Raw genomic sequence first — 57,671 nt, 5'->3', positions numbered from 1 at the left:
GCCATTCGGGTTTCCGCAGGCAAGGGATGAACACGTGCTTGTCCGCCCTGCCTTTGAAGCTATGAATCACGCAGAATTCGGGCTTCTGGGGATGAGATTCGTACCAATTCTCCTCATCGGAAATGTCGATGCCAACGGCGGTGGCTAGGTTCCAGCCAGTCCCAAGGAGAAAGAGCCAAAAGAAGATCGCCGTGTCTTGGTAGCTGGGATGGAACCAGCGGAGCTTGCCAACGATCCCTTCGCGCGCGCGCTCCGTCATCCCCGGCGCAAGATATTCGGGGCCATAGTGCTTTTGAGTCTGGGCATTGTTCGCCTTATTCAGGCCCTGGGCACCTACAGCATAGAAAGCTTCCTTCGAGGGCAGGGTGTCCCGCGTCAACTCGCGGATTAGCCAGGCATGGTTCTCTCTCTGCTCCCACTCGGCACTCCCCCCTTTTGATTGAGCTCCCCGCGGATCTCGTCCCTCGTTGGCCAGGCGCTCGCCTTCCTGGAACATGGCTTTGATCGACATCGCCTCCTTCTTGACGGCGGTGTACAGCCGTTGGAACGCTTTCAGGTTGATGTCGTCGTTATGGGCTATCGGATCTCGATCGCGTGCAGGCCAGAACAGAGGCGTGGAGCCACTGGCCGCTCTTGCTGCGTCCACTAGGCCCTTGATCTGCTTGTAGACACTGCCGGTCAAACCCTTCGCTTCAGTCCAACGCGTTAGCCCGATGCCATGGCTGTCCTTTAGATCTTCAAAGGACTGGACGGTCTGATCGGGATCGACATTGTCCAGGAACCGCAGAAGCTGACGGCAAGATGACCTGAAGGTAGCCTCGGAGCTTGCCGGAGGACAAAGTGCCCGGAAAACCTCCGCGAGACCAAGAGCGAATCCGAGCCGTCCCTGAAAGTCGCCCGGCCATCTGGCTTGTAACTGTGGGCGCACATCCTCCCGCTTGCGTCCTTCGGCGAACTCAGTCAGGTCTAGCTGATAGAGAGAGCCATCGTGGGCTTGAACCCAGAATTGAAGCGCGAGGTCGCAAGGCAGATTGTGGGATCGCGCTTGGTTCACGACGTCACCTCGCCGTCGAGGGCCCCGGCAAGAAAGTTGTGCCAACCCGCGGCTGCCTCTGCCAAGCCGGAGGCAGTCACTAGCCATCGGAGATAAAGATCAGTCGTCTCCTCGCTTGCGTGCCCTAGTTGCTTTCGCAGCGTCTTGAGATACCAAACTCCTCGTGCCACGACCCAGTCTGCGCCCATATCGGACAACGCCCGGCCAGCCGCCGTGGCCTCATGCTCGAGTGCGTGGAGCACGTAGAAGCAAGCGTAGGTATGCCTGCCGAAGTGCGTATGCCATCGGGCAGGGCGTGGCTCTACAGTATGAAAGCAGTCATAGAGCCGGGCCTTGGAGATTGGAGTGCCCTCGTAGTCGCGGGCGTCGGAAAGAAAAACCCGGGGTGAGGGCGGCCTCTTCGTGCGTTTGTGCCATAGGTAGCGGAGCGTCAACCATCTACCATCTAACCAGTTCCGGATCTCCATAAGAAATGCGATCACGAGGGAGATTGTGCGCGGCTTGCCGCCCTTCGTCACAACCAGAGTGACTGGCGCGCTGATCTGACCCGCCGTTGCCAAATTCTCAAGCGTTTCCTTCGATGGGATCTGATGCTCTTCGATCGCCACGGTTTCGAAAAGACGCGTTCCAGCTGCCACGACGAAACGCGAAGCAAGATACTTTGGGTAGCCCTTCTTCTGTCGAACGGCGTGAAGCCAGGTTGACACCTGCTCCGGCCTAGGGAGGAAACTGACCTTCTTGACGTCTTCCGAATCAGACTCCGGCAGTCTTTCTTGCCTCGATCGAACGAGTGCCGTTCCAAGTCCAGGCAGCTTGGCGCCCGAGGGCCTCTTTACTACCTTGTATTTGATCTCGAATGCAGGTCTTAGGCCGCGGTCGGCCGCCCAGGCTAAGAATGCTGTCGCCTCGTCAGCACGATGATTGGCAGTTCTCGGCGCTATTTTTCGGCCGCTGAGGGACCAGCGCCCCAGAGCCATGTCATTCTGGTAGCGGAGAATCCCATTCTTGTAGCCTACCTCGCGCCAATCCACCTTTTGGTGACCGCACCAATCCACAAACACACCGAGATGCCGCGCTATGTTCTCGACTGTCTTCGCTGACGGCACGTTCTCTGCGTCCCAAGGGGCTGGCCGCCCAAGACCCGCTTCACCCAGTGCGCGTTCGCGAAGATAGCGATTGTGCGCCCGGCAGTACCGCTCCGTGCGGTCAAAAAGGGCGGGCACACCGGCGACTGATTCAAAACCCAAGCCACGGAGCCTCTCTGCGTCGGGGTAGTATAGCTTCGCCATCGCTACGGGCGCTCCCGCACGTTCAGCTTTCGCTCGGCGACAGTTTGCGACCGCAGATACCTTTGTAGTGGCTGGAACTGGTCATGACCCCGCGGTGTTAGGCGCGGCCGGCTAGTCAGTGGTTCTTGCGGCTGCTCGGATGGCTGTCTCGAGCGGCCGACAGTTGCGGCCGGGATATTGGGGAGTATTTTCGGAGGGCACATTTTCATTCGGTACCTCCCGTGCCGCTAGACGGTGCGGACCCTGCCGGACTACCTTCTGCCGCGGGCGCTTGCGTCGCGCGGATTTCCATCACGACGAAATGGCAACAGGTGTTACATTCCTGAGCGCGAGCAGCCGGAGGGCCGCATTCTGCTCGGACGTCCAGGGTGCAGCGTCCTTCAGCGAGGAAATGTAATTGATTGCCGTCGGTCATTGATCGCCTCCTGTGGATACGCACGAGGCTGCGGCGTCGCCGGGGCCCTAGTCAACCGGCGCTGAGAATACGTTCGGGAATTGGTTCGCCCCTTGGATTTCACCGGGCTGTGGACTGCCGCCTGACGCCCATAAACGACGGTTTTCACGGCCAAAGGACTCGTTCCATCCACCAAAGGACTCGTATCGCCACAATGTTTCGGGAGTCCTTGCGCTCAGGCTCCATCGAGGCACACGTTGCCCCTGAGTTATACCCCTCATCGATCTCGGCAGGCGTGTGGATAGCCTGTTTGAAACCTGTTGGAAGTCTGTTGAAGAGTTGTGGAGAGAATAGAGGCCAGAGAGCCGGCCAGAGCCAGACGACCCGGGCAGGCAGCTCGGATTGTCAGTCTGAAATGCGAATCAGATCCTCGAGGAACTCTGAACCCGGCTTCACACTAGACACAAACAAACGATCCCGAGCCCTTGTGGCCGCCACATAGAGAAGCTGCCGTTCTGTCGCGATCACTTCATCGAGCTCGAATTCATCGGCGACGTCCGCCACCCGAGCTGCAAGCGGCAGCACGCCTTCATCGCAGGCGACGATGGCCACGGCACGGAATTCGAGGCCTTTGGCGAGGTGCATGATGCCGACGAGAGCAGATTCTTCGTCCTGCCGACGCGTCGTGGCAGTCCTGAACGACAACCCGGCAGCCTCGGCGACGGCGCGCGCTCTCGGAAGCTGCTCGGGAGAGCGAACGAAAATCGCGATTTCTCGCGGCGCGATACCGTTGTCCAAGGCGCTACGGATGAAAGCGGCCCCCGCTTCTCTCTCAGCCACCTCATCATCAGCGATTACCACTTCCGGCTCGATGCCGTCGAACACTGACACGGTATCGCGGCGATCATCTTCCAGCCCGTCCACATCGCGGATCATCCGAGGAACAAGCCGATCGGCCATCTGCCGGATCTGCTGAGAAGTGCGGTAATTCACCTTGAGCGTGAAGGAACGGCCACGGACGTCGATGCCTAATCCAAGCCAGGAAAACGGTTGCTGGAAGATGCGCTGCCCAATGTCTCCCGCAAAAAAGAGCGCTTCTGGCGCTGCCGGCGCGATAGCAGCGAGGAAACGAAGTTCCGCCACCCCAAGATCCTGGGCCTCGTCCACCACTATATGGGAAAAGGGCTTCTCTTTCCGCCCCCCATAGGTGGCAGTTACGTGCTGGAACAGCGCTGCTGGCGTAAACTGCGCTCGCTGACGCAGTCCTTCGCGAACGCGCGAAAAAACCTGCCATAACGTCTCGCGCTGCTTTTGGCCGAGCCGGTTCTTGCGGCCCATGCGTGGCACGTCCGCGTAAGCGTCCGCGCTCTCGATGTGCCAGGCGTCGACCACGTTTTCCCACTCCGAAAGGAGGAAGCGAGGCGAGAAGTCAGTTACGCCGGCGTCGGCAGCGGCCATCTCGACCAGCTTCCTAACAGTCTCCCTGTCGGCCACATGGGCCTTTCGGCCTGTGGTCAGAGCGTACAGCTCTTCGGCGATGCGCCGGAACGACGCCACCGTGACGCGGTCTGCGATGTCTTGTCGGCCGCCCGCAAGGATTGCGAGCTTCCTTTCCAGGGACTCGGCGAGCGGATCAGAGAAGGTGGTGAGCAACACGCGAGCTTCAGCATCACTTCGCAGGATTCGCATGACGCGATGCAGGGCCACGACGGTTTTGCCCGTCCCCGCCGAGCCGGCCACGCGCACCGGGCCGGAATAGTCGCGCTCGACGACCTGCCTTTGAAGCGGATGAAGAAACACTGCCCACTTCTCAAAGGGTGCGTCGAGAGCCGCCTGAAGCTCTTCGACGCCCTCCAGGACCCGGAGCCGGCGCATCGTGTCGGGATGGGCCAGGGGATTTGCAACCGGCGGCGCCGGTGGCGGAAGAATACCCGTTGTGGCGTACTCCAGCAGTGCTTCGGCTGCTTCCTGAGGCAGATGTCCGGCAAGGGCGAAGAAGGATTCCTCCGTGGCCTTCCGCACATCAGCGATCCAGTCTTCCGGCACGCCGATGGACAGGATCTGATCTGCTCCTAGCCGCTCGAAAATCATCGAAGCCGCGACCGGAGGTGGAGCCTCGAAGGTCATTTCCGTCAGGGCTGGGGCGGAGGGTGAGGGGATCTCTTCGACGCGTTCGCGTACCTCGACGATCTGGATGGCGCCGGTCGCCGGATGCGTCTCGATGCGCCGCCGCTCCGCCCATGCGTAGGCGTCGTCGTGATGGTTGACATAGGCGAGCATCAGGCTGCTGCCCGTCTTGTGAACGATGATCCGGATGTCGCGGCTGACCCGCACCGACCAGAAGTTCGGATCCTTGGACTTGTCGATGCGGTGGAACTGCAGCCCGGGCCGATCTGGCTCCGTCATCAGAGTGAACGCCGTCAGTTGCGCCTGCTTCTGCTCGTCATTCGCGAGCTTGGCGAGGGAGGCGGTGAAGCTATCGGCGAGGATGGTGGGCATCAGGCCTTCCTGATCTCAACATACCGCGCCAGATTCATACCCTTCTTGATCTCCGTCGCGTGAGTGACAGGTATCTCGGCGCGCGCTGCGAGCACCTTCAAAGGCATGCCATCGAGCTGTGTCGCGAACTTTATCCCAAACAGATGTACGGACAGCGCCTGTTCACGAACGGCAATTCCCTGATGATACATGCGGGCCAACTCACGCGCGGCTTCATCAATCGTCATCTCCCGCTCCCACTGTTGGGTCACCCATCAGAAGCTTCTTTCGCTCACTGCGGAAACCCGTTGGCTGCCCTATGTCTTGAGAGGAATACTTGCATGCGAGCGGTTGGTTTCCGGGACAAGCTCATATTCTCTTCCAGAAGACCACTATGCGAAGCCATCTCCTGGGTAGCTAGAAGCACGCCATCCTCATCAAAGGAGATCAGCCCGGCATCGAAAAGAGCGTCGAGTGTCGCAACCAGAGGCAATCCGTTCTCGGGATCGAGACGCTCCTCATTTGTTGCGGCTCGCCATGGCAACAGATGAGAGGCTCGAATGACTGCGCCGAGCGAACATCCCGTGACAGCACACCGTCCATCCCAAAGGGCAAGTACACGTGCGCGGAATTTGCCCTGACCCAGTCTGGCGAGTACCAGCTGCTCTCGCTGGGTTGCCGAAATAGATGTATCCGCATCGAGGGCGGCAAGGTCGGAAGCGGTAGAGCTCTCCGAAGGGCTGAGTGCGTCAACAAGTGACTGCTTTGGTTGGACGGCGACTATGAAGCCGTCTCTGTTGCAGACGAAGTCAGCAACGTTCTGACCGTCCGGACCCACAAATTTCAGACAGCCGCCATCCATCGAGCGGCGCGACCCGTTGCCGTCAATGAACCGATAGGGGACCGGGACCTCCCCGATCTCCTTGAAGATGCGAACCAAATGTTCCTTGAAATAGTCGGTGCGCGCCCCATCCCCTGCACCATCGCTCCCGAGCGTCTCTCGTTTGAACAACCCGTGCGAAGACTTCGAGAAGGGAGCCGAGGCTGCTGACCCGTCAGCCTTTAAGTAGTCCGGGATATGTACCCGCAGCGGCGCGAACGCCGGATCACCCTCCAGAAAGTCCTTCAGCGACATTCCGCTTCGAGGTTCGATCCAGTTCTGGGGGCCGCTGACATTGCCATCCCGGATCACGCCTGCGGCTCGACTGGGGCTCGTAAACGTGTGGTCATGGGCGAAGCCAAGCAAGTTGGGCTTTTCGGTTCCAACCAACACCCCTCGACGCACAAGCGAATCGCGTTCCGCGCGATCCCGTTTGTCGCTCGCCGAACTTTCTCGCACCGCGCTCGAGTCTGCGAGGACGACAAATCCGCCGTCCGGCAATAACCGTCCAAACGCTTGCGCGTCGCCTGACCGATATCGGAACGTGAGTTTCGGGACCGTTCGATCTATCTGCTTTTGCAACCTCGCCATCACCTAGGTCTCAGCGCTCAACTTGGCGGTCGTTCCAGTTGACCGCGGGGGGACCAGTGCGGTTAGAACGATAACGGCGACAAGATTTCCGCAAGCGCAGCGGTCGGAGATGGTTGGACATCAGCTATTCTTCCTCCTCGGAGAAATCCTCGTCCGTCGGCGTCTCATCCTGTCGGCTCAATGCGACCTGCCGAAAATGCGTGACGTCATTGCCGAAAAGACCGCCCTTGAGATTCTTGATTGGCTCCCCCGCCATGATCAGTATGGCTTCCAAGTGATTTAAGACATTTACGCGATCGGTCCGTATCTCGTCGGGCACCTCACGCAGGCCACGTACGTCCGCTGTCGCATCCCAATCGACGTCGCATATTCCGAACCAGGAGAACCGTGTCCAGCGCTCGGATAGGACGCTGTGCGCATGCTTTCGGAGTCGCGGATACAGCCGCCTATTTTTGCCGCCTGCTTGGCCGACGTAGATCAGCCTGAACGTATCGTCGTAAAGAGCGTAGATGCCTCGTTGCTGCGAGAAATCAATACGTCCGCTCGACTTCCGGCGTTCGCCGAGCCCTATCAACCGCCCGTGACGTCGCTGCTTCCAATCGACCTCTTGCTTGCGCCAAAAGAGCCCATAGTTGCGGATCAGCCGCCCTGTTTCCTCAGTGGCGACCATCTCACACCCCGAACACCTTCAGCACCTCATCCCCGAAGTGATTGATCACCTTCACCGCGATCCTCCCCGTCTGCGGCCGCACGAACGGGCGTGACGTGTCCGAGTAGAGCGTTCCCCAAGCATCTTCGTCGATCTCCGCCTTCAGCGCGGTCTTCAGCGACTTGTAGGGGTCGTTGGCGCCGAGGAAGTAGGCGTGGCGGACGAAGAAGCTTTCTTCGTTGTAGTCGGTGTCGATGAACCAGGCGGCGATGCCCTTGGTGTCGGTCGAGCGGATATCGCCCGTCGACGGATCAAAGACGTCGACGCCGTTGACCTTCACCTGGATTTCGCCGGCCGGCGTCTCGATCAGGTCGATGTCTGGCTCGCCGAAGACGACGAAGAGGTTGCCCTTGCCCGTGTTCTTCAAATCCTCGGCCATGTGCAGGTCGGGGTTCATGCGCGCCTTTAGGATCGGCAGCGGACCGAGACGGTTCAGGTCGCTTGCCTGGGCCTCGAAGTTGAAGGCGCAGGCGATCAGCGCGTCGAAGCGGGCGTCGGAGGCCTCGCGCGCGGCGGCGGTGATGTTGGAACGGGTGAGCGTGCCGAATTCCGGACCGATCAGGATTCCGGCGCGCTTCTCGCGGCCATCGCCGTCGGTGTAGCGGCCTTCGGCGGCAAGCCAGTGGCCCGGCCAGGGTTCGACGGAGTGGAAGTGGATTGTGTCGCGCCGCTCCTGGCTGTGAACGCCGGCGGAGCGCAGATGGTCGAGCACCATCTGGCCGAAATCCGGGGCCGGCACGTTCTTCGGCGCGGGTTGCATGGTGCCTTCGGCGGCCGACAGCTCCCCCGCCAGCGTGTCGTCGCGCGAGGTGACGACGCGGTGTGGCGACAGGCTCTCGACCGTGAACGGACCGGCGACGCGCACCATGGTCCTGTCCTCGTAGGGACGGTCGTAGAGCATCTCGACGTCAGCGGCGCGGACGATGGAGTCGTCGATCTCCTTCTGCCGCGCGGTCCGGCCTTCCCACCAACCCTTGTGCAGCTCGCGCACGCGGGCATCGACGAGCCAGGCCTTGGCGGCGCCGTCCTTTGCCCCCAGCCACTGGTCGAGGTCGCGCGGGATTTCCCATTCCTCGAAGGCGGCCTGCAGCTTCTGGTTCAGCTCGCCGCGCAGCGGCTCCAGCACCGCCTGCCACTTCTCCCAGATCACGTCGATCTCGGCATTGTTGGCGATGGATTTCAGCGTGATATGTGGTGCGCGCTCGTAGACGAATCCCTGGCGGATATCTCCGGCGGTCGGTGTCTGCGGCTGGAGCTTGCCGGAAACCTTCTGCTCCTGCGCGCGGCCTTCCGCACTGTCGGCAAGCAGGTAGTAGGGATAGCGGGCCGCCATCAGCCGGGTGCGGGCAAGGGCGAGCGCTACGCGAGACGTGTCGATAGTGATCCAGCGCCGGCCCCACTGCTCGGCCACTGTGGCCGTCGTTCCCGAACCGCAGGTCGGGTCGAGCACCAGATCACCGGGGTCGGTGGTCATCAAAATACAGCGCTGAATGACTGTTGTTCCCGTCTGGACCACATATACCTTCTCTTCGCCCCAACCACGTGCCGCGGTGTCGACCCACATGTTCGAGTAGGGTGACACCGGGAAATCAGCTAGGAATCTTACGTAGCGAAGAGTTCTTCCCTGACGGATTACTCTTCGGGCGGCCTTCAGTCGGCGGAAACCAATCTCACCAGTCTTCCAATAGCCCTTTTGGGGTCGACTAGATTCGCCCTCGAACGATACCGGAAAATCCCCTGGTGGCCGATTGCTGGTTAAGTTGTCCGGAATAAAGAATACTGTTCCGGAAGGTAGAATACTCTCGTTGTCGTTCTCTTCGCGAGTAGCACGCCGCCGCTCCCCGGTCGGCAGTTCAATCCAAGAGTATTCTCCGGATCCCGTGCCGCCACGTTCTTTCGTAAAGTAAGGTTGACGATATTTCACTTGCCGTCGTGATTTCGCGTACCAGACGATATAATCGCAGACCGAGGACAAAACGTCGGCTGTCTGTCCTCCTGTTTTCGCAAAAGGAATCAGCGAGATGATATTCTCCTCTCCGAATATCTCATCCATCAATGCCCGCACACGATGCACGTTCTCGTCGCCGATTTGGACGAAGACGGACCCGCTTTCCGTCAGCAGTTCGCGCGCGACCATCAGCCGGTCGCGCAGATAGGTGAGGTAGGAGTGGATGCCATCCTTCCAGGTGTCGCGGAATGCCTTCACCTGTTCCGGCTCGCGTGAGACGTCCTCCTTCTTCCCGTCCTTCACGTCGCGGGAAAGGGTGGAGACCTGCCAGTTGGAGTTGAACTTGATGCCGTAGGGCGGGTCGAAGAAAATGCACTGGACCTTGCCGCGCATCGCCTCGCGCTCGGCGAGGCTCGCCATCACCTGCAGGCTGTCGCCGAGGATGAAGCGGTTCGTCCAGTGCTGGGCGTGCTGGTAGAACTCGGCTCGCGCTTCTGGATCGGTGATGCCGTTGAAATCGGCGAACAGGTTGGGCTGCTCGGCGCCGCTCTCGCGGGCGCGATCCGACATGCGTCTGAGATCGTCGATCAGGTGCTTCGGGTGGATCGCCTCCTGGCGGTAGATCGGCGGCGCGTTGACCACGAGGTCTGACCAGTCCTGCCGGTCCTTCCCGCGCCAGACGAGCTGCGCGTCGCCGAGCTCTAGCTCGCCCGTCTCGGCAAGCTGGCGCATCTGCTCCTTGGTGATGCGGATCTTCGCGCCGTTCCAGACGATCTGCGGGTCGAGGTCGCCGTCACGCTCGCGCGTCTCACCATTAGCCAACGGGCGAGGGCGCGGCATCGTCATCCCGCGCTCGACATCGCCCAAGAGCTCCTGCTGCTGCTCGAACAGCGACGCCATCTCGGCCGTCGGCACATTGATGCGTCGTGCGGCATCATGGGTCAGGGCATCGACGGAACGGGGGGATTTGGGCATTTGATTCACTCGGCACTGAATGCGTGTTCAGACGAGACTTCGGAGGCTAGCGGCTCGGGAACGGTCAAGCCTCCTCGAAGCGAAGCAAGAAGCTCGTTTCCGGCTTTGGCAAGGCGCTCCGCTCTTGCCTGTACCCAATTGGGAAATTGCGCGATATTTGTAGTTGCGAGGGACGGTTCGATGAATTGTTGCGCGAGTTGCGCATCCCCGATGTTATAGTTGCCTACATAGTCCATCGGGTTCTTTTTTGAGATCCGTATATTGGCCTTCGGCCCGATTAGGGCGATGTTTGCGAGGGCGTTGATTAGGCTGGCGGAATGATTGTCGCCAATGAACGCCTTCGGGAAAACGTGATGGAACTGCGGTGTGAATCCCGCCACGAGTTCCCCTGAATCGAAACCGATCTTCATATGTGGCTTGTCCCAGTCGATCGCTCCGGCATTGTGAACAAGCACGTAGAGAAGGAGACGACCGAAGCGGCTGTCAGAATAATCGCGAAGGAAATCGTCGGTAGTCAGCATCGGAAGATAGCGAATCCTTGCAAGCAATCGTTCAAGCGCATCCGTAACGTCGGAGGCGTCTGCTATCTCCTTGAGATCCTCTTCCATCGAGCTGGTCGAAGAAGTCGAATAGCGCCCGAAGCGTGTGGCCTGAAGGAACCAGTAGAAGACCTGATCAAAGGCCGCGTCCGGAAAGCGGTCGAGTAAGGCCGTCAGAGGGACCAGTGCGTTATCCGAGGGGAGCAGGGCGTTTCCAGAGATGCCGCGATCGCGCAGGTGTTTGATCGTTAACCCCCAAGCTTTCTTCGTTTGCTCCCAGGCAGGAAGGATATGGGTTTCGTTCCAAAAAGCCGGGTCGATATCCCGGTATCGAATGCGCTTTTTTCCAATGCCCGTAAGCGTGCGAAACACCAGATTTGGCGTTACGTCGAACCCGGAATCGGCCAGGCTCTCAATGTAGGGGAGGTAGTGCTGCCGGACCCATCCAGGCGTTCGGGCTGCGACCACACCGAGGTAAATGTCCGCCTCGGTGACGCGGGTGCCGCGACTGTTCAGCCGCGCGAATATCTCGACGACGTCCTCAAGTTCGTTGTCGACGGTGATGAGGACGACATCCTTGTCTCGGATTTTCCTGAGACGATCCAGTCGGGTGTAGACTTCCGTCACATCCAGCCCATCACACAAGCCGTCGAGTTTCACTTGTTTGGCCAGCTCCAGGAGTGCTTTCTGGTCTTTTTCGTTCTCGGCATCGAGATTCAATAGGTTTCGGACTGGGACGTATCTTTTCGTCGCGACCTTCCGTGTTGCCGCATTTGCCACCACGAAAAAGGGCGGCTCCTTAGTGTGGATGTCGAATCTGATGTCGTACTTGCGCAGCAGTTCATCCCAAGGTTTTCCGGCCTGCCACCAGTATGGTTTCCGACCGCTCAGAATGCACAAGGCTGTCGTTCGCTGCTGGCCGTCGACTACCCAACTTGTCGGGCTCTTGGAGTCCATCGCGCCCTTGGCTTCGGCGCCGGCACTGTTGTCCCATATGAGCAGCGTGCCTACCGGATAATTCAGCCACAAGGACTCCGCCAGATCGCGGACCTGTGTCGTCTTCCAGACGAATCCCCGCTGGAACTCCGGAATGCTCCATTCATGTCCAACGGAGCGCTTTACGATATCTTTGACCTTTACGGATTCGTACCCCACGGCTTCCCCTCAATCCGCCCGCAGTAACATGCGTTCTGCCATCTCGATAGGTTGTGTTCTCAGTTCTTCAATGAGTTTCCCCCACTCCTCCTCGACGGCGAAGGCGTCGCGGAACTCGGCGAAGCCCCAGCGGCCGAAGGTGCCGATATTGTTGACACCCGGCACCCACAGTGAATCCATGGTCTCGGCCTTGATTTGGGCGTCGACGCCGCGGAACCCCTTGATCTCGACAACCAGCTGCAGCGGATCGTGAGGACCGTGCCTATCGTCGATCCGGACGATGAAGTCCGGCAGGTAGCGCCGCGTGGTCGAGCCAAGGCGGTACGGCACCTCGAAGCCGAGCGCCTGGTTCTTGACGTAGGAGAGTGTCGCCGGATGCGATTCCACGACCCGAGCGAATTCGGCCTCCCAGTCGGAATCGCAGACGACGTAGTTGGTATGCGACTTGTCTGGCGCGGTCTTCCAGAGATTGGCCTTGGTCGTGTTGAAGGCAACGAAGTTCGTCGTGCCGGCCGGGTTATAGGGATCGAGCATTGCTTTGACGACGGTGGCATCCTCCGCACCGGCATCCCGCACGATACCGCTGTAAATCAGGTTCGCGGCCTTTTCTGCCAGCTCCGCATAGGTAAGCATGCCGATTCTAGTTCCACCGACCGTCTTGACGTGCTCGCGCAGCCATCGGCGTGTGACCGGCTGAACCTGGCTGAACAGGTGATAGGGCGGATCCTGGTCGCCGTCGCGGAAGTAGAGTTCGATCAGCCGCTTGGTCAGATGCATGCTGACGGTGTTCGCGAGCATGTCGTCGAGCGCCGCAGGGGACATGTCGATGCCTTCACCGACGAGTCCCTCGAGCCGCACGCTGGTCGGGCCGACCATTTCCGGAGTGAGCGTCAGCGTCGAATCCTGCGAGAAGGAGGCTGAGATGCGGTCGGGCGGCAGTTCCGTGCGGTATCCCGCAACCCGCGGGAAGCGGATGGCGAGCCGCTCTCGCTCCTTCATCGCCTGAACGCGGGTGATCTTCTTCGGCGGGATCCGGACGACCTTCTGCGGCTCCGTCGCGAAGTCGAACGGAATGCCCATGATGTCGGCATACTCGGTGTTGAACAGGCCTTGCAGGTTTAGCTCGTAGGACTGACGACGTAGGCCGCGCCCGATCACTTGTTCGCAGAGCAGCTGCGTGCCGAAGGCGCGCACGCCGAGGATATGGGTCACCGTATTGGCGTCCCAGCCTTCGGTCAGCATCGAGACGGAGACGACGCAGCGAATCTTCTCGCCAAGACGGCCCTTTTGGCCAACCGTGTTCATCACCTCGCGCAGGAGTTCGGAGTCCGAGATGCTTCCGGCGGCTGCTCCCTCTCGTTCCTGCTTCTCGCGCCGGAACAGGTCAATTTCGGCTTCTGCAATCTGGCGGAAATTCGGGTCCAGAGCCTCGCCGGATTCAAGCTGCTCGGAATCGATCAGCAATGTGTTCATGCGGGGCAAGGGCTCGCCCGTGCGTTCGTCGAAATTCCGGAACAGGTCGAGATGGCCCGTGTGGATGGTCTGCATTTCACCTTCGCGCTCGCGCTGCCATCCGGCGATCCACTCATAGACCAGCTTCGAACTCGCCGTGTTGTTGCAAACCACGATGAATACGGGCGGCACGTCGATTGGGACGCGTTCCCAATCCTCGTACGTCTCCTTGTAGTGGCTGTAGAGCGAATGAAGGGCGGTCTGAAGCTCACTTGGGAGACTTAGAGGATCGAGATCCCCGGACTTGCCGGCGCCCTTCTTCGGCATCTTCTTGCCGATGTGATCCCAGAGGTTTCGGTAGATCGGGGAGGGTGCGTTGACCGCGTTGTCCGCGACGGGGACCCGGGGCAGTTTGACGATGCCGCATTCGATTGCGTCGACGAGGGAGAAGTCCGACACGACCCACGGGAACAGCGTGCCCTCATCATAGCCCGAGCCGCGCAGGAAGAACGGCGTCGCCGACAGGTCGTAGATACCGCGAAGACCGACCTTGCGCTTCAGGGCTTCGATGCCGGAGATCCAGAGGCGCGCGGCCTCGTTATTCTTCTTTGCCTCCTCCTTGTCCTCGCCCTTGGCTTCAGCCTCGTCATCCGTGCCAGGCCGTTCCCGGTAGCAATGATGCGCCTCGTCATTGATGACGACGACGTTCTTTAGGGGAAGGAGTTCGCCGCAGGCGCGCTGTAGCATCTCGCCCTCGGTTTCCTGCTTCTCGATTGGGGCACCCGTGCGTCCCTGCATGAGGCGTTCGCCGACGGGATTGAGGTCATGCGCCTTGCGGCGCTGGAAGGCGTGGTAGTTGGTGATGACGATCTTTGCCTTGCCGAGATCAAACATCATGTCCGGCGGCACCAACTCGCGCGTGACATAATAGTTGTCCGGGTCCGATGGCAGGAGGACGCGAAGCCGGTCGCGGATCGTGATCCCTGGGGCAACGAGGAGAAAGCCACGGGAGAACAGGCTCGAATTGGGCTGGCGGGCAGCATTGATCGCCTGCCAGGCGATCAGCATCGCCATGACAGTCGTCTTGCCGGCGCCTGTCGCCAGCTTGAGCGCAAGCCGGAACAGTTCGGGATTCGAATCCCTGTTTGCCGCCTCGAGAGACCTGAAAATGTGGGCATACTGTTTTCGGTTTCGGGCGACCTCGGTCAGCCAAATGACCGTCTCGGTTGCCTCAACCTGGCAGAAGAACGGCTGCTGGTTGGAAAATTTGTGATGCCGCCAGTGCTGGAGCAGTCGCTGGGTTGTGGGCGTCACACCCCAATCGGAAGGATTCGGAATGGCGCGCCAGGATTCCAGATGCCGCCGTAACTCGTTGACCAGCGCATTCGGGGAATACTTGCCTGCTTCGTGCCCAGCCTCATCCAGATCGAGCGCCCGCTGCGCGGCCGTCGCCTTCGAACGTTTCCCGCGCGGCACGGGGACAAGGTACTTCGACGTCCTCCTTCCGTCGATTGGCGGCAGGTCCAAAGGCTGCCCCTCGTCATCAAGCGCATGATGACGCGTCGGCGGCAGATATGGCGAATTCAGGATAGGTTCTGAATAGAACGGCTTAGTCATGTTCCCCCCGGAACGATTCTCTTGGACAATGGACGCCAATCTCCGCGCGATCAACCACCGCGATTGTTTCGCGACTTATGCCAGGAGTGGCGAATTGACGCGAATGCAACAGACCAGATGGGGCTGACCTCATTCATTCAAGTCGATGCTCCGAACAAGCAGCGATTGTGAAAGCAAGTCAGGTACGTTGTATCCGATTAATATACTAGACAACTTCCGATGGAAGCAGTTCATTGAGGTGGGTTTGATTCGGGGGGTAAATCGTCGTCATGAATTTCGAGCGAGGCCCGTCATTGGGCGGCGCTGGCGTGCGTACGTCGCCGACCTACCGCTTTTTGAACGAGCTCCTCACACAAAGCGGACTTGAGGCGCCTGATGGTCGCCCTTTGCATCGCTACCGTATCAATGATGCTCAGTATCGTTGTGGCCTTGATCTGGTACAGAGGAACTCTGCACTTTTAGATCCAGAGAACCGCCCGCTTTGCGCGATTTTCGCGCTCGTCACGTCTGAATGGTTCCGGAGGCAGGCCGACACTTTATGGCGGCGCTGGCAGGATGTTGGCGTGGTGCCGGATAAGATTTCAGTCAGCGAACGGAATGACATCGCTCTCGCCGGGCTTCGTTGGTGGGGCCTGAAGCTCATCGTAACAGAAGGGCCTCAACGTACCCGCAACGAGTATTTGATGACGCTCGCCCGCAATGGCGGGCTTCCTTCCACGCTCCTGGTGGGTGAGCGGGCCAATGCTGTGCGCGCCTACTTCGAGAATGTCATGGCGGAGTCGCTCGCACTACCTTGGCCTTCTGGCCATACTGACTACCTGACCATCGCACGTAGGCATACAGAGGGTTTGCCAGTCAGCTACCAGGATGACGGCATTCTCGACCTAGCTGCGGAGCTCATTGCTGGATTGATCGAGTGCCGTCGCGCCTTGCCAAAGGACCAGCTGAACAACAATCCCGCTGGTTGGCTCGATGCTCATGTGAAAGGCTGGCGCGAGAGCCTTCCGATCTATCTTCCCGAGGATCAAGGGGCATGCAGTCGGCTGTTCAACGACCTGCTGACCGTGGAGCCGAGATCTCGCAGTGGGGGCATCGGCCTCAGGCGCCTGCTCGCGTGCGATCCGGAAGGCAGATGGCGTGAAGGATTCGTTGTTCACGCGGACGGCCCGCTCCAGTTCGACGCGCTGCGCGATCAACAAGAGGGCCGATTCCGCGCTTATTTCGCAGGAAGCGCCGCGCGGCTGACCTCGCGGGAATTCGCACTGATCTACCGCTCGGAAACAGACTCCAAGGGTAGGTTCGAGGTAACGTCACAGTCGCTCGGCCATCCTGGGTTCGTTGGCCCCTTTGCTTTCTCGGAAATGGCAACGGTCGCGCTCTCGCGAGAAGGCCGGACGCTGCCAACCGTCTGCTGGCCAGGCGGCCGCGCCGTCGCTTCCGCATGCCACGTGCTAAGGTCAACTGAGAGGGAGGACCGCCTCGAGCTCGTTGGTACCGGATCTGTCCGCTCGACCGCCGAAGTGCTCCACGTATGGGTTTCGGGACAATCAAGGGTGCTGGGTCACGACGGTGGTGGCGTAGAGCGCCTATGGCAATCCGACCGGCGGGCGCTCTGGCGCGTCGAGGGCATGGCGCTCGTCGAGACGGAAGAGGGAGAGCGCTATCGTGTGCAAGCCGGAGCCTCGTCGGACGACGAGCGACGGCTCGATTTGGAGACAATCTTCGTTCCTGGTTTGTCCTTCGAAGACGGATCAATTCAACCTGTGGCCGCACCGCTGCGGCCGCGAACTCGCGGGAGCGGCGGTGAACCGCACCTGCGCTTTCTCAGAGAAGGGCGCGAGGTCAATGCTCGAGGAGCCGCGGAAGGCCTCTTTACCGTTCAATGGCTTGATGACGAAGGATTCCTTATTGAGCGGGCTCGGGTTCTCGCCCTGCCTCTGAGCTTTAGTCTGGAGGGCCGCATCGAGACCGGCGGCGCGCGTGTGTCTTGGCAAGGATTGCAGGGCTGGCAGGTTGCGGCAGTCGATGCGTTTGGAACGCAACTGGAGTCCGAGAGACTCGATGCCGGTTTCGTCGCGCCATGGCAGGGACAACCCACTGCGCAACTGCGCATCAGGTTGATCGATCCATATGGATCTGCCGTCATGGCCATGTTGGACCTGGCGGCTAACGAGACCGTTCTCGTCGACGCCTCAGGCAGGATCCGCAAGGACGCGCCAGAATTGTCGCCTGCCAATTTGCGCGGAGCCGTTCTCCTCACAGGTCGGGTGGTGACGATCGATCTCGATTTACGAGGAGCCGCGAGTGCGCGCGCTTTGATCGCCCGCCGTGTCGAAGGCGAGACACCAATGATCAAGTTCGGTGCGCTGGCCGAAAGCCTGCTGGGGCTGTCGGCCGAACGTGGCCCCAGCGTGGTGATCAGGGACGATCGCAATCGGCCGCTGTGCACGATCCGCCGTAGTCAAACCGTACCGTTTGTGAATGACGGCAAGGCCCTCTTTGCGAGTTTGGCTGCAGATGCGTTCGCAGTGGCAAGGCCACTCCTCCATCCTGAAACCGAGCTGGGCCTCACCCAGATCGGCTCCGGACTATTCCAGCTGCCAACCCAGCCGGATGGCCCCTATCTCGTGTATTGCCGCAAAGGCGATGCAGTTGTGACACGTCCCTGGTTGATTGACGCTCCGGCGGGCTGTTCGAACACAACGCGCCTGCAGGCGAATTCAATGATCTCAAATGAAGACGAGCGGCGACTGGCGATCCAGGAGGAGCTTTCGAGCATTGCCGATCGGAAGGCATCTAGCGCGGAGCTCTCTCACCTTATCCGTGTTGTCGCGTCGCTTAAGGGGCTCAGTCCACGAGCGCTCGACATCACGCGGGAGTTGCCTTCCTGTCCCAAGCTGTTGTGTCGTTTGCTGTTGGCCGCGAGCTCCGAAAGACTAGAGGCGATCCTGACGCTGGAACGCGATCTGCCGTTCCTCTGGATGGCCTTGCCTGTGGACGCATGGAAACAAGCCGCAGGCGCCGAATGGGATCGCGCTGTGCAGGAATTGTCGACTGTGTTCGATTCCGCCCAAGCGTCGAAACAAGCCACGATGCAGATGCAGAAGCGATTTGAAACCCTGGCTGAGCGCACCTTGTGGTTTGCCGGTGTGTCACGTTCAATCGGCATTGGAAAGACGCTGCCTCAAGACCTTCGGTCCGTGGCCCAGAATTATGTCCGCCTTCGCCACGACCAAGTGGACGATCTGCCACGCAGCCTTGCTGAATACGCTGCTCGACTGGGCGCCCCGGCCGGGCTCCAGGGCTTCGATTACAATCACTTCCCGATGCTACTGATGCCGCTTTGTCTCGCCGGCATTGCTTGTGGAAAATTGGAGATGACGCCGGATGTGGCGGCAGGCCTCCGCAACGCGCTGGACTTCGATAGCACCTACATCGCGACAGCTTACCCTCATTGCCTCGAGTTCCTTTCCAAATGACCATCAGACCCTTCGAGACCCTAAGCCGCTTGCGCCAGCGCATGGCGGAAGCCGTGATAGCCCAATCAGGTCTGCGGCATCCGGCGTTGACGGCTCATCTAAGAGAAACGCTGCCCAACCCGCACCATCAAGGCGCGCTCATACCGCCACCCGTTCTGGAAGGCGCGTTTCCATTCGTCACAGCCGACGAGACGCTGGCGGCACTGTCTGGGAGACTTCTCGATGAGCGAACTGTCGCAGCTCTTGCCGGAGACAACAGCGGCGAAGGCTATTCCTTTCCGCAGAAGCGCTCTCCCTATCAGCATCAACTTGAGGCGTGGCGCGTACTAGGAGATCCGAAACCAAGGAGCGCCATCATCTCCGCAGGTACGGGATCCGGCAAGACCGAATGCTTCTTCGTCCCTATGCTCGACAGCCTCTACAGGAGAAGGGCGCGTGTGAGTGGTGTCGAAGCCATCATGCTTTACCCGCTCAACGCATTGATCGCCAGCCAACAGGAACGCCTCGACGCCTGGACGAAGCCGGCCAATGGCGCCATCCGCTACTGCCTATATAACGGCAACTTGCGTGAGAAGCTGAAGGCAAACGAACAACGAGAGGCATTGTCGCGCGCGCCGCAGAATGTGCCAGACCGCCAGGCGCTTCGCAGAGATCCGCCACCGCTTCTCGTGACGAACCTCACGATGCTTGAGTACATGCTCGTCCGCCCGCAGGACAGGCCGATTCTGGAAGCATCTCGCGGTCGACTGAAATGGATCGTGCTGGACGAGGCCCATACACTGGTCGGCTCGGCGGCAGCAGAAGTTGCGTTGCTCTTACGTAGAGTCATGGAAGCCTTCGAGGTCGACCCCACGACGGTCCGTTTCGTTGCCACTTCGGCGACGATCGGCGAGGGCGCCGATGTTGAAGATAAATTGCGCCGCTTCCTTGCAGACATAGGCGGCATTCCGCTCGACCAAGTAACCATGATCACGGGACATCGCCGGCTTCCGCGCCGTCCAGGAACGGGTGGCGTCGCGCCAAAAGCGGCCGATCTCGGGACGATGTCTCCGCAAGCTCTCTTCGACGCGCTAGGCAGCCACAATCCTGTGTGGTCGATGGTGGAAGGGCTTAAGGATCGATCGGTTCCAGCGGCAGAGCTCGAACGATTGGCCAGCGCGATCGGGGTGAACGGCGAAACACTGGCAATGGCGCTGGCGCGCGCCCAGAATGCAAATGGAGAAACATTGGCGCCTCTGCGCGTCCATTCCTTCCATCGCGCCTCACCTGGCCTTTGGTCCTGCACCAATCCAGATTGTCCCGTCAAAATGGGTCAAGGATGGTCGGCGGGAATGGTTCTTTACGAGCGTGAAGAAACCTGTCCGTCATGCCGCATGCCCGTCGCCGAACTGTTCACATGCAACGAGTGCGGCGAAGCCTTCATGATTGCCGAGGAGAAAGGCGATCGCCTAACTCCGCCACGCAATCTGCCGCCCTCTGACGAGTTCCTTTTCGAAGCGATCCGCGAAGTCGAAGATGATGGGGAGGATGAGGCTATCGAGGAAGTGTCCGCGTTCGACATGCCGTCGGTTCGTCACTGTTTTTCGCTGCAAGATGCAGGTCTGCTGCCCCTTTTCATAGACAAGGCGACTGGCCGCACAGCAGATTCGGGAGGTGAGGGCCGTTACCGTCTAACATCTCATGGCGATGGAACGGGACCTTGCCCCTCGTGCAGCGCCAGAAACAAGTCAGGTGACAAGCTCTATCCTTTCCGCTTTGGCGCTCCGTTCATCATTGGAAACGCGGCTCCAATGCTGCTTGCGGCCATGCCTCCTGCCGATAAGGTAGTCGTACCTCTTCTGCCGCAAACACCCCCGGACCTTCCAGCCAGCGGGCGCCAACTCATCAGCTTTACCGACAGCCGCCAGGGCACCGCTCGCATGGCCGCCCGCTTGCAGATCGAGTCGGAGCGAGCTTTCGTTCGCTCGTTCATCTACCAGGCCGTTCAGCTGAAGGCTGCGGGTGACGGGGAGACCGAGAAAACGATAGAACTTCGCGGGAACATAGCTCGGGTCAAGGAACGCGAGGGATGGCAGGACGACGCCTTATTCGCATCCCTCGTGGCCGGCTGGGAGAAGGAGCTTGCGCAGCAGTCTGGCGACGGGACTATCAGCTGGCCCGACCTTCGCGCGAGCTTGGCTGACCGGATTGAGATACGAGAATGGCTGCCGCAGGTCTGGGGTGATCGCGCTGACATCTTCAAGGCCTCCGGGTCGTCGCCTGCTTCGCAGTTGGCGAACGCGCTCCTGCTGCGTGAACTGCTGCGACGTCCACGCATGGCGAACACGCCTGAGACCATGGGGCTGGCGCGGCTCGTCTATCCAACGGTCGAGAGGATTGTAGACGCCCCGCGCGGATTCCTGCAACGGGGTGCCACACTTGAGGATTGGAAGGCCTGGCTTGGCAGCATTTTGGTATTCGCCGTGCGGTCACCGTTTGCTGTCGCCGTGTCACGTGATCTTCTCCGTTGGATTGCGCGCAAGGGATTTCCGAAGAAACTCTCGTCGCCAGGCCTTGAGCCGGCGAGAAGACAACAGGCCTGGCCACGTGCTTCCACGTCGGCGAAAATCCCTCAGGTAGTTGAGTTGCTTCGCCTGGGCCTTGGTCTCAATCCGGGTTCGAAGGAAGACCGGATGGAGATGAACGATTGGCTGGAGAAAGCGTGGAACCAGCTCCTTCCACTCTTCCCGGCGAATGAAAGCGGCGAGCGTGCCTTGGATTTTGACCTGCTACAGATTGCGCCGCTCAAGAATGCGTTTCTCTGTCCCGTCACGCGACGTATCGTCGACGTCGCACCTTTCGGGCTGACCCCGTATGCTCGCATCGCAAGGGATCGCGCCGAGCCTATTGCGTTGCCGTCCTGTCCCGTTGACGGGGACGAAGCGATCCGCCGCGCATTCACGGAAAATGACACGACTGTTGCGGAGCTGCGGGCGCGAGGTCTCTGGACGGACCTCCACGACCGCATCGCACTATTCTCGCCCTATGCGCGGTCCGCCGAACATTCGGCTCAACTGTCGCCGGCACGGTTGCGTCGCTACGAGGCGCGGTTCAAAGCCGGAGAGATCAATTTCCTAAATTGCTCGACGACGATGGAGATGGGTGTCGACATCGGCTCGGTGAACGGCGTCATGATGACCAACGTCCCGCCCTCGATCGCCAACTATCGACAGCGCGTCGGCCGTGCTGGACGGCGCGGTCAGCCTCTATCGCTCGCCTTTACGTTTGCGAAGGATAGACCGCTGGATCGTGAGGCTTTCCGAGATCCTGCGATCTATCTGAAGCGCGAAATCGCGGCGCCCAGAGTAGCACTTGACAGCCGACCTATCGTGCTGCGCCACGTGGGAGCCTTCTTTCTCGGTCGTTTCCTAGAGGCAAATAGCGGCAACGCCCTGAAAATGGCTGCTGGCGATTTCTTCGGCTGTCCCGAGGTGCCCCGCGCCGCTCGCGCCGTGAAGGCGGAACGGCCCGTCGTGCGGTTTCTAGATTGGCTAGGTTTGGCTACGACCGCAAATGACAACGAGGCCGCGCTCCATCGCCTTGTGCGCGGCACCGTGCTGGACGGGCGGCGGGACCTGGCGGAGCTCACGGCCGAAGCGATAGCAGCCGTGGAATCCGAGTTCGCCGACGAGTGGCGAGCGCTTCAGGAACAATTGCCGGGAGCGACCGAAATCGGTGCGGCGAAATCCCTTGAACTCCATCTGAAACGCTTGTGCGGCGAGTTCCTGCTGTCTGATCTCGCAGATCGAGGATTCCTGCCTGGGCATGGCTTTCCAAACAACATTGTTTCTTTCGAGCTTGGCGGTTCTCTCCCTGACGAGGATGTGCCGGATGGCAGAATCGGCCAGCGTCACGGCGGACCGAAGCGACCGCTCGACATCGCCATCCGTGACTACGCTCCGGGTTCCGAGACGGTGGTCGATGGGCAAGTCTACCGCGTTGGCGGGGTTACGCTGAATTGGCACCGCCCTTCAAGCGAGCAGGGCGTGCGTGAGATTCAGGCGTTGCGCTGGGCTGCACGTTGCGCACATTGCGGCGATTCATGGACAGGTGCCGGCTCGTGGCCCGAACAATGCCGGACTTGCTCGGACGCGGCGATTAAAGTCGATGATTACCTGAAGCCAGCCGGCTTCCTTCGCGACAGCCATGTCGAGACGCATGCCGATATCGACCAAGTCGCCTATGTTCGACCCGAGCCGCCGCGCATTTCGGCCGGATCCGCCCGATGGGAAGCCCTGACCAAGCCGACCGCTGGGCGTTTGAAGCTCAACCGCCGCGGAACCGTATACTACCATACGAAAGGGCCGGGCTCGCAACCCTCTGGCTATGGGCTATGCCTGTATTGCGGCCGCATGGAGCCGATGAAGCCAGGTGAAATGGTGTGCTCGGGGCTTGACGACCATAAGCCGCTTCGCTCGCCGGAGAATTTCATGGAGCCCTGCGAGGGAAACGAAAAGCCGTTCACCATCAAGACTGGCCTGCATCTGGGTTATGAGATTCACACGGACGTTCTGGAACTACAACCGGCAGCGACACCTGACATTGGTGCCGCAAATGCGCTCGCGATCGCCATGCGCGAAGCGCTGGCGCGGCACCTGGGAATCGAGCCGGACGAGATGGGTTACGGCATTGGCGCATCGCGCAATGCCATGACCAGCACCACGCTTTCCATCTTCCTCTACGACCGGGCCGCGGGAGGCGCAGGCTATGTGGTGCGCGCGGCAGATGACATCCGTGCGATCTTGAAGAGTGCTCGCGCGATACTCGACTGTCCGCGCAAGTGTGCCCATGCCTGCTCATCTTGCGTCCTCGTCTCCGATGCGCCGGAAAAGGAGGAGGAACTCGACCGAAAGAAGGCCATTACCTTTATGGATGCGCATCTTTGCCTGCCAGACATGATCAGCCCGGAGGACGTTTTCGCGCCGCGTGCTGACATATCCGGGCGGCCGCTCGCGGAGATCGACGAATGGCTGAATGGCCGCGGCCGATCGAAGCTCTTTTTCTGGGCGCAGTTGCGCGATCTGGCAGCACTGGAGGATTGGCCCCCGACCTCTCTGTTCCGGCGCTGGGCAGGCAACGGCCGGGCAGTCACGCTCGTCCTTTCAGGAGGTACCGTCGAAGCGCTCGACGCATCTCAACTTCTTTATCTCCGGGACTACAGTTCAAGGCATCAGGTTGTTATCGCCGAGGGGGATGCCGTACGCTTTAGTAATGGTGGCATCCTGTTCGCTTATGCGACGGATGGGTCGGCCGGTTACGCCTGGGCGAGCCGGGACGGTGCAATCCAGTTGGCCGCGCCCGACTGGGGCGCCAGTCACAGTCTTCCCATTACACGCGCACCCCTGGAATTCGAGCCCAGGCTAGCGACGGTCGGTCCCGAAAGGTTGGCACCGAAGAGCGGTGCGGTGGTGGTCATCCTTGATCGAACCTTTGATGGCCCAATCAGCGCCTTCGGCGAGAAGATGGCAAAAGCCGTCCGCAAGGCAGCGGCTGACTGTGGTATTCCGGCGAAGGAACGGCCAATCCAAGTTTCCTACCGCGATCGCTTCGCGCGGTCACCGATAGTACTGCGTCTCCTCGTCGATACCGTGTCCGGTCTCGCAGGGGGCGAGACTATACCTTTGTCGATCGAGACCGCATCGGACAAGGACTCGGGGTTTTCACGGCATCAGATCACCTCCGACATAACCGACAACGACATGTTGGATGCCATTGCGGGAGCTTATGGCGACCGTCGAAACCTTGACGTCGAGCTGGCCGTTGGCCAGCCGCCACACAAGCGAAGCCTAGTCCTAACGTATGAGTCAGGCAGAAAGTTGATTGTTGACCTCGACCAGGGATTCGGCTGGCTGTTTTACGAAGGCCCGGACCGCAGCTTCGACGCAGGCGCAGCGCCACATGTCGCGGCAAGCCGCATCGCCAATCTGTCAGGGAGACTCCGTCGCAGGCATGATCATGATAGCCAGATGGTGGTGTGGCGATCTTAGGCAAGGTTTGCCTGCTGCGGCTGACTTTACTGCAGTTCTGCCCTTCGTAGGTTTTTAGAAGTGCCCAGTTTGTTTTGTTGTTAGTAAAAGGTTAGTCGCTACGGAATAGCGCTCCTAATTGCTTGACTGCTCATGAATTGGGCAATCATTCTGGCAGGATGGCATATGACTTCTCGAGTTTGTCACACAGCGAGTTTGAGGATTTGGCCCGCGACCTGATCGGTCGCGAGATCGGAAAGCGTTTCGAGGCCTTTCCTGAAGGGCCAGATGACGGAATGGACGGACGCCATGCGCTAGCCGACGGCGCGATCGTCCTGCAGGCCAAGCACTATCGCCGCGCAGGATTTTCGGGCGTGAAGTCCAAGATGACTAAGGAGCGGCAGTCGATCGACCGACTGGCGCCGAAGCGCTACATTCTCGTGACATCAGCGCCGCTCACGCCGAAAAACAAGAGCGCGTTGGCCGAAATCATCGGCCCCTCATTGCAAACACCGGGCGATATATTCGGCCCAGGCGACCTCAATGCGCTCCTGCGCAAGTATCCGAACATAGAAAAAGCCCATCAAAAACTATGGGTGCAAAGCACATCGGTTCTGCAAACGGTTGTCACGGAAGCCGTCGAAAATGCCCTTGCAAAGCCGGGGTCGATTCCCGCTGTCCTCGCCAATCTCCTGCCCCCTGCGGTAATCGTTGGGAACGCAGTGCCTGCCGAGAAATCGGTTCGCGACACAATCTTTCTGGTCAAATCGTCGCCGATCGACAACGAATTTACGCTTTGGCTCGCGCCCAAGCTCGAAGCAGAAGGATATCGCGTTTTCGCCGATATCCTGACACTTCAGCCTGGTGACCGGTGGCGCAGGCTGATCAATCAGGCACTGCAATACCGAGCGGCGAAAGTTCTGCTCGTCTGCCGCGATGCCACGCTCGACGACCCGAATGTTCAGGACGATCTCGACATCGCGCTGGAGGTGGCGAAGGAGATCCCCGATCCCCGCTTCATCATTCCGTTGCGGCTTGCGGCAGGCAGGAAGGTCAAGGGTGTCGGAGACGCGGTCGCCGTCGATTTCGTGCGCGGCTGGGGAGAAGGCGCAGGTCTCCTGCTTGACGCCCTCCAGCGGCAAAGGGTGCCGCGCACCGCCGGTCCGCCAGTGATCGATCCTAACTGGGAAGTCTTCCGACGCCGCGGCGCGATACCACTCGTCGATGAGGCCGAGCGTTTGACCTCGAACTGGCTTCGGGCGGCGGAGGCACCAGACGTCATTCGATACTTCGAAAGCACCGGGGCGATCGAACAAAGACTGTTGGATCATACAATCGAGGCCTTTCCCTATCCGTGTGCCATTCAGGGCTCCGGCATTCTCACCTTCGCCGATCAATCAGAGATAGATGCGGCGTTCGCGTCTGCCGGCCGCTTGAAGCTCAAGCATGAGATCCCGTTGCTGGAATTTGTCGACAACGGTTTCCCTGCCCTCGGGCTGGAGCGCCAGGTCGCATCCAACCTCATCATTGCGATGATCAAGAAAGCCTGGCTGTCCTTCTGTCGAGAGAAGGGCTTCGTCGAATATCACTATTCCAATGCTGTCGGTTTCCATGCTTCTGCCACGCAGGCGTCGACCGGGCAGCGCATTCCGTGGGGCAAGCAAGGCGATCGTCGATCCTCCATGCTTCGCAACGTCGCGAAGGGCCATATCTGGCAGTTCGGCGTCACCGCGATGCCCTACTTCTGGCCGTTCTGGCACCTCAAGCTCAAGTCACGGGTTCTGTTTTCGGTCGCCAACAATACGCCCGAGGGGCTCGGCATCGACGATGCCAGAAAGCTGCATCGCCTGCGCCGAAGCATTTGCAAGGGTTGGCGCAACAAGCAATGGCACGGGCGCATGCTCGCTTTCCTTGAACTTTTGTCCGGCGATTCCGGCTATATCCGACTGTCGCTATCGGCGAACGAAGCACTTGCGATTGAAGCGTTGCCCATCCTGTTCACATCGCCGGTTAGTACCGCGCTTCCCGATATTCTCGACGCCGACGAGGAAGAGGCAGACATCAGCACGCTGGGACGACCCGATAACGACGACGAGGTCGAAGCATGAGGTTTCCCGAGAAAACGCTTCGGCTTGAACACTTCGACGAACCGCAGCTGGAGTTTGCATTTTCGCAACGTAGTCCCCATCCCAAGGACGGACTCTTTCTTTATGGGCCGCATGCGAAGGCGAGGAAGAGCCGCGAGATCCGGGTCGGCGTGGTGGGTACCGCCGACGGGATCGGGCATTTTCGAACGTGGGGGCGCAAGCTCAATTCGGTTGTGCAGGTTCCGCCGCCCGGGAAAGGCGAGAAGTCTGAGCGGCTGCACCTGGCCAACTTTCCAGGCCTTCATGAAGCGTTCGGGATTTCTTTCGAGCCGGATGAATGCAGCATGCTGTCGATTGCGTGGAAAGACATCGATCGCGCGACACGCCTCATCAACCTCAATGAGGCCGTCGATAAGGTCGCGCGACTGTACATCGATCGCGTCCAGCAGCATCTGCGCAATGACGAGCGATCCGTCGATGTCTGGATCCTGGTGCTGCCGGAGATCGTCTACGACCGCTGCAGACCACAATCCAAGCGAACCGGCCTGCCGATGGAAAAGGGGGATTTCACCAAGCGGCAGAAGGCCAAGGAAAGCATTCCGCTGTTTTCCGCCATGGGCGTCATCGATCAGACCGAGGAAGCGATTTTCGAAGACGTTCCGGATTTCCATCGCAGGATCAAAGCCGAGTTTCTGAAGATAGCGCCGACGCAGCTCGTTCGTGAAACGACACTCGCGCCACAGGCCTTTCTCAACAACGCCAATTACCCGGCTCGCAAAACCCAGGACGCTGCGACAGTCGCCTGGAACCTCGCGACCGGACTCTACTACAAAACGCAGCCGAAACCGCCATGGCGGTTGGCGGATGTCCGCCCGGGGGTCTGCTACATTGGCATGGTCTACAAGAGCCTACCGCACGACCCTGATGGACATGCCTGCTGCGCGGCGCAGATGTTCCTCAACGAGGGTGACGGAGTCGTTTTCCGTGGCGCCAATGGACCATGGAAAACTGGGGACTATGAGTTTCATCTCAAGGCTCCTGCGGCGAAGAACCTTCTCGCCCTTGTGCTGAAGACCTATACCGAGAGCCATGGCGGCCCGCCCAAAGAGCTGTTTATTCACGGGCAAACTTATTTCAACGACGAGGAATGGAACGCCTTTGTTGACGCGGCTCCGAAGGAGACGAATGTTATCGGCGTGCGGATCCGCTCGACCGGCGGCGAAACGAAGCTCTTTCGGGATGGCGACTATCCCGTGCTGCGCGGGACCGCTCTGCTGCTCGATGATCAGACGGCCTATCTCTGGACGACGGGCTACGTGCCGCAGCTCGACACTTATATCGGGCCGGAGACGCCCAATCCGCTGCACATTACCGTGATGCGCAGCAAGAACGACAAGCCCGACATCTGCACGGTCTTGGCAGACATCATGGGTCTCACCAAGATCAACTACAACTCGTGCAATTTCAATGATGGCCTGCCCGTCACCGTGCGGTTCGCACGGATGGTTGGAGACGTCCTCACGATGGGCTCGGCGAAGGGAGAGGAACGCCAACCGTTCAAGTTCTATGTCTGAGCAATGCGCTGGACCTTACTCGCCGCTTTTGGTGAAAATTAAAACCGTTCACGAAACGCCTATCGTAAACCGAAACCAGCATTTCCGAGGCGAATACTCCCCCAGAACATGAGCGCGGACTGTCACATTTGCAATCGGTGCATCTTGCCGGCTCGGGTCACAGGCTGTCTTCGACTAGGTCGGCTGCCTGTTTGAGGCTCTTCACGATCGACCGCCCCTGGACCCGAACCGAGCGATAACCAGCCGCCTTGAGTTTCTCATCGATCGCCTCGTCCTTCGCCTGCGCCTTAGCGCCCCGATGGAAAGCACTCGAGTCGCAGAAGACGGCCAGCTTCTGCTTGGGGAAATAGAAATCCGACACGGTAACGGTCTGTGGCATGTGCCGGAACTCAATGTCCTTCCAGAGATGGTAGAGCGACGCGTGGCACTTGCCGTCGGTGGTAAACAGAACCTGCGGTTCAGGTTCATGGCCACGGCGCAGCAGCTCCTGGAACAGGAACAACTCGATCGGCGAGTCCAGACCCCAAAGCGGTCGCGCTTCGACCTTTTTGAACGGCGTGTAGAGCAATCTGCCGCGATGTTTCGCGTACTTCTCCTCAAGACGGGGGTTGTCGAATCCAAGCGGCGTCTCGAGCACGTCGGCGGCGTCATGCTGCAGCGGAATATAGTAGCGGCCGACTACGATACCCAGTTCGTCGAGATGGCCGTTGTAGTCCTTCTGTGTGAATAGGCTTAGCGGCCCGTACATGCCCCATTCGCCGCAGAAGGGATCGAAGCCCGTGTAGCACGAGTCGTCGCTGTCCGCTCTGCCGCCGACGATATTGGCTATGTAGTCTATGGAGCAGGGATCGACCTTCCCTCGCTTCGAGGCCGGCAGCAGCGCCAATGCGTACGGGATCGCGTGCGGAGGCCCGTCGCTCCTTTTGAGGTGAGCGATGCTTGCCACCACGCTGATCATCTGGAACTGCGTGCCGGCAGCGCGGAACATCTCGATCTCGCCTTCCGAGGGTTTGTCGCGGAGGATGGCGCCGGCGGCCTTGGACATGGCGCCGGTGATGGGCTGGACGCCACCTACTGGCGCCAGGCATCCCCGCAACAGCGGCGGAAGGTTTTCGAAGGCGACGCTAAATGGCTCCGCAGGAAGGCGGTTGTAGTCGTCTTGGTCGGTCAGATGCTTCGGGCGGTTTTCGATCATGCCAATCAAATGGTGCGCTGTCTCGTAGGCTACGAACGATATATTCGGGTTTGGTTGAGTCTTTGAATACGATTCGTTGGCAGGCTGGTGTTTGGAATGTACAAATTCGACAGGCATCGGTTTCGGCAACCAAGGAATGTTAGAGCGCGCGCTAAAAGTCAAAGTGATCAATCGTCGAATTTTTTTTCAACACTTGTTGCTATCGCGGCTCTGGTGGTCTCCGTGGTTAGTGCTGCGGCTTCTGCGTGGCAGACGCTGCTCGTTCACGAGCAACTTACAGCTAGTGATCGCAATCGCAGCTTCCAAGATCTGGTGCAGCAGGCTGGTAACATCTGCGAGCTTTTCTTTCCCAATAAGATAAAAACTTATTCATACGCGGCGCAGGCTGACGGGACGTCGATCCTCGTGGTCGCCCGAGAAGATATAGACCCTTCGATATATAGTGCCGAACTAGCCGAGAAAATTGCTGCTGAATCTCGAAAATTACGCCTTGCATTCACAGTCGCCGGTTTGTGGTCGACCCGTGATCAGTCTACAAATTTCTCAAGGGCGGAGTTTAGTGTCATGGAGCTATTCCAATACTTCTCGTCTCCTGATCTGTCTGTTTCTTACTACCGCGACTTTTTTGCCATGCGCTATATCAATGCATCTAACGCGTGCACCAACGACCGAGGTGTGACACTCAGTGCGAGCATTGCCGGGCTAGTGAATGATAAGGGAACCTGGTGGATTCAGCCCGATAGCAAGCCAGACCAGGTCGTTGTCGCCCCTCAGGCGAATCTAGAGCGCATGGACCGTGAACAGATACGGCAACTAGCTAATCAGCAGACTGAGCTGTTGAAAAACTACGACAGCTACAATCAAATATAACGCATTGTACGCTTGCAGGTCTGCAGCCGGGACGGAACGTTCAAAAAGTGCCCTGAGTGTCCGCTCCTAGTGCCCCCGTAGCAATGGCTAAACTGTCGAGATCAGCCGCGAATCTGCCGCCCGCAATCTGGTCAACTACGGGTCATTGTTCACCTTCATCCATGATCTACACGCTCACGACCAGTGCTGGATCGAATGCCGTATTCTCGTCATCATATCCGCGCGGATTGCAGACGATCCGGGTGCTTCCTACTGTGTAGTCGCAACTGTCGTGCGTGTGGCCGTGAACCCAGAGAGTTGGGTGCCCACTTTCGATGGTCTCCGTCAGATCGGACGCGTAGGCGGCGTTGAGAAGGTCGCCTTTGAATCTCCAAGGAATCGATCTCGCGTGGGGCAAGTGATGCGTGACGACGACCGAGGCGATCCGATCAGATTTCAGCGCGATATCTATGAACCGGCGCGAGTCCTGATGCATCCGAAAAGCCGTCTCTGGCACGAATCTTTGCCAAGGATTCCGCTGTTTCGCGATCTGCTTGTAATCGTTCATGCGCTCCCGTGCATGGTACATCGCTACTTCCAGATGCCCTTCGATGCGATAGTCGGTCCATAGCGTTGCGCCGATAAAACGCACGCCGTCGATGACGACAGAACCGTTCTCCAGGAAATGTACATTCGGGAATTCCTCAGCCGCTGATAGGCCATCCTCAAGCCCCTCTGTGATGGACCCCTTATAGAATTCGTGGTTTCCCGCGACATAGACGCAAGGCATCGCGTGGGCGACGTTTTTGGCCAGCCAATGGACGCCGTTGGCGGGTGCGCGGCAGAGATCGCCCGCAACCACGCAGACGTCAGCGTCCGGAATCGCGAGTGGCCGCCGCAGGTCGGCGTATTCAAGATGCAGGTCTGAAAGCATCCAGATTTTCACGAGCTGGCATCCTGGACATCGGTCGAATCATCATCGCGCTTCAAGAGGCAGGTAAAGGTTCTTCGGCTCCACTTGACGCGATCGAAGAACTCGCCTTCGAAGTTGGCCTCGCCGACGATCTCGATCTTGATGGAGGATTTGTCCCTATTCCGCGCATTGTACTCGAATGAGACCCTGATGACGTCGTCAAGCGAGACGCCATTGAGTTCTATGCTGCTATCCGCATGGGTCGGCCCGACCTTGATCTTGAATGCGTTGCCGGAGCCCGTGGGGCGATCACTGCTTGTCATGGTAGTGCTCCCTGAGGTGCAAGGCTGAGGTTGAATAGCACCATGAAGGTAACCTCCTTTTGAGCGAAGGATTCGCTACGAATCCTTCCAATTCGCGATCTCAGGCTTGGGCTTGGGCTTGGGTTTGGAATCGGGCATCACGTTCTCCGATCACGGGGCATTGAATAGTCGGCGGCAGCGCGGCCGTCTCCGGCGAAATCACCGCGAGCGTCCGAAGCTGCAGAGTATCGGTCTGCGGGGCACGGCACTCCGGGTCTTCACGACAGGTTCTCCGTGTCGATCACGAGGTCCCACTGAAAGCCATTGTCGCGCTCGCTGGCGACCCTGAGGTACCCCATCGGATTACAGACGATCCGCGTCCGGCCAACTCTGACGTCGCTGGGATAATGCGTGTGACCGCAAATCCATAGCGGCGGAGCCGCAGCCGAATCCAGGATTCCGCCAAATGCTTCTTTGCTGCAGGCAAACAGGTAGTTGGTTTCCCTGCCCAGGTAAGCCGCAGGTGTGCAGTCCGGATGGGGCAGATGATGTGTGATGACGACCGTTTTGCCCTCGAAAGGGATCGCCAGCTGTCGCTCGATGACGCCGCGCGTCAGCAAGTGAAAACCGAGCATGACCTGCGGCGAGAGCAGCTCGCCGTCGCCAAGCCGGATTCTCGAGAAATCCGGCAATTGCGTGAGCGCCAATTGCATCCGCCTCCGAATGCCGGCGTCGTTCACCAGGTCCATCTTGAAATCGGTCCACAGCGTGCCGCCGACAAACCGCACTCCGCTCAGCTCAATGGTGTCGTCGTCTAGGACGTAAAGCCGATTCCGCCACGATCGCGATGCCTCGGCCACTGCCTTCATCAGAAGGTGGTCGGAAGGTTTCGTTCGAGGCGGCCAGTCTCTGCGGTTGCTGTAGAATTCGTGATTGCCGGGCACGAAAATCATCGGTAGCTCGTAGCGCTCGATGAGCCGCTGCGCGTGATCGCGGAGCGTGTCGGCAAGGCAGAGGTCGCCCGCACAAACGATGACGTCGGCTTCCGGAGCCCTGTCCACATACACGGGGTTCTGCATCTCGAGATGCAGGTCGGACCAGATCCAGAGTTTCATGTCAGTCTCCAGTCATCTCTGCCGGCCAAACCCGCCATCTCGAGCGGCGCCGTGCAGCGCAAAGACTTGAATCCTTGTCCGCAGGATTCCCGATTGCCATGCGCGCGCCGCTCGCTGCGGGCGAGGCAGGCAACCAAAGGGGGCGGGAGTGCGACCTCGTTTCCTGAGATGGACACGCCATTTCAGTTGTCCTTCGTCATGTCGCGGAAAGGTTTCCCCAGGCGGTACCAACGGGACACTGATCGAGCTAGGCGCAGCTCTTCGGAGAAAAGCCAGATGTCAGAGGTCATGATCGGTCGCCCGCAACCGGGCAGAAGCGGGTGCCCAGTAGCGAGGCCGACTAGGCAAGGCACGGGGCGGACAGCCTGTCGCCAGTCCTCCAGAAGCGGAGCGTCTGACAACGTCCTCTCGTTGTAGAGGCGGCGGTAGTCGAAGGGAGACGCAATCACCCAAAGGTCGGCGACAAGCTTCTCTAGCCTTTCGATGTCTCGCCTGATGCCGTCGTAGTCGATGTCTTTCGTATTTCCGAAACGGTGCATGACGGTTTCCTTCATTTTGAAAGCGACGTCCCCCGCACCGACACCGGACAGAGCCGCTCTGCAAACGTCACCTTCCCACTCGAGCTTACGGCGAGTGTGATTCGAATCTCGGCGCGTCCAATTCGATGCAATGACCCAGCTTGTAGCACGCTCGCGAGTGATTCGCGAGTCCTTGCCTTTTAATCGCTATGTTTTGCGATCCAGTCGCAAATTGTTGACAAACTGGCGTTTGAAGCAGCGGTCTTATAAAAATGCGGAATGGATTTTCCTATCCAACCGATACCCATTCCCGCCTTGCGGGCGGCACGTGCTGCCCTCGGCCTTAAGCAGCACGAGTTGGCAAAGGTCGCTGGTGTCAGTCCCCGCACTATCTTCAAGATCGAGAAGGAGGGCGATGCCAGGATGGAGTCGGTTTTCCGGGTACAGCAGGCATTCGAGAGGCTTGGCGTAAACTTTTCGTGGAACAAGCGCACGCGCAGAATGTCGATTGAGTTGCCTGCCGCTTTAGTCGACTGGTCTCAATCTGGAGAAGACACGAAAGTTTCTAAATGATTTCGTGATGATTTTCGTGCCCAGAACGCGAAAGACCGGTTGAAGGAGTATTGCGTAGGCGCAATCCATAGGTCGACATCCGGACCGCCATTCTTACCATTGCCGTAACCTGGATGCGCCTCTATCCGAGCAGGTAATGCAAGAGACGCGTTTAGGCAGCTTCCCAGACTTGGTTGAGAATCCGTGCCGCCAAAGCCGCCTTGTCTTGCGGCAAGAATCGGCCGTAGTGCTGGGCGACCATTTCCGGCGTGTCCTGGATCGCGTAGCTCGCCTGCTCGTAGGAACCGGTCTTCTTCAGGATATGGGTGGCAAGCACATCACGAATATTGTGCGGCCCGTGAGGCAGGAGACCCTTGATAACCCCACGCCCGGTGTAGGGATTGTAGATGCCATAGCGCTGGATGATCAGCCGCCATGCCTCGAAGAATGTGTTCTTGTCGTAGGCTGCCGATATGCTGGTGACCTTTACGGTCTTGACGAAGAAGGTTCTCGGATCGGGGGCGGTTCTAAGAAGTCGGGCACGGTGGTGTTCGACGTAGGCGTCGATATATCGGTACAGGTTGCCGATGTTCGGTAGGATGAGCCGAAACGGCTTGTCCCCGAAGTAGGAAGAGTTCGCGTTCTTGAAGGCCACGGAGGGTATGAACACCTCCCAGCCATGATCCTTTTCGCTCCAGCGCAGTTCCCCGACCTTCATGTCTGCCAGTTGTCGTTCAGATGTCGGCAGTTTCCCCTTCGGACAAATGAGCATCTGCCTGAGATTCTTCTGCCTCAAGCCGGTATGGAGTCCGAACCGAATGAGGAGGAACGAGCGAACGGCCTCCGCAGCGGCCGAGGGATAGCGTTGTTCATCCGGCATCGTTTGAATGATCTCATCGGCGATTTTCCTGTATTCGCCGACCGGGCTGTCCGCCTCCAGGATCGGCATGATTGTTTCGAACGGGTCGCGGTGGACCTTGGCCACTCGCTGGATTTCCTTCGCGCGACCGGTGCAATGCTTGTGGCAGATATCACAGGCTTCGTTCCAGTTCACCCGGGCCGTGACGATCTGGTCTTCGGAGACAAGGCCGGGAATAGGGGCAAGGTGCTCGCTGAGCTCCGAGTGCTGCCTGAGCCAGCCTGTCTCAACGCGCGTCAACGCCAAGGCAATCCGCAGCATGTCTACTTCCCACGTGGTATAGAACCCGCGACGCCGCTCGCGCCATCGCAGGTACCAGTCCCACACCGATGGAAACACGAGCATGGCGAAGGTGAGTGACGTGCCTGGTATTCCCAAACCTCTGATCGCGCTCTTCGGTGGAGCTGCCAGTGCACCGAACAGGAGTCCGAAGTGCTCGACTTTCTGGGCGGCTGTCTCTCCTCCCCATACCCCGACACGCTGGTACCCGAAGGCGGTCAGGGTCGCCGTCTTGAAGTCGAGCAGCTGGGCCATCTCGTTCCACAGCCGCTCCGGAGCATCGATGGCGGTGTCGGTCGCGCCGATGGCTTCGTCGTCGACATCAACCATGTTGTCCGAGCGGGACGCGGTTCCTCGGAAGCTGGGACCAGCGAGAACCCCGCGAAAGCGCACAGCATAGCGGTTTCGGAGCGCCAACGCCTGGAAACGGCGGTAATCCGTTCCGCCAGATATGATCACGCGCTGGACCCATTCCAGAATTTCCTCACGTTCCTGGTGAGAGCGGCGATCGAAGTCGTCGGGCAGATGCCAGGCAAGGCGTCGGCGCTGGGACGGCGTTATGTCGGATGGTCGGTGACCGGTGGCAGCACGTGCCGGGTGAGCTAATTTTGCCTTGAAGTAGCCTTCGGGCAGGCGATACCTTGTCTCTATCCGGCTGAGAATCTGGAAGCTTGAAATGGAGCGCGGGGCTTTCGTGCCCTGAAGCCAGGTGAGCAAGGTCCTGCGGTCGAAGTTCTCGTCAGCCCGATAGATCGCACGATACAGATGCCAACATGTATCACCATGACGATCCATATGGAGCCTCAGCGCATCCTTGAAGGCCTCTGATTCCTCCCACATCGTCCAGAGCGGCTCCGGAAACTTGACGATCGGTTTCGGTTTCATTCCCCGTGTGCGACGCGGCGCAGCACCGGTAGGATAGGCGGCAGAAATAGTTGGCTTGGGCGCGCGCCTGTCATTTGTCTCGGGAGCAGCCAACGGGTTGGATTTGCTTTCGCCAGAAGCTAAACGGTGCCGTCGCGGGCTCGGCTTCGCTTTCTGATCACGTCTGATATCGCGCTTCGGCCTTTTCTTGCGTTTCGTCGCCCCGGGCCCAACGAAGCGGGTTATGGCATCAATGCCATGTCCTAGAATGCCACCAGCACGCTCGAGCGCCTCGACAGCAATGCCGCATTCCTGCGCGATTTCCGACCAATCCGGTCGACCGCTGGACCTCGGAGGCAACTGGTGACTGGCAATTAGCGAATGAAAATATGCGCTAAGTCGTTCGAGTTCCCGCGGGGGGAATGCCACGGCAACTCGTTGGCGGAGAAACTGATCGATCATGCGGGGAAACGACGCCCGCCCGGCACTGCTTGTCATTGTAATCTCTATTGGACACAACGACCCTGTGCCGCTGCCGGCCAACATCCCTAACCGGCATTTACCTTGGCGTCACCGGCTAACATGACCGAAGTAGGTGCCTGTGGAAAAGCTAGCGCCGAAACGCCGCTCTCAAGGCCCGGCCTGCGGCCAGGTCCAGGAGCGCTGCACCAACGAATCCGCCAACCCATCAACGACATGCCACCCAGTCGCTGTCGGGGGGGGCTACGGCGCTTTTGAATGGCGCGCCGCCCCCGACTGCTTCACTGCCTTGCCTGCGTTGGTGGAAAAGTATGCCAAGCAGACAGTCGGCATACTATGAGCAGCCCGATGTACTTCCACAAGTATCGCACTTCTCGCAAGTCCCGTTCCGCACCATCGTGAAGTTATGGCATTCCGAGCACTCGTTGCCGGTGTAGCCCTGCATCAATGATTGCTGGCGCCGGTTGGCGGCGAGCGCTTTGGCTTCGGCTGCTTCTTTCGCGGCCTCGTCGGTGAACAGCTCCGTCGGGTCGGAGGCTTCCGCGTAGACGATGTCCTCGACCAGTTCCCTGGCGCGCTCCTCGTAGTCGCGCTTGTAGGCGATGGCTTCGTCGCTGGCGGGCTTCAGCGTCAGCACGTTGGAGCCGGAGAAGGCGGTCGGGGCGGTACGGGCTGGAGTTCCGGAACCGGAACCCGCAAAGCCTTTCGGCTCGGCGCCCATGCCCGACACCAGCTTGACCGGCGAGGCGCCGCGGGTCAGGCCCTTGGAGAAGGGCGTCGCCTTGCCTTCGTTGATGCCGCGCCCGAGCGCAGTCTTGTCGAAGTCCGACTGGTCGACATGGGCGAGGTCGTGGCGGCCGAGATAGGAGACGGCGAGTTCGCGGAAGACATAGTCGAGGATCGACGTGGCGTTCTTGATGGCGTCATTGCCTTGCACCATGCCGGCCGGCTCGAATTTGGTGAAGGTGAAGGCTTCGACGAATTCCTCGAGCGGCACGCCATATTGCAGGCCGAGCGAGATGGCGATGGCGAAGTTGTTCATCATCGCCCGGAAGGCGGCACCTTCCTTGTGCATATCGATGAAGATCTCGCCGAGGCGGCCGTCATCGAATTCGCCGGTCCTGAGATAGACCTTGTGGCCGCCGACGACCGCCTTCTGGGTATAGCCCTTGCGGCGGTTCGGCAGTTTCTCGCGGTCGCGGTAGAGACGCTCGACGACGCGCTCGACGATCTTCTCGGTCACCTGCACGGCGCGCTGCGCGGCCGGCGCCGCGATCAGCTGCTCGATGGCTTCGTCCTCGTCGTCTTCGACGTCGGCAAGCAACGAGGCGTTGAGCGGCTGCGACAGCTTTGAGCCGTCGCGATAGAGCGCGTTGGCCTTGAGCGCCAGCTTCCACGACAGCATGTAGGCGCCCTTGGCATCTTCCACCGTTGCGTCGTTCGGCATGTTGATGGTCTTGGAAATGGCGCCGGAAATGAAGGGCTGTGCCGCCGCCATCATCATGATGTGGCTGTTGATCGACAGCGAGCGCTTGCCGATCTTGCCGCACGGGCTGGCGCAGTCGAACACCGGCAGGTGTTCGGCCTTCAGGAACGGCGCGCCTTCCAGCGTCATGGCGCCGCAGACATGGATGTTGGCGGCCTCGATTTCTTTTCGCCCGAAGCCTAAGTTTGGTAGCATCTCAAACGAGAAGTCGTTGAGCTGCTCGTCGGTGAACCCAAACGTTTCCTTCACCCAGTCCGCGCCTAGCGTCCACTGGTTAAATACAAACTTAATGTCAAAAGCCGACTTTAGAGCAGAATTTAGAGCTTCAATTTTGTCATCACTAAAGCCCTTAGCTCGTAGCGTGCTAGGATTGATACCCGGTGCTTGATTTAGATTACCGTGTCCAACTGCATAGGCCTCGATCTCTGCAATTTGAGCCTCTGAGTATCCTAATGTCCTAAGCGCTTCGGGCACCGCGCGGTTGATGATCTTGAAATAGCCGCCGCCGGCGAGCTTCTTGAATTTTACCAGCGCGAAGTCGGGTTCGATGCCGGTGGTATCGCAATCCATCACCAGGCCGATCGTGCCGGTCGGCGCGATCACCGTTGCCTGCGCGTTGCGGTAGCCATGCTCCTCGCCGAGCTCGATGGCGCGGTCCCAGGCGGCCTTGGCATGGTCGGCAAGTTCCTGCTGCCTGAGATCCGAGGCGACCAGCGGCACCGGATTGACGGCGAGCTTCTCGTAGCCGTCCCTTTCGCCATAGGCCGCGCGGCGGTGATTGCGCATGACGCGCAGCATGTTCTGCGCGTTGCGGTCATAATCGGGGAAGGCGCCGAGCTCGGCGGCCATTTCAGCCGAGGTGGCATAGGCCGTGCCGGTCATGATCGCGGTGAGGGCGGCGCAGATGGCGCGGCCCTCGTCGGAATCATAGGGAATGCCCGAGGTCATCAGCAGGCCGCCAATATTGGCGTAGCCGAGGCCGAGCGTGCGGTACTCGTAGGAAAGCTTGGCGATCTCCTTCGACGGGAACTGCGCCATCATGACGGAGATTTCCAGCACCATGGTCCACAGCCGCACCGTGTGCTCGTAGGCAGCGATGTCGATGGTGCCGTCGGCATTGCGGTAGGGCAGAAGGTTGATCGAGGCCAGGTTGCAGGCGGTGTCGTCGAGGAACATGTATTCCGAGCACGGGTTGGACGCCCGGATCGCACCGGCCGAGGCGCAAGTGTGCCAGTCGTTCATCGTCGTGTTGAAATGCAGGCCCGGATCGGCCGATGCCCAGGCGGCATAGCCGATTTTTTCCCAGAGATCGCGCGCCTTCAGCGTCTTCAGCACCTTGCCGTCCTTGCGGGCGGTAAGATGCCAGTCGCCGTCCTGCTCGACGGCGCGCAGGAAATCGTCCTTCAGCGACACCGAATTGTTGGAATTCTGGCCGGAAACCGTGAGATAGGCGTCCGAATCCCAGTCGGTGTCGTAGGTCTTGAACGACATCGAGGTGTAGCCCTGCTTTGCAAACTGGATGACGCGGTAGATGTAGTTCTCCGGCACCGCGTCCTTCTTGGCCGCCTTGATCTCGCGCTTCAGCGCGGTGTTGACCGCCGGATCAAAGCAATCGTCGCCATTGCCTTCGCAGTTGATGCAGGCCTTCATGATCGCTTCGAGATGCTTCTTGACGATCTTCGAGCCGGTGACCAGCGAGGCGACCTTCTGCTCCTCATTGACCTTCCAGTCGATGAATTCCTCGATATCGGGATGATCGGCGTCGACGATGACCATTTTCGCGGCGCGACGCGTCGTGCCGCCCGACTTGATGGCGCCCGCCGCGCGGTCGCCGATCTTGAGGAAGCTCATCAGCCCCGACGAACGACCGCCGCCCGACAGCTTTTCGCCTTCACCGCGCAGGAACGAGAAATTGGAGCCGGTGCCGGAGCCGTATTTGAACAGGCGCGCCTCACGCACCCACAAATCCATGATGCCGCCTTCATTGACGAGGTCGTCCTGCACGCCCTGGATGAAGCAGGCATGCGGCTGCGGATGCTCGTAGGAAGACTTCGACTTGGTCAGCTTGCCGGTGAACGGGTCGACATAGAAGTGGCCCTGGCTCGGGCCGTCGATGCCATAGGCCCAGTGCAGGCCGGTGTTGAACCATTGCGGCGAGTTCGGCGCGACGCGCTGGGTGGCCAGCATATAGGCGAGCTCGTCGCGGAAGGCGCGCGCGTCTTCCTCCGACTTGAAGTAGCCGCCCTTCCAGCCCCAATAGGTCCAGGTACCGGCAAGCCGGTCGAAGACCTGGCGGGCGTCGATCTCGGAACCGTAGCGCTCGGCTTCCGGCAGCTTGGCCAGTTCAGCCTCGTCGGCGACGGAGCGCCACAGGAAGGAGGGGACTTGCGTCTCTTCGACCTTCTTCAGCCGTGCCGGGACGCCCGCCTTGCGGAAATATTTCTGCGCCAGGATATCGGCGGCAACCTGGGAGAACTGCGCCGGCACGTCGATGTTGTCCAAGCGGAACACCACCGACCCATCCGGATTCTTGATCTCGGAAAGCGCCTTGCGGAATTCGATCTCCGCATAGGCAGATTGTCCTGGCTTGGTGAAACGACGCTCGATGCGCATTGGTCCGGTCCCTTTTGTCTACATATAGCGCTTTTCCCAGAGGATTTCTGCCCTCTTGACGAAACGCGCATGTCCGCCGTCTGCCGGCGTTCGAAACCCGCCGGCCCTCATCTTCACAGTCTCCGCCGCCCTGCCGGTCGAACCTCTTGCGAGGCCGCTGTCCGACGCGCTCACGGACCCTGTGGGTCCCTCAAAACTGAAAACTTTTTGTAACGCCCTCGGTCGAGGGAACTTCACATTATCTAGCGTCGAACCTACCTGCAAACACTAAATATAGTATTAACAGACAATTTATTCAAGTCCGACAATCCTCCCCTTTCGCCCCCAAGGCTTCAAAATCCCACGCATTCGCCGGCCTCGTAAACAGGCGGGAATGCGGATCAAAACGCACATATTCCGGGAAAAAGACCGGCCTCGAAACTTTTCCGGTCGCACTCTCAACAAGAGCGCATGGCCTATAAAAGGCGACTCGTTTTGCGCCGTCAAGGATTCGTTTGCGTAGCTTTTATGACCCCAACATCTTGTGTGTCACATATGTGGATAACGGGGATAGAAGCGGAGCGCGGCGAGGAAGGTTCGGCGCCGCGCGGAGGGTGCGTCGGCGATGGCGTTCGCCGGACCTGACCGCGGCTATGCGCCGCTCGGGCTCAGGAGAACCGGCGTGGATCGGCGCAGAAATGGGCGATGATCTGGCTGAGGTCGGGTTCGTTGACCATGCGCACAGCCTCGGCGGCGCTGACCCACTTGCGGGTGCGTGCCCGCTTTTCCTTCCACCGGTCGGCGACCTTGTCGACCTGCAGCGGGAAGACGAGCACCTCGCACGGCACTTCCTCGCCGGAATCCAGCACCTTGGCATAGAAATAGCGGCCGGCCTCGTGATGCGAGATCGTGCCGCTCAGGCCGGCCTCCTCGCCGGCTTCGCGCGCCGCCGCCTCGCAAAGCGGCTCCTTTGCTTCCGGCCAGCCCTTGGGAAGCACCCAGCGGCCGGTATCGCGGCTAGTGATCAGCATGATTTCGACGCCGTCGCCGCCATCGCGCCAAGGCAGCGCTGCAACCTGCAGGCGGGACGGCACCGTGCCGAAGAGTCGCCGGACCCGTTCGGCCAGATGGTTGTGCGTGGTTGGCCTCGTCAACATCGGAGAAGCTTGCCCCAGCTTCCAGAATCGTTTGCCGTCTTACGAATCTTACGGCTAATTATAAGGAATGAAAGTAAAAAATGTTTCACGGATCGGCCAGATTCCGTCAATCTGCGCCGATCTCAGCCTAATTGCGCGACTGCAGCAGCGTCGCGCCACGCCTTTATCGGTGTGCGGAGGTCCCCTGGGCGGACTCGGTGCATCAAGCGGCGTTGCCGCGAATCAGCCGGCGTGGTCGTCGGCGATCGGCTTCTGGTAGGTGAAGCCCATGTCCCAGCAGGTGTCCTGGCTGACCTCGGTAACGAAAGTGTCGACCATCGGCCTGCCTTTCGGCTTGGCATAGACGGTGGCGAAATGCGCCTTGGGCATCATCGCGCGCACGATGCCCGCCGTCTTGCCGGTGTCGGTGAGGTCGTCGATGATCAGCACGCCGGCCCCGTCATCGGCGAGCAGCGCCGGCGTGATCTCCTTCAGCACCTGCAATTGCCCCTGGCTGGTATAATCGTGGTAGGAGGCGACGCAGACCGTCTCGATGATGCGGATGCCAAGTTCGCGCGAAATGATAGCCGCCGGAACCAGGCCGCCGCGCGTGATGCAGACGATCGCCTTCCATTGCCCCTTGTTGGCGCCGGCAAGCCGCCAGGCGAGCGCGCGCGCGTCGCGGTGGAACTGGTCCCAGGAGACCGGGAAGGCTTTTTCGGGCAGGGACATCTTTCGCGCACTCCGCAAAGCGCGCATCGCGCGCAGACACTATGGAATGCGCGCGGAATTAACTGGAAAGGCTTGGCTTTGGCAAGGGCGCGGCAAAGCGATTGTCCTGCCAGCTATCCCTGTGAACCTACCGCGACAGGAAAGCCGCCACCGGGGCGGTGCGCAGCACCGTTCGCGTCACGCCGCCGAACAGCAGCTGGCGCAGCCAGGAATGGCTGTAGGCGCCGAGCACGAGCAGGTCCGCACCCGACTCGGCGACCCTGGTCTGGATGATGTCGTCGACCGAGGCGCCGCCGGACCTCAGCACCGAGACGCTGACGGTCGCGCCATGCCTGGACAGCGAGGCGGCGATCTCGGCGCCGGCTGTTTCCGGCGCCTCGTCGAGCGTATCGGGCGGGTCGATGACGACGATGTCCGTCTTTTCGGCCTCGATAATGAAGGGCAGGGCATCGAAGGCCGCGCGCGCGGCTTCCTTGCTGCCGTTCCAGGCGAGCAGCACATGCTTGAAGCTGGTCACCAGCGAACCCGAATGCGGCACCACCAGCACCGGCCGGCCGGCATCGTAGACCAGCGTGTCGACGTCGGCGCTCGGGTCGCTGCCCGATTCGCGCTGCGCGGCGATGATCAGGTCCGCGGTGCGAACGGTCGAGATGCCGGTCAGCGCACTGTCGCCGGAAAAACTCTCGAGACTGCGCCACTCGAACGACAGGCCGGAATTCTCGATGCGCTTGTGAAAGGCGGCCTGCAACTTCTCGGCGCGCTCCCGGTTCATGTCGGCGGAAACCTGCAGGAACTCGGTGTCCGGAAAGCCGGTGGCAGAGGTGTAGGGCACGGGCAGCGCCTCGGCATGGATGCCGATCAGATGGCTCTGGAATCGGCTGGCCAGCGGGATCGCGCAATCGAGGACGCGCTCGGCATCCGGTTCATTCTGCAATATGGCGACGATGGTCTTGAAGCGCATGGCAGTCCCTCACTTCATACGGCGATTCCACTCGTGACAAACGTCACTGCGCGAAGCTGGTTCCGTCAGGCCGGCCGATCAGCCCACTCGGCTTTCCTTGATCAAGCCTGCCACCATAGCCTCTACGTCGGCGCGTGCGGAGTCCAGCGCCGGCTGGCTGCGGGCGCGCACCACCAGTTCCGTCCAGAACTTGCCGTCGCCATATTTCGGGTAGGAGCCGATGATCGTGTCCGGATGCGCCTTCTGGATGTCGCCCAGCGGCCCGCCGATCAGGCCTTCGCCGAACGGGCATTCCACGGTTGCCGACAGCATTTTGGTGCCAGCCCGCAATGTCGGCACGACATTGTCGAGCATCGCCTGGAAAATCGCCGGCACGCCGGCCATGACATGGACGTTGCCGATGCGAAAGCCCGGCGCAACCGACACTGGATTATCGATGTGGTCTGCCCCGCGCGGCATCCGCGCCATGCGCTTGCGCGCTTCGGTGTATTCGATGCCGCGGGCGGCGTAGCTTGCCTCAAGCAGGGCGTAGGCCTTGGCGTTGTATTCGCATGGCACGCCAAAGGCCTTGGCAACCGAATCGGCGGTGATGTCGTCATGCGTCGGGCCGATGCCGCCGGTGGTGAAGACATAAGTATAGCGGGTGCGCAGCGCATTCACCGCAGCGACGATCTCGTCTTCCTCGTCCGCAACGATGCGCACTTCCTTGAGGTCGATGCCGATCGCCGTCATGATCTCGGCGAGGTGGCCGATGTTCTTGTCCTTGGTGCGGCCGGACAGAATCTCGTCGCCGATGACGAGCATGGCGGCGGTGACGATTTCGGTCATGGCAGGCTCCGGCAAACGGGTCGCCTGAGATAGCGCGGCAAACGGCCGGCGGCAATGCCGCCAAACGACGGATCCACCTGTGCCACCTCCCTTGCAGTGGAGCCGTCGGCGGGTGATGCTGCGCCGGTTTGGGCGCTGAGGGAAAGATGCCGGTATCAATTCTGCTATGGCTACCCGGCGCGCTGTTTCTGCTGGCGCTCGTCGTGGCAGCCTATCCGCTGCTGGCGACGCTGCGGATCGCGGCGAAGGCCGAAAGGCTGGTGCCGGCCAGTGGCAGATTCATCGAGATCGACGGCAACCGCATCCATTATGTCGAGACGGGCGAGGGGCGGCCGATCGTCTTCCTGCACGGCCTCGGCGCGCAGCTTCATCAATTCGGCCACACGCTGTTCGGACGGTTCGGCCCGGACTATCGGCTGATCGCGCTCGACCGTCCGGGCTCCGGCTATTCGGTGCGGGCCAGGGCCGCCAGCGGACGGCTGTCCGAGCAGGCCGAGGTCGTGCGGCATTTTATCGACGCGCTTGGGCTGGAAAAGCCGCTGGTCGTCGGTCATTCGCTGGGTGGCGCCATCGCGCTGACGCTGGCTGTCGAGCATCCAGAGGCGATTTCCGGCATCGCCTTGCTGGCACCGCTGACCCATCTGGAGCCGGACGCGCGCGAGAAGTTCGGCCCGCTGTATATTAAGTCGCCGCTGCGGCGCCGGATCATGGCTTGTACGGTGGCGATCCCGGCGGCTCTCAAATATGCCGAAGCGACGCTTGCCTTCATTTTCGCGCCGCAGACGGCGCCGGCCGACTATATGGTCGAGGGCGGCGGCTGGTGCGGGCTCAGGCCAAGCCATTTCTACGCGACATCGACCGATGTCGTGGCGATCGCGCACGACCTTGGCCGCATCGAGCAACGCTATGGCGAGATCACCTTGCCGGCCGGCATTCTGTTTGGTGCTTCCGATCGCGTGCTGGGCATCGATATCCACGGCTGGCCGCTGATGGAAAAGATCAGCGGGCTCGATTTCGAACCTGTCGAGGGGCTTGGCCACATGCCGCAATTCGTTGAGCCGGAACGGGTCGTCGCTTTCATCGAACGCATTGCCGACCGCGCATTTGCGCCGAAGTCCGACACCAGCAGCTGACACCCTCCCGGAACGCGGTCTCGGCCGGCAGGGTGCCGCCCCGGGCATCCCGGCCGCCGGGAATACCTCCGAACTTAATCACGTCGGCTATTCCTTCACGGCTCCGGTCATCGAGGAAACATAATGCTCGACAAAGAACGAATAGAGCACCACCACCGGCAGCGAGCCGATCAGCGCTCCCGCCATCAGCGCCCCCCATTCATAGACGTCCGAGCGCACCAGCTCGGTGAGCACGCCGACCGGCACAGTCTTGTTTTCGGACGACTGGATGAAGGTCAAGGCGTAGATGAACTCGTTCCATGACAGCGTGAATGCGAAGATGCCGGCGGAAATCAGGCCCGGCACCGATAGCGGCAGCACGATCTTGGTGAGGATCTGCCAACGGCTCGCCCCGTCGATCAGCGCGCATTCTTCCAGCTCGAACGGGATCGAGCGGAAATAACCCATCAGCAGCCATGTGCAGAACGGGATCAGGAAGGTCGGATAGGTGAGGATGAGCGCGAACGGCGTGTCGTAAAGACCAAGGTTGAACACCATCACAGACAGCGGAATGAACAGGATCGAGGGCGGTACGAGATAGGCGAGGAACACCGCGAGGCCGACCTGCCGCGCCCCGGAGAACCGCAAGCGCTCGATCGCGTAGGCAGCGAACACCGCAGCCAGCAGCGACAGGAACGTAGCGGCGGTCGAGATGATGATCGTGTTGAGCAGCCAGCCCGGGTAAGACGTCTCGAAGAGCAGGTAGCGGATATGCTCGAGCGTCGGATGCACCACCCAGAACGGATTGAAATTGGCGTAGTCGGTCATCTCGAGGTTGGGCTTAACCGCCGTGATCGTCATCCAGTAGAACGGAAACAACAGCACGATGACGAAGATCAGCAACGGCAGGTAGACCGTCACCACGCGGCGCGGCAAACTCTGCAGGTAGCCCATGCCGCCTTCGTCGAGTTCCGGGCGTTTGCTCGTTTCGATCGCGGTCATGTCAATCTCCGCCGCCCTGCTGCCATTTGCGGCGTTGCAGGCCAAAATAGCTGAACAGGATCGCCGCCAGCAGGAACGGGATCATGGCGACCGCGATCGCGGCGCCTTCGCCAAGCTGGCCTCCGGAAATGCCGCGCTGGAACGACAGCGTCGCCATCAGGTGCGTGGCATTCACCGGCCCGCCGCGTGTCAGCACATAGATCAGCTGGAAGTCGGTGAAGGTGAACAGCACCGAAAACGTCATGGTGATGGCGATGATCGGCGTCAGCAGCGGCAGCGTCACATAGCGGAACAATTGCCAGCGGCTGGCGCCGTCGAGCGTGGCGGCCTCGTAGAGCGACTGCGGGATCGTCTGCAGGCCGGCAAGCAGCGTGATCGCCACGAAAGGAATGCCGCGCCAGACGTTGGCGGCGATAACCGAAGCCCGCGCATTCTCCGGATCGCCGAGGAAGTTGATGCGATGGTCGATCAGGCCCATTTCCATAAGCGCCCAGGACAGGATCGAGAATTGCGAATCGTAGATCCACCAGAAGGCGATCGCCGACAGCACCGTCGGCACCACCCAGGGCAGCAGGACGATCGCGCGGAAGAACGACTTGAACGGCAGGTTCTGGTTGAGGATAAGCGCCAGCCACAGGCCGAGCACAAACTTCAGGACCGAGGCGCTGATCGTGTAGAGCAAGGTGTTGAAGACGGAGAGCCAGAAGACGGCGTCATCCCACAGATATTCGTAGTTCTCGATACCGATGAAGATGCCGGGGCGGCCGATGCGGGCATCGGTGAAGCCGAGCCAGACGCCGAGCCCGAGCGGATAGGTCAGGAAGACCAGCAGCAGCGCCGCCGCCGGCAGCATGAAGCCGAAGCCAAGCGCGTTATGACTTTCGGACACGAACGTCAGAATGCGCGACAGCGCCGACCGGCGTGGCTGAGCGGCAGCGGAGGTCACGGCCATGGGTCGGCTCCTCTAAGGTCTCATTGAACGGCCGGGCGGCCATGCGCGGTTCGAAGCCGGGCAGCATGGCTGCCCGGCTGAACCCGGCTCAAACGCGATAGTAGCGGTTTGCGCGCTTCTCGGCTTCTTCCATCGCTTCTTGCGGCGTCGCCTGGCCTGTCACCGCCTTGGCGAACATGTCGACCAGCACATAATCGGCCATGGTCGCTGCCGAGGCATAGCCAAGCGGGCCGGCATAGCCGTTGGGCCGCAGCGTCGCCGAGGCCTTGGCGTAGGCGGCATTGTTCGGATCGGCCGTCCACACCGGGTTGTTGTCGAAGGCCTTGAGCGTCTGGCAGCAATAGCCTGCCGACGACGTGATCCACTGCGACATTTGCGGATCCTCGAACATGAACTGCAGGTAGGCCTTGGCGGCGTTGGGGTAGGGCGTGTAGTCGAAGATCACGGCCGTGGTGACCTGGAACAGCTCGACGGATTTTCCGACCGGGCCGATCGGCAGGTTGGTGGTGCGGATGTCCTTGGCCATCTCGGCCAGTTTCGGATCCTTGTCCTTGTTGATCTTGGCGGTGTTGTAGGCCGAAATGCCGTTGGCGATGACGCTCAATTCGCCGGCCAGGAAGGCGCGGTTGTTGTTGACGTCGAGCCAGCTTTCGGTACCGGGAATGAAGGTCTTGTAGAGCTGCTGCGCGTATTCGATCGCCTTCAGCGTCTCGGGGCTGTTGATCGTCACCTTGCTGCTCTCGTCGACCATCTGGCCGCCATGGCTCCACAGCAGCCAGTGGGCGTAGTTGTTGCCATCGCCGACGCCGTGGCCGTGCGTGAAGCCGGCCGGGTGCCCCTTCGCCTGCAATGCCTTGCAAAGCTCGAGCAGGCCTGCCGTGTCCTTCGGAAATTCGGAGAAGCCAGCCTCTTTCACCCAGCTTTCACGATAGACGATGGCATTGCCGATGGTCGCCAGCGGCAGGCCGAGGAACTTGCCTTGCCGTGTCGCATATTGGTGCGGTCCATCGTGCCAGCCGCCATATTTCGAGCCGAGATATTCGCCCAGCTCCGTCACGTCGTGCAGCTTGTCGGGATATTGGTGCGGGTCGTCGAACCAGACGAACATCAGGTCCGGGCCGGAGCCGACATTGGCGGCGACCGCCGCCTTGGGACGGATGTCCTCCCAGCTTTCCTTGTCGACGCGGACCTCGACACCGGTCGCTTCGGTAAAGCGCTTGGTGTTGGCCAGCCATTGATCCTCGTCGCCCTGCACGAAAGGCGACCAGCGCAGCAGCCTGAGCTTGGCGCCGTCCTCGGGCTTGTATTTCAACCCCTCCTGGGCAAAGGCGGGAGAGCCGACGAGCCGGCTTCCCAAGGCTCCCGCCGCAACGCCGGCGGTGGTGCGGATCACGTCACGTCTGGTGAATTTCATGCTCGCTTCCTCCTGCTTATTGTCCTTGCCGTCCTACTGCCTGATGGGCGTTTCGAACCGCTGACCGGTTTCGCCGTGAAAGAGGTGGATGAGGCCAGGCTCGGCCGTAAGCCGGATGGTTTCGCCCGGCGTGAAGGAATGGCGTTCGCGGAAATTTGCGACGATCTCATCGCCGCCGGCGGTGCGGCCGATGAGCTGCACTTCGGACCCTGTCGGCTCGACCACCACGACGGTGACCGGAATGCCCTGATTGTCGGACAGCCGTAAATGCTCGGGCCGTATCCCCAGCACGACCGGCTCACCATTGCCGATGGAAAGTGCCGAGGCCAACGGGACCGAAATCCCGCCGGCGCCGCGAAATGACGGCGAGCCGTCGCTTACGATGTCGCCTCTGAGCATGTTCATGGCGGGCGAGCCGATGAAACTGGCGACAAACAGATTGTTCGGCCGGTCGTACAACTCGAGCGGCGGCCCGATCTGCTCGACGATGCCGTCATGCATGACGACGATCTTGTCGGCCATGGTCATCGCCTCGATCTGGTCGTGGGTGACGTAGACCGTCGTCGTCTTCAGGCGCTGGTGCAGTTCCTTGATCTCGGCGCGCATCTGCACCCGGAGCTTGGCATCGAGATTGGACAGCGGCTCGTCGAACAGGAAAACCTGCGGATCGCGCACGATCGCCCGGCCCATGGCAACGCGCTGGCGCTGGCCGCCGGAAAGCTGGCGCGGATAGCGGTCGAGCAGCGGAACCAGTCCCAGGATTTCGGCCGCGCGCCGCACGCCGGCATCGCTCTCCGTCTTGGGAACGCCCTTGAGCATCAGCGAGAACGCCATGTTCTCGGCGACCGTCATATGCGGATAGAGCGCATAGTTCTGGAAGACCATGGCGACGTCGCGCTCCTTTGGCGCAACGTTATTGACGACACGTTTGCCGATCGCGATCTGGCCGCGCGAGATCTTTTCCAGGCCGGCGATCATCCTGAGCAGGGTCGACTTTCCGCAACCCGAAGGACCGACCAGCGTGACGAACTCGCCGTCGTTTATATCGACGCTGACCCCGTGCAGGACCTCGACGGTCCCAAATGATTTGTAGACATCGCCGATTGCGACAGACGCCATCGATCTCCTCCCGATTGATTCCTGCAACGACTTCGAAGGAAACCGCTTTCCTGCCTGGCCCGCGACGGCGCCCAGGCTCCTCCCCGGTCACGCGCGATGTGAGACGGTAGCGCTACCAAACCGACCTGTAAAGCACGCCGGCATCACCTGGATATCGGCGCACACTCTAATCCGAAACCTCGGTCTGCGGCCGGTCGCGGCCGTCGGCGAGCTCGTCGTGCCATTTGCCGTCGGCGTCCTCGTACTGGATGCCGTCGGTGTTGCCGGCGACCTGCTGTTCGGCCGAAGCGATCTCGGCGGCGCGTAACGCGTCCTGATGGGTGGGGAACGTTTCGGAGAATGTCGAGCCGACCTTGTAGGCCCAGCCTCCGTCATGCTCGACGATCTTGTAGGTCAGTTTCGCCATGAAACCCTCCGGTTGAAAGCCCGTTGCCTCAATGCAGCCTGTCGTCGGCCAGTCTGTCGTCTGGCAGCCTGTCATCTGCGACCAGCACGTCCGATTCCCTGGCGGCTTCGATCAGTGCCCGGCGCGCATCCGCCGTCGAACGATAACCTTCCAGCACTTTTAGGCAAGTGTCGAGGGCATCACGATGACGCGGCCCGCGGTTGAGTGGCCAGATCGTCATCAGGCACTCCGCCGCCTCCTGGGCGCTGCGGATCTGCCGATATTTGCCGACATGGCCGAGTTCGACCACGACCGGCTTTTCAAATGGCTTGCTGTCCATCATCGCCGCCAACGCGGAGCGGCCGATTTGGTTGCAACTGCTTTTTAGCTCAGGCGAAAATAGCTCAATAGCCGCAGTCGTTGCGCAGCCAGCGTGCATTCGCCCAGCCGGTGCGGCCGCCGAAATCGACCTTGTACCAGTTTCCGCGGCGGTCGAAGATCTCGGTTTGGTCGCCGTTGAACAATTGCCCGACCATGCGCGACGACGAGTTCGGCCGGGCCCGAACGGCGAGAAAGCCGCTTCCCGTCGCCAGATTGTAGTGCCTGGAAAGTCCGTGCACCGTGCCTTCGCAATATTGCGCCCCGGCCGGCGTCGGCGCGGCGAACGACAGCTCGGCCACAACCGCGGCGGCGGCCGCAATGGAAATCCCCCTGAACGACATGTCTCTGCTCCCCCAACCCGCCGCGCCAGCCGCGGCCCCCGGCCACCCTACACCGGCAGAGGATCCATGCGAAGCTGTGCTGGCCCGTCCAGCGAGACGAACCCGCCGTCAGTTCGCCGCCTTCATCCAGTGCTGCATCGTCGTCACCGAGCGGGCAAGCTGCGGCGCCGGGTGGATTTTTTCACCGAAGGTGGCCGCGGCGCGCCAGCCCCAGCGCGGATCGGCAAGAAAGGCGCGCGCCAGCGCCACCATGTCGGCGCGGCCGTCGGCGACGATCGCCTCGGCCTGTTTCGGATCGTCGATCAGGCCGACGGCCCGCGTCGGGATGCCGACGGCCTTGCGCACCGCTTCGGCCAGATGCACCTGGTAGCCGGGCCCGGAGGGCAGCTTCTGCAAGGGCGAGTTGCCGCCGCTCGAGCAGCAGAGATAGGCGACGCCGGCTTCCTTCAGCGCTTTTGCCACTTCGATCGCATCCTCGACCTCGAAGCCGCCATCGACCCATTCCTTGATCGACAGACGCGCGCCCAGCATCAGCCTGGGCGTCGCCTTCTTTACCGCCTTGGCGATCTCGACGGCGAAACGCATGCGGTTCTCCAGCGAGCCGCCCCAGCGGTCGGTGCGCCGGTTGGACAGCGGCGACAGGAATTGGAAGATCAGATAGCCATGCGCGGCATGCAGCTCGATGAAGTCGAAGCCGGCGCGCTCGGCCCGCCGCGCCGCATCGGCGAAGCGTTCGATGATTTGCAGGATCTCGTCGTCCTCCAGCGCCCGCGGCACCTGCCAGCCGGTGTCGTAGGCGATCGCCGAGGCCGACACGATCGGCCACGGATCCTGATCGGCATGCAGCGGGCCGCCGCCCTCCCAGGGTTTCCGGTTGGAGGCCTTGCGCCCGGCATGGGCAAGCTGCGTACCGAATTTCGTGCCCGGTGCGGCGACACGCTTGGCTGCATCCAGCGTGCGTCGCGCGGCCGCCTCGTTGTCCTCGGAATAAAGGCCGAGACAGCCATGCGAGATGCGGCCGCGCCGTTCGACATCGGTCATCTCGACGGTGACCATGCCAGCGCCGGACATCGCCAGGTTCATCCAGTGATAGAGATGCCAATCGCTGGCCGAGCCGTCCTCGGCCGAATACTGGCACATCGGCGCGACCGCGATGCGGTTGGGGAAGGTGAGGCCGTCGAGGGTGATCGGCTGGAAAAGCGATGAGGTCATGAAAAACTCCGGAGAGGGTTGCCGCTATTTAGGCAGCCGATTGTGCCAGCGCCAGACACGAGACGGTGAACCGGCGCACCAGGCATGTTTGAAATTCAGGTCAGGCCGGCATCACCTGAATATCAACATGCCTGGACCAATTGCTGACCCGATTGCACGAACCGCCGTTCGCGGCTACGCCTTGCCGCGGCAGCAGGGAGTCCACCATGGAAGATCGCATTCGCATCCGCTCCGAGGAAGTCCTTTCCGACGAGTGGGCGGTTTTGAAAAAGACCGTCTTCGACTACCGCCGGCGCGACGGCAAATGGGAAACGCACACCCGCCAGACCTACGATCGCGGCGACGGCGCGGTGATCCTGCCTTTCGATCCGGAGCGTTCGACGGTGCTTCTGGTGCGGCAGTTCCGCTACCCGGCCTACGTCACCGGCCACAAGGAGCCGCTGATCGAGGCCTGTGCCGGCCTGCTCGACGAAGACGATCCCGAAACCTGCATCCGCAAGGAGGCCGAGGAGGAACTCGGCTATCGGCTGAAGGACGTGCAGCGGCTGTTTTCGCCCTATATGAGCCCCGGCAGCGTCACTGAGCGGCTCTGGTTTTTCGTCGCCCGCTACTCGCCCGCCGACCGCATTTCCGACGGCGGCGGCGCGCATGACGAAGGCGAAGACATCGAGGTTTTGGAAATGCCGCTAGACGAGGCACTGGCCGGCATCCACGACGGTCGGATTATCGACGCCAAGACGATTATCCTGATCCAGCATTTGAAGCTGAACCCGATCGGGGGGTGAACGGCTTTGCCGCAACGGGCTGAGATGCAGCTGAAAGGGAACAGATCTATGATTATCAAAAACTTGCCGAAGTGGTTGGGTGCGACTTCGATGGCTGTCTTTCTCCTGGCATCGATTACCCCGTCACACGCTGAATCCTATTCCAACCTGCAAAGCAAAGGATACAAGACCGGCAAGCTGTCGCGAGGTGCATCAGGCTCGCTGGGCTGGTTCGTGTCCAACGGCGAGAAAAAATACTTCTGCAGAATGCGAGCGGCGCGAGCCTATATCGGCACTACAGGGATGGTCGCTTTTACTGCCGCCGGTCGGCAAATCTCGTTGGACAGGGAAGTCTACGAAAAATACGCCGGATTTGATGCATCCATTCCGCAGCTTTCAGACCTGAAGGCTGGTAAGCTCAACAAGCGAGCTGTCGGTAATTGCGGTCCCGCAAAGTGAACCGCCCTTAAGCTGTCTTGGCAAATCCAAATCTGGTGCGGACGACGGGAATCGAACCCGTACGATCGGAGATCGAGGGATTTTAAGTCCGTTGCGAGGGTTGGTGTGGGCGACGGGATTTGAACCCGTAAGTGCTTGAAACACCGGCAGATTTTAAGTCTGCTGCGTATACCAGTTCCGCCACGCCCACCTCCCACATTGTGGGGAAATCCCACCAGTCTCCCACATGGTTTCCCACACGGTCGGCCTAGGATTTGCCGTTCACTACCACGAGCCTCGGAGCCGCGCCACCTTCGAGCGCCGTGAGGTTGTCGAGCAGATGGTTCGGCGCAAGGTGGGCGTAGTTCAGGGTGGTCTGGATCGACTTGTGACCCATCCAGATTTGGACGCGACGGATGTCTATCCCACGGATGATCTGCCACGAGCAGCATGTGTGCCGCGTGGTGTAGACTAGGCACGCGCGTCCTATGGCAGCTCGGGCCGTGGAAATGCCTCCGTGCAAGCCTTCGGCTCGCCCATGGCGTGCGTGGCATAGATCAGGCAGCGAATAGCCGTGGCGCGGCGACGACCAAAGTAATCGGCCCCAAGCGTGGCCGCCAAATTGGCGACTTGCAGAACAATGAGTACTGTGATGGCGGTTTTCATGGTCTTTTCCCCCCTGGCCGGCGCGGCCCCAAATTCAGTGCATCAATCCCACGAAATGCCCGCCACCGCCACTGGCAGCCCCTACGTATACGCGGAGCTAGAGACAGGGCAAGGTTTGCCGATGTGCGTTGCCGATGTGCCCCTAGCATTGCACCTAGCGTTGAACCGTAGGGTTATCGCCGGGTCATTTTGTGACAGATTGTCAATTGGCAAAAGCACCGATTGGCAGGGAAGCGTAGGAACATTTGCCTATGCCTTGCCACCTCCAAGCGCCTAGATCATCCCCCTAATGGCCGATAAGAGATACATTATCCTGTTTGCCCCATTGAAATCATTCGACAATTTGCCGTGTTGTGGGAATGATTGTGGGACGGAAGGCGACCCGAGCGGCACGACGTGGGAAACGAAGGGGTCTTCGTGCGAGCCGGTTATCTGATCGCCCGCGCGGAGCCGTGTCTCATGTGCTGCACGCCTATTCCGGCGCGAGCACGCAAATGTACGACCTGCGGCGAATTTCAGGACTGGCGGCGGTTCATTCCATGGGGAAATTCTACGCTCGCGCTGCTCACCGCTTTGATTTCGGTCACGACCGCCACGGTCGTATTTCAAAACAAAGGTACCGCTCGCTCATTTGTTGACACAGGGCTGACGTGCATGATGCTCGTGCGTAAGCCACTACCCAAATCGGGCTATGATGACTTGGTCTTTCGAGATGATGACATCTCTCATGTCGCGGTGATCAAGTACCTTCGAGCATCGACCCCAGCGGGGGGCTTGTGGAGACGGGTAAGCTGGCCCCTTACAACTACGTCAGGACAAGCGTAAGACGTGTCGCTTACAAACCGGACCAAAAGGACTTTGCAAATAGCTGTAACTACCACAGCATCAGTGAAGGTGGTGGCGTACAGTCGACTAATCGCGTCATTCCCTCCATCACAGGGATGTTGGCAATCTACCACTCCGGGATAGACGAGACCACGCCACCTCCGCCAAAATGAGTGAGGCACAGTCGTGGCGCTAGTTAATTGTGTCGGCCACGCTAAGTTCCCCTCATGGCAACCCATTGGTTCTCCCCTCCGGTGTACGTCAAGACCGACCGACCTGGGGTCACCTACGGCTGCAACAATGTCGAGGGTGCCGCCGAGGAACTCCTGAAGTGGACCAAGAGGGGCCCGAAGTGGAAGAAGGCGGTGGAAACCTGCATGGCCGCAATGGAAGCCGAAGTGCCTACCCAGGATGCCCGCAGGGCATTCGAGGCGGCGGCCAAGGAAGAGAAGATGTTCCTTACTCCTGTATAGCCCTGCATTATGCTCGACGAAGCAGATGTGTAGGGACACTGGTTGCTATCAATCGACTACTGTAGAGGTGGACATCCGTGATTGAACTTCTAGAAAGGATGGGCAAAAGAGACCCTTCTGATTGGATATTGACGCGAGACGAGTGCCCGAAGCTATATGACCATCTTCAAACAATTAATTGGGTATTTAAAGGCATGCTCCTAGTGGCCACGCTTTTTTCCTGCTTCTTACCTGCAAGTTTATTAATGACGCATGCTGTTACGATCGTGAAGCCATTTTGGCTTGAAAATTTTTATTCCGTTGGCAACAATTATCGATACTTTATTGCTATGGACGGGTTGTCTATTCGCTATATTATATCGCTCGCTGCTGGAATATATATATTGGTCGCTTCGCTGGCGGCGCTATGTGTTCTATTTTGTTTCTTATTAAGTTCAGAATTAAAGCCACTAACTGCTTTTCAAGTGAGGGCATCTGTGGTCAATGTCGTTGGTTTCGCTGTTTGCATTTGCATCCTTCTTTGTATTGAATATGGGCAAACAAACGTTCCAGACGAAGTCTCCTTTTGGAGAAAGTTGTTTTCAAGTAATTGGGTAATTCTTTCCAATTCAATACTTGTCCTTGTAGCATACATGACATTTTCCTATGTTTTGATAGCGACCGCAAAGTTAATAAAGTCCGGTGGGAGGGTCGATCACAAGCCGCAATAGGATGGGCGGGCACGGACAAGGTACGACTCCGACTGAGGTGCCTGGTCACATAGCGGCCTATATGCTCCACATGACGGCTTCGACCCTCGTATTTCTAACGACCGCCGAGGAGGCGATGGCTAAATAGGTGGGAATGCAGAGCCCTAAGGCTGCCCCAACCCCCTCCTTCGGTAGATAGGTACTGGTCTCCTGTGTCCCTGTGCCCCCTCGGCTACACCCTGAGGAGAACTTCAGGGGAACCTAAGGGCAGCCTTGCTGTAAGGCTCTCAGGTGGCACCCTAAGGTACATTCTAAGGGAAGCCATCGGGGGTAGTCCTAGTGGTGCCGGTATTCCCTGAGAGGGTCCTGAGGGGGCTGGTCTAGAAGAACCGAGGGGCCGACTGAAAGGAGCCACCGAGGGCATTATCCATGAACCTAGCCAGCTCCTGATCCAACAGGATCCATGAACCTAGCCAGCTCCTGATCCAACAGGTCCTGCTTCCTCTGCTCTACCGCTATGGTCGTGTTCCTGGCCATCCATTCCAGCCAGTAGGCGACACAGCCTGCCACAGCGTCCAGTCGGTCGTCATGGGCGAGGGAGCCTCAGTTACGGGTGATCCTGGTCATCTGGTAGAACAGGCGGAACTTGTTGACCTCGTCAGGGATGAAGGCAGCGGTGCTGTCGTAGTCCCACTCGACCACCGAGGAGCAGACCACCAGACGGTGCTGGTTCATGATCGGTTCGAGGGTGTCGATGATGCGAGCTTCCTTCTGAGCCTTGGCCCACTCAGCGTCCTCGATCAGGACCGGGTACTTGATCTGCGACCGAGAGCGGAGGAGCTGCAGGCGAGGTGGGAGACCACGTCGTGGTCCATGTCCTTGATTAGCTTGGCAGCCACGGCGCGGGGGCCAGGACGACCCCCAAAGACCTCATCGACGAACTTGGTAATCCCTGCCGCAACAGGGCCGACAGCACTCTCCAAGATCGAGCGCCCCGTGTCCGTATCGTAACCTCTCTCGTTGTCGAAGTTTTTACGGATCCGCGAGAGGTAGCGATCCCGCCCGAGGCCCGACATTTCGATCTCCAGCTCGATTTGCCTCGCTCCAGCTCGATTTGCCGCTGGAGCATAAAATCGTGGTGAGACATTCAGTTTCCTTGCGAGGCTGTCAGCCATGACGCTGGCTTAGTGCGCCGCGTCGGGGAGGCTGAGCTGGATGGCGAAGAGGCAGAGCTTGATCTCCTCGTAGGAGAGGTCGCTGTGCTGCATCGGACGATGGATGCCCTTGCGGTTCTGAGCCATCAGGCGACTGCCGAGAGATCGTGGTCGTGATGCGTTAATGGGGTTGGCTGGACTAGCTTTGAAGGCGATGTCCTAAACACCGTCCTCTCCTACTCCAATGCGAGCGCCTAGTTTCCCGCAAGTTGAGATCAGCAAGGCGCCTCGCAGCGCCCTTGAACGTGGTGTCCATGATGTTTTTCTGTGTTTTTGTGGGGGGCAGGCTTTTCTTGGCCACGACTTATGAATAGTAGAAGGTAACGAGCGCTATATTTCTGCGATCTCTAATTTAGGAGTATATGATTTGTGGTGGTCAAGGTTCAAAAGAGGTTTTGCAGGAACATGGGAGGATAGACTGGACGGGATATTCTCATTGGAGATCGACTATGCTGGGAAATCCATTCTCGATGTTGGCTGCAATATGGGTGTTGTCGCCTATGAGATCTCCAAGCTGAAACCCAGCTCGATCCACGGGATCGACATTGCCAAGCCGCACATCGAGACCGCAAAGATGTTGTTGAGTGGCTCCCCGGTACATGCCAGGTTCGATCGCCTAAACCTCGGCAGCCGGCGCCTCGGCAATATCCTTCTACCGAAATACGATATCGTCCTGCTGCTGGCCGTCTATCAGCACATGCAGCGCAACATCGGCCCAGGCAAGGCGCGAAGGGTGC

General features: G+C 60.0%; 44 protein-coding genes and 1 tRNA gene (1 of these 45 running past the window's edge). 13 read left to right on the top strand and 32 right to left on the bottom strand.

Going from position 1 to position 57,671, the window contains the following annotated elements; all coding sequences use genetic code 11:
• From NKH99_RS28065 to NKH99_RS28025, 9 genes are all read right to left on the bottom strand, one after another.
• On the bottom strand, positions 1-1,054 hold the 5' portion of the coding sequence (locus NKH99_RS28065) for a hypothetical protein (RefSeq protein ID WP_353016900.1). 941 nt of this gene lie to the left of the window's left edge; the window shows 1,054 of its 1,995 coding nt (coding positions 1-1,054); the start codon lies at positions 1,052-1,054; the stop codon falls past the left edge of the window.
• On the bottom strand, positions 1,051-2,343 hold the full coding sequence (locus NKH99_RS28060) for a site-specific integrase (RefSeq protein ID WP_353016898.1): 1,293 nt from the start codon (positions 2,341-2,343) through the stop codon (positions 1,051-1,053). Before NKH99_RS28060 ends, NKH99_RS28065 begins: the two co-directional genes overlap by 4 nt.
• Before the next feature lie 799 nt (positions 2,344-3,142).
• Positions 3,143-5,236 (bottom strand): 3'-5' exonuclease, encoded by a 2,094-nt coding sequence (locus NKH99_RS28055; protein ID WP_353016896.1) that lies wholly within the window; start codon positions 5,234-5,236, stop codon positions 3,143-3,145.
• Complete coding sequence (locus tag NKH99_RS28050; RefSeq protein WP_353016894.1) at positions 5,236-5,463, bottom strand: HTH-like domain-containing protein; 228 nt, start codon at positions 5,461-5,463, stop codon at positions 5,236-5,238. The genes NKH99_RS28055 and NKH99_RS28050 overlap by 1 nt, the downstream gene beginning before the upstream one ends.
• A 44-nt stretch (positions 5,464-5,507) precedes the next feature.
• Positions 5,508-6,686, bottom strand: a complete 1,179-nt coding sequence (locus NKH99_RS28045; RefSeq protein ID WP_353016892.1) for an HNH endonuclease — start codon at positions 6,684-6,686, stop codon at positions 5,508-5,510.
• Between the two features lie 124 nt (positions 6,687-6,810).
• Positions 6,811-7,356, bottom strand: a complete 546-nt coding sequence (locus NKH99_RS28040; protein WP_353016890.1) for a GIY-YIG nuclease family protein — start codon at positions 7,354-7,356, stop codon at positions 6,811-6,813.
• A gap of 1 nt (position 7,357) precedes the next feature.
• Positions 7,358-10,243: a site-specific DNA-methyltransferase gene (locus NKH99_RS28035; RefSeq protein ID WP_353016888.1), complete on the bottom strand. Its 2,886-nt coding sequence runs from the start codon at positions 10,241-10,243 to the stop codon at positions 7,358-7,360.
• An 80-nt stretch (positions 10,244-10,323) separates the two neighbouring features.
• Positions 10,324-12,012 carry a GmrSD restriction endonuclease domain-containing protein gene (locus NKH99_RS28030; protein WP_353016886.1) on the bottom strand — a complete coding sequence of 563 codons (1,689 nt, stop codon included), beginning with the start codon at positions 12,010-12,012 and terminating at the stop codon, positions 10,324-10,326.
• Positions 12,013-12,021: 9 nt separating this feature from the next.
• The gene (locus tag NKH99_RS28025) at positions 12,022-15,081 is read right to left on the bottom strand and encodes a BPTD_3080 family restriction endonuclease (protein WP_353016884.1); all 3,060 of its coding nucleotides are present in this window, start codon (positions 15,079-15,081) and stop codon (positions 12,022-12,024) included.
• 308 nt (positions 15,082-15,389) lie between these two features.
• Here NKH99_RS28025 and NKH99_RS28020 point away from each other — a divergent pair, with 308 nt between their 5' ends.
• From NKH99_RS28020 to NKH99_RS28005, 4 genes are all read left to right on the top strand, one after another.
• On the top strand, positions 15,390-18,560 hold the full coding sequence (locus NKH99_RS28020; protein ID WP_353016882.1) for an STY4851/ECs_5259 family protein: 3,171 nt from the start codon (positions 15,390-15,392) through the stop codon (positions 18,558-18,560).
• Complete coding sequence (locus tag NKH99_RS28015; RefSeq protein WP_353016880.1) at positions 18,557-24,586, top strand: DEAD/DEAH box helicase; 6,030 nt, start codon at positions 18,557-18,559, stop codon at positions 24,584-24,586. Before NKH99_RS28020 ends, NKH99_RS28015 begins: the two co-directional genes overlap by 4 nt.
• Before the next feature lie 158 nt (positions 24,587-24,744).
• Complete coding sequence (locus NKH99_RS28010) at positions 24,745-26,673, top strand: TIR domain-containing protein (protein WP_353016877.1); 1,929 nt, start codon at positions 24,745-24,747, stop codon at positions 26,671-26,673.
• Positions 26,670-28,226 carry an argonaute/piwi family protein gene (locus NKH99_RS28005; protein WP_353016874.1) on the top strand — a complete coding sequence of 519 codons (1,557 nt, stop codon included), beginning with the start codon at positions 26,670-26,672 and terminating at the stop codon, positions 28,224-28,226. The genes NKH99_RS28010 and NKH99_RS28005 overlap by 4 nt, the downstream gene beginning before the upstream one ends.
• Before the next feature lie 157 nt (positions 28,227-28,383).
• Here NKH99_RS28005 and NKH99_RS28000 read toward each other — a convergent pair whose 3' ends face one another.
• Positions 28,384-29,421 carry a putative endonuclease domain-containing protein gene (locus NKH99_RS28000; RefSeq protein WP_353016872.1) on the bottom strand — a complete coding sequence of 346 codons (1,038 nt, stop codon included), beginning with the start codon at positions 29,419-29,421 and terminating at the stop codon, positions 28,384-28,386.
• Positions 29,422-29,517: 96 nt separating this feature from the next.
• On the opposite strand from NKH99_RS28000, the gene NKH99_RS27995 reads away from it, so the two are divergent.
• Complete coding sequence (locus tag NKH99_RS27995; RefSeq protein WP_353016870.1) at positions 29,518-30,291, top strand: hypothetical protein; 774 nt, start codon at positions 29,518-29,520, stop codon at positions 30,289-30,291.
• Positions 30,292-30,457: 166 nt separating this feature from the next.
• Here the strand turns inward: NKH99_RS27995 and NKH99_RS27990 are convergent, their stop codons facing one another.
• The 4 genes from NKH99_RS27990 to NKH99_RS27975 form a co-directional block, all read right to left on the bottom strand.
• Positions 30,458-31,216: a metallophosphoesterase gene (locus NKH99_RS27990; RefSeq protein ID WP_353016869.1), complete on the bottom strand. Its 759-nt coding sequence runs from the start codon at positions 31,214-31,216 to the stop codon at positions 30,458-30,460.
• Positions 31,213-31,506, bottom strand: a complete 294-nt coding sequence (locus NKH99_RS27985) for a hypothetical protein (RefSeq protein WP_353016868.1) — start codon at positions 31,504-31,506, stop codon at positions 31,213-31,215. Before NKH99_RS27985 ends, NKH99_RS27990 begins: the two co-directional genes overlap by 4 nt.
• Before the next feature lie 257 nt (positions 31,507-31,763).
• The gene (locus NKH99_RS27980; RefSeq protein ID WP_353016866.1) at positions 31,764-32,600 is read right to left on the bottom strand and encodes a metallophosphoesterase; all 837 of its coding nucleotides are present in this window, start codon (positions 32,598-32,600) and stop codon (positions 31,764-31,766) included.
• Between the two features lie 182 nt (positions 32,601-32,782).
• A complete protein-coding gene (locus NKH99_RS27975; protein ID WP_353016864.1) occupies positions 32,783-33,154 on the bottom strand; it encodes a DUF6634 family protein in 372 nt (123 codons plus the stop codon).
• Positions 33,155-33,397: 243 nt separating this feature from the next.
• On the opposite strand from NKH99_RS27975, the gene NKH99_RS27970 reads away from it, so the two are divergent.
• On the top strand, positions 33,398-33,691 hold the full coding sequence (locus NKH99_RS27970) for a helix-turn-helix domain-containing protein (protein WP_353016862.1): 294 nt from the start codon (positions 33,398-33,400) through the stop codon (positions 33,689-33,691).
• Positions 33,692-33,842: 151 nt separating this feature from the next.
• Here NKH99_RS27970 and NKH99_RS27965 read toward each other — a convergent pair whose 3' ends face one another.
• The 6 genes from NKH99_RS27965 to NKH99_RS27940 all read right to left on the bottom strand — a co-directional run bounded on the left by NKH99_RS27965 (position 33,843) and on the right by NKH99_RS27940 (position 43,947).
• Positions 33,843-36,194 carry a hypothetical protein gene (locus tag NKH99_RS27965; protein WP_353016860.1) on the bottom strand — a complete coding sequence of 784 codons (2,352 nt, stop codon included), beginning with the start codon at positions 36,192-36,194 and terminating at the stop codon, positions 33,843-33,845.
• A 352-nt stretch (positions 36,195-36,546) separates the two neighbouring features.
• Positions 36,547-40,311 carry a vitamin B12-dependent ribonucleotide reductase gene (locus tag NKH99_RS27960; protein WP_353016858.1) on the bottom strand — a complete coding sequence of 1,255 codons (3,765 nt, stop codon included), beginning with the start codon at positions 40,309-40,311 and terminating at the stop codon, positions 36,547-36,549.
• Positions 40,312-40,958: 647 nt separating this feature from the next.
• Positions 40,959-41,447, bottom strand: coding sequence for an NUDIX hydrolase (locus NKH99_RS27955; protein WP_353016856.1), 489 nt, complete (start codon positions 41,445-41,447; stop codon positions 40,959-40,961).
• A gap of 222 nt (positions 41,448-41,669) precedes the next feature.
• Positions 41,670-42,158 carry a xanthine phosphoribosyltransferase gene (gene gpt, locus NKH99_RS27950; protein ID WP_353016855.1) on the bottom strand — a complete coding sequence of 163 codons (489 nt, stop codon included), beginning with the start codon at positions 42,156-42,158 and terminating at the stop codon, positions 41,670-41,672.
• Between the two features lie 127 nt (positions 42,159-42,285).
• Complete coding sequence (locus NKH99_RS27945) at positions 42,286-43,119, bottom strand: universal stress protein (RefSeq protein WP_352474045.1); 834 nt, start codon at positions 43,117-43,119, stop codon at positions 42,286-42,288.
• Between the two features lie 78 nt (positions 43,120-43,197).
• Entirely contained in the window at positions 43,198-43,947 is a 750-nt protein-coding gene (locus NKH99_RS27940) for a competence/damage-inducible protein A (protein ID WP_353016853.1), read from the bottom strand.
• Between the two features lie 146 nt (positions 43,948-44,093).
• Between NKH99_RS27940 and NKH99_RS27935 the strand changes: the two genes are divergently transcribed.
• The gene (locus tag NKH99_RS27935) at positions 44,094-45,080 is read left to right on the top strand and encodes an alpha/beta fold hydrolase (protein ID WP_353016851.1); all 987 of its coding nucleotides are present in this window, start codon (positions 44,094-44,096) and stop codon (positions 45,078-45,080) included.
• A gap of 87 nt (positions 45,081-45,167) precedes the next feature.
• Here the strand turns inward: NKH99_RS27935 and NKH99_RS27930 are convergent, their stop codons facing one another.
• The 8 genes from NKH99_RS27930 to NKH99_RS27895 form a co-directional block, all read right to left on the bottom strand.
• Complete coding sequence (locus NKH99_RS27930) at positions 45,168-46,061, bottom strand: carbohydrate ABC transporter permease (RefSeq protein WP_023674766.1); 894 nt, start codon at positions 46,059-46,061, stop codon at positions 45,168-45,170.
• A 1-nt stretch (position 46,062) separates the two neighbouring features.
• Positions 46,063-46,914, bottom strand: coding sequence for a carbohydrate ABC transporter permease (locus NKH99_RS27925; RefSeq protein ID WP_502893743.1), 852 nt, complete (start codon positions 46,912-46,914; stop codon positions 46,063-46,065).
• A gap of 187 nt (positions 46,915-47,101) precedes the next feature.
• Positions 47,102-48,427: an ABC transporter substrate-binding protein gene (locus NKH99_RS27920; protein WP_352474051.1), complete on the bottom strand. Its 1,326-nt coding sequence runs from the start codon at positions 48,425-48,427 to the stop codon at positions 47,102-47,104.
• Positions 48,428-48,460: 33 nt separating this feature from the next.
• A complete protein-coding gene (locus NKH99_RS27915; protein WP_352474052.1) occupies positions 48,461-49,546 on the bottom strand; it encodes an ABC transporter ATP-binding protein in 1,086 nt (361 codons plus the stop codon).
• A gap of 166 nt (positions 49,547-49,712) precedes the next feature.
• Entirely contained in the window at positions 49,713-49,952 is a 240-nt protein-coding gene (locus tag NKH99_RS27910) for a DUF2188 domain-containing protein (protein WP_023674770.1), read from the bottom strand.
• 28 nt (positions 49,953-49,980) lie between these two features.
• The gene (locus NKH99_RS27905; RefSeq protein ID WP_352749379.1) at positions 49,981-50,274 is read right to left on the bottom strand and encodes a DUF982 domain-containing protein; all 294 of its coding nucleotides are present in this window, start codon (positions 50,272-50,274) and stop codon (positions 49,981-49,983) included.
• A gap of 61 nt (positions 50,275-50,335) precedes the next feature.
• Positions 50,336-50,653, bottom strand: coding sequence for an SH3 domain-containing protein (locus NKH99_RS27900; RefSeq protein ID WP_352541400.1), 318 nt, complete (start codon positions 50,651-50,653; stop codon positions 50,336-50,338).
• 108 nt (positions 50,654-50,761) lie between these two features.
• The gene (locus tag NKH99_RS27895) at positions 50,762-51,865 is read right to left on the bottom strand and encodes an NADH:flavin oxidoreductase/NADH oxidase (protein ID WP_352474055.1); all 1,104 of its coding nucleotides are present in this window, start codon (positions 51,863-51,865) and stop codon (positions 50,762-50,764) included.
• A 206-nt stretch (positions 51,866-52,071) separates the two neighbouring features.
• Here NKH99_RS27895 and NKH99_RS27890 point away from each other — a divergent pair, with 206 nt between their 5' ends.
• On the top strand, positions 52,072-52,650 hold the full coding sequence (locus NKH99_RS27890; protein ID WP_352541399.1) for an NUDIX domain-containing protein: 579 nt from the start codon (positions 52,072-52,074) through the stop codon (positions 52,648-52,650).
• A 48-nt stretch (positions 52,651-52,698) separates the two neighbouring features.
• Complete coding sequence (locus tag NKH99_RS27885) at positions 52,699-53,088, top strand: hypothetical protein (RefSeq protein WP_352614073.1); 390 nt, start codon at positions 52,699-52,701, stop codon at positions 53,086-53,088.
• A gap of 101 nt (positions 53,089-53,189) precedes the next feature.
• Here NKH99_RS27885 and NKH99_RS27880 read toward each other — a convergent pair.
• From NKH99_RS27880 to NKH99_RS27870, 3 genes are all read right to left on the bottom strand, one after another.
• Positions 53,190-53,278, bottom strand: a tRNA-Leu gene (locus NKH99_RS27880).
• A 57-nt stretch (positions 53,279-53,335) separates the two neighbouring features.
• A complete protein-coding gene (locus NKH99_RS27875; protein WP_352614072.1) occupies positions 53,336-53,590 on the bottom strand; it encodes a tyrosine-type recombinase/integrase in 255 nt (84 codons plus the stop codon).
• Positions 53,554-53,733 (bottom strand): hypothetical protein, encoded by a 180-nt coding sequence (locus NKH99_RS27870; RefSeq protein WP_352453788.1) that lies wholly within the window; start codon positions 53,731-53,733, stop codon positions 53,554-53,556. The genes NKH99_RS27875 and NKH99_RS27870 overlap by 37 nt, the downstream gene beginning before the upstream one ends.
• Before the next feature lie 1,052 nt (positions 53,734-54,785).
• Between NKH99_RS27870 and NKH99_RS27865 the strand changes: the two genes are divergently transcribed.
• The 3 genes from NKH99_RS27865 to NKH99_RS32805 all read left to right on the top strand — a co-directional run bounded on the left by NKH99_RS27865 (position 54,786) and on the right by NKH99_RS32805 (position 55,868).
• Positions 54,786-55,031 carry a DUF982 domain-containing protein gene (locus tag NKH99_RS27865; RefSeq protein WP_353016846.1) on the top strand — a complete coding sequence of 82 codons (246 nt, stop codon included), beginning with the start codon at positions 54,786-54,788 and terminating at the stop codon, positions 55,029-55,031.
• A 77-nt stretch (positions 55,032-55,108) separates the two neighbouring features.
• Entirely contained in the window at positions 55,109-55,741 is a 633-nt protein-coding gene (locus NKH99_RS27860) for a hypothetical protein (RefSeq protein WP_353016843.1), read from the top strand.
• 1 nt (position 55,742) lies between these two features.
• Positions 55,743-55,868 (top strand): abortive infection family protein, encoded by a 126-nt coding sequence (locus NKH99_RS32805; RefSeq protein WP_502900112.1) that lies wholly within the window; start codon positions 55,743-55,745, stop codon positions 55,866-55,868.
• Positions 55,869-56,323: 455 nt separating this feature from the next.
• On the opposite strand, the gene NKH99_RS27855 is transcribed toward NKH99_RS32805, so the two are convergent.
• The gene (locus NKH99_RS27855) at positions 56,324-56,521 is read right to left on the bottom strand and encodes a hypothetical protein (RefSeq protein WP_502900113.1); all 198 of its coding nucleotides are present in this window, start codon (positions 56,519-56,521) and stop codon (positions 56,324-56,326) included.
• 849 nt (positions 56,522-57,370) lie between these two features.
• Between NKH99_RS27855 and NKH99_RS27850 the strand changes: the two genes are divergently transcribed.
• On the top strand, positions 57,371-57,671 hold a 301-nt coding region (locus NKH99_RS27850; protein ID WP_353016840.1), incomplete at its 3' end, for a class I SAM-dependent methyltransferase.

It is taken from the genome of Mesorhizobium sp. M0854, from assembly GCF_040319815.1.
GTDB lineage: Bacteria > Pseudomonadota > Alphaproteobacteria > Rhizobiales > Rhizobiaceae > Mesorhizobium.
Note: the sequence above shows the minus strand (reverse complement) of the source record. Positions and strands in the feature narration are given on the sequence as shown.

Bases quoted from the DNA above. Each gene is read 5' to 3' on its own strand.
- NKH99_RS27985 (WP_353016868.1), bottom strand. From the start codon at position 31,506: ATGACAAGCAGTGATCGCCCCACGGGCTCCGGCAACGCATTCAAGATC.
- NKH99_RS27935 (WP_353016851.1), top strand. From the start codon at position 44,094: ATGCCGGTATCAATTCTGCTATGGCTACCCGGCGCGCTGTTTCTGCTG.
- NKH99_RS28055 (WP_353016896.1), bottom strand. From the start codon at position 5,236: ATGCCCACCATCCTCGCCGATAGCTTCACCGCCTCCCTCGCCAAGCTC.
- NKH99_RS27975 (WP_353016864.1), bottom strand. From the start codon at position 33,154: ATGAAGGAAACCGTCATGCACCGTTTCGGAAATACGAAAGACATCGAC.
- NKH99_RS27890 (WP_352541399.1), top strand. From the start codon at position 52,072: ATGGAAGATCGCATTCGCATCCGCTCCGAGGAAGTCCTTTCCGACGAG.
- NKH99_RS27925 (WP_502893743.1), bottom strand. From the start codon at position 46,914: ATGCTGCCGGCGGCGGCGCTGCTGCTGGTCTTCCTGACCTATCCGCTC.
- NKH99_RS28060 (WP_353016898.1), bottom strand. From the start codon at position 2,343: ATGGCGAAGCTATACTACCCCGACGCAGAGAGGCTCCGTGGCTTGGGT.
- NKH99_RS28010 (WP_353016877.1), top strand. From the start codon at position 24,745: ATGGCATATGACTTCTCGAGTTTGTCACACAGCGAGTTTGAGGATTTG.
- NKH99_RS27920 (WP_352474051.1), bottom strand. From the start codon at position 48,427: ATGAAATTCACCAGACGTGACGTGATCCGCACCACCGCCGGCGTTGCG.
- NKH99_RS27980 (WP_353016866.1), bottom strand. From the start codon at position 32,600: ATGAAACTCTGGATCTGGTCCGACCTGCATCTCGAGATGCAGAACCCC.
- NKH99_RS28025 (WP_353016884.1), bottom strand. From the start codon at position 15,081: ATGACTAAGCCGTTCTATTCAGAACCTATCCTGAATTCGCCATATCTG.
- NKH99_RS27965 (WP_353016860.1), bottom strand. From the start codon at position 36,194: ATGATCGATCAGTTTCTCCGCCAACGAGTTGCCGTGGCATTCCCCCCG.
- NKH99_RS28045 (WP_353016892.1), bottom strand. From the start codon at position 6,686: ATGGCGAGGTTGCAAAAGCAGATAGATCGAACGGTCCCGAAACTCACG.
- NKH99_RS27995 (WP_353016870.1), top strand. From the start codon at position 29,518: ATGTACAAATTCGACAGGCATCGGTTTCGGCAACCAAGGAATGTTAGA.
- NKH99_RS27930 (WP_023674766.1), bottom strand. From the start codon at position 46,061: ATGACCGCGATCGAAACGAGCAAACGCCCGGAACTCGACGAAGGCGGC.
- NKH99_RS28015 (WP_353016880.1), top strand. From the start codon at position 18,557: ATGACCATCAGACCCTTCGAGACCCTAAGCCGCTTGCGCCAGCGCATG.
- NKH99_RS28035 (WP_353016888.1), bottom strand. From the start codon at position 10,243: ATGGCGTCGCTGTTCGAGCAGCAGCAGGAGCTCTTGGGCGATGTCGAG.
- NKH99_RS27895 (WP_352474055.1), bottom strand. From the start codon at position 51,865: ATGACCTCATCGCTTTTCCAGCCGATCACCCTCGACGGCCTCACCTTC.
- NKH99_RS28040 (WP_353016890.1), bottom strand. From the start codon at position 7,356: ATGGTCGCCACTGAGGAAACAGGGCGGCTGATCCGCAACTATGGGCTC.
- NKH99_RS27940 (WP_353016853.1), bottom strand. From the start codon at position 43,947: ATGACCGAAATCGTCACCGCCGCCATGCTCGTCATCGGCGACGAGATT.
- NKH99_RS32805 (WP_502900112.1), top strand. From the start codon at position 55,743: ATGGGCGGGCACGGACAAGGTACGACTCCGACTGAGGTGCCTGGTCAC.
- NKH99_RS27870 (WP_352453788.1), bottom strand. From the start codon at position 53,733: ATGAAAACCGCCATCACAGTACTCATTGTTCTGCAAGTCGCCAATTTG.
- NKH99_RS28005 (WP_353016874.1), top strand. From the start codon at position 26,670: ATGAGGTTTCCCGAGAAAACGCTTCGGCTTGAACACTTCGACGAACCG.
- NKH99_RS27945 (WP_352474045.1), bottom strand. From the start codon at position 43,119: ATGCGCTTCAAGACCATCGTCGCCATATTGCAGAATGAACCGGATGCC.
- NKH99_RS27885 (WP_352614073.1), top strand. From the start codon at position 52,699: ATGATTATCAAAAACTTGCCGAAGTGGTTGGGTGCGACTTCGATGGCT.
- gpt (WP_353016855.1), bottom strand. From the start codon at position 42,158: ATGTCCCTGCCCGAAAAAGCCTTCCCGGTCTCCTGGGACCAGTTCCAC.
- NKH99_RS27900 (WP_352541400.1), bottom strand. From the start codon at position 50,653: ATGTCGTTCAGGGGGATTTCCATTGCGGCCGCCGCCGCGGTTGTGGCC.
- NKH99_RS27960 (WP_353016858.1), bottom strand. From the start codon at position 40,311: ATGCGCATCGAGCGTCGTTTCACCAAGCCAGGACAATCTGCCTATGCG.
- NKH99_RS27910 (WP_023674770.1), bottom strand. From the start codon at position 49,952: ATGGCGAAACTGACCTACAAGATCGTCGAGCATGACGGAGGCTGGGCC.
- NKH99_RS28050 (WP_353016894.1), bottom strand. From the start codon at position 5,463: ATGACGATTGATGAAGCCGCGCGTGAGTTGGCCCGCATGTATCATCAG.
- NKH99_RS27915 (WP_352474052.1), bottom strand. From the start codon at position 49,546: ATGGCGTCTGTCGCAATCGGCGATGTCTACAAATCATTTGGGACCGTC.
- NKH99_RS27905 (WP_352749379.1), bottom strand. From the start codon at position 50,274: ATGATGGACAGCAAGCCATTTGAAAAGCCGGTCGTGGTCGAACTCGGC.
- NKH99_RS27970 (WP_353016862.1), top strand. From the start codon at position 33,398: ATGGATTTTCCTATCCAACCGATACCCATTCCCGCCTTGCGGGCGGCA.
- NKH99_RS28000 (WP_353016872.1), bottom strand. From the start codon at position 29,421: ATGATCGAAAACCGCCCGAAGCATCTGACCGACCAAGACGACTACAAC.
- NKH99_RS27865 (WP_353016846.1), top strand. From the start codon at position 54,786: ATGGCAACCCATTGGTTCTCCCCTCCGGTGTACGTCAAGACCGACCGA.
- NKH99_RS27955 (WP_353016856.1), bottom strand. From the start codon at position 41,447: ATGTTGACGAGGCCAACCACGCACAACCATCTGGCCGAACGGGTCCGG.